The sequence below is a fragment of the Streptomyces sp. SID10853 genome, assembly GCF_010548145.1.
In the GTDB taxonomy this organism is placed as follows: domain Bacteria; phylum Actinomycetota; class Actinomycetes; order Streptomycetales; family Streptomycetaceae; genus Streptomyces.
Genome location: NZ_JAAGLN010000027.1, coordinates 1 through 46,452 on the forward strand (window position 1 = coordinate 1; position 46,452 = coordinate 46,452).

At 69.0% G+C, this 46,452-nt stretch carries 46 protein-coding genes, 1 tRNA gene and 1 pseudogene; 28 read left to right on the plus strand and 20 right to left on the minus strand.

Annotation, left to right across the window (positions count from 1 at the left end; genetic code table 11):
* Positions 1-337: 337 nt before the first annotated feature.
* Complete coding sequence (locus tag G3I19_RS08255; RefSeq protein WP_164261348.1) at positions 338-1,090, plus strand: MBL fold metallo-hydrolase; 753 nt, start codon at positions 338-340, stop codon at positions 1,088-1,090.
* A 66-nt stretch (positions 1,091-1,156) separates the two neighbouring features.
* On the opposite strand, the gene G3I19_RS08260 is transcribed toward G3I19_RS08255, so the two are convergent.
* Entirely contained in the window at positions 1,157-2,419 is a 1,263-nt protein-coding gene (locus tag G3I19_RS08260; RefSeq protein ID WP_164261349.1) for a PTS transporter subunit EIIC, read from the minus strand.
* Between the two features lie 176 nt (positions 2,420-2,595).
* Here G3I19_RS08260 and G3I19_RS08265 point away from each other — a divergent pair.
* The 3 genes and pseudogenes from G3I19_RS08265 to rdgB form a co-directional block, all read left to right on the plus strand.
* Positions 2,596-2,865: pseudogene (locus G3I19_RS08265) on the plus strand (PTS glucose/sucrose transporter subunit IIB); the annotation flags it as partial.
* Between the two features lie 253 nt (positions 2,866-3,118).
* Complete coding sequence (gene rph / locus G3I19_RS08270; protein WP_164261353.1) at positions 3,119-3,844, plus strand: ribonuclease PH; 726 nt, start codon at positions 3,119-3,121, stop codon at positions 3,842-3,844.
* A 140-nt stretch (positions 3,845-3,984) separates the two neighbouring features.
* A complete protein-coding gene (gene rdgB / locus G3I19_RS08275; protein WP_164261355.1) occupies positions 3,985-4,587 on the plus strand; it encodes an RdgB/HAM1 family non-canonical purine NTP pyrophosphatase in 603 nt (200 codons plus the stop codon).
* Between the two features lie 53 nt (positions 4,588-4,640).
* On the opposite strand, the gene G3I19_RS08280 is transcribed toward rdgB, so the two are convergent.
* From G3I19_RS08280 to bcp, 4 genes are all read right to left on the minus strand, one after another.
* Positions 4,641-4,726: transfer RNA gene (locus G3I19_RS08280), tRNA-Leu, on the minus strand.
* A 59-nt stretch (positions 4,727-4,785) separates the two neighbouring features.
* The gene (locus G3I19_RS08285; protein WP_164261357.1) at positions 4,786-5,790 is read right to left on the minus strand and encodes an HNH endonuclease signature motif containing protein; all 1,005 of its coding nucleotides are present in this window, start codon (positions 5,788-5,790) and stop codon (positions 4,786-4,788) included.
* A 189-nt stretch (positions 5,791-5,979) separates the two neighbouring features.
* The gene (proP, locus tag G3I19_RS08290) at positions 5,980-7,476 is read right to left on the minus strand and encodes a glycine betaine/L-proline transporter ProP (RefSeq protein ID WP_164261358.1); all 1,497 of its coding nucleotides are present in this window, start codon (positions 7,474-7,476) and stop codon (positions 5,980-5,982) included.
* A 159-nt stretch (positions 7,477-7,635) separates the two neighbouring features.
* Positions 7,636-8,103 carry a thioredoxin-dependent thiol peroxidase gene (bcp, locus tag G3I19_RS08295; RefSeq protein WP_164261360.1) on the minus strand — a complete coding sequence of 156 codons (468 nt, stop codon included), beginning with the start codon at positions 8,101-8,103 and terminating at the stop codon, positions 7,636-7,638.
* 139 nt (positions 8,104-8,242) lie between these two features.
* On the opposite strand from bcp, the gene G3I19_RS08300 reads away from it, so the two are divergent.
* The 3 genes from G3I19_RS08300 (at position 8,243) to G3I19_RS08310 (ending at position 9,621) form a co-directional block, all read left to right on the plus strand.
* Positions 8,243-8,572: a DUF3618 domain-containing protein gene (locus G3I19_RS08300; RefSeq protein ID WP_164261362.1), complete on the plus strand. Its 330-nt coding sequence runs from the start codon at positions 8,243-8,245 to the stop codon at positions 8,570-8,572.
* A gap of 260 nt (positions 8,573-8,832) precedes the next feature.
* Complete coding sequence (locus G3I19_RS08305; RefSeq protein WP_164261365.1) at positions 8,833-9,168, plus strand: co-chaperone GroES; 336 nt, start codon at positions 8,833-8,835, stop codon at positions 9,166-9,168.
* A gap of 132 nt (positions 9,169-9,300) precedes the next feature.
* Positions 9,301-9,621 carry a multidrug efflux SMR transporter gene (locus tag G3I19_RS08310; protein WP_164261368.1) on the plus strand — a complete coding sequence of 107 codons (321 nt, stop codon included), beginning with the start codon at positions 9,301-9,303 and terminating at the stop codon, positions 9,619-9,621.
* Between the two features lie 12 nt (positions 9,622-9,633).
* On the opposite strand, the gene G3I19_RS08315 is transcribed toward G3I19_RS08310, so the two are convergent.
* On the minus strand, positions 9,634-10,827 hold the full coding sequence (locus G3I19_RS08315; RefSeq protein ID WP_164261370.1) for a GDSL-type esterase/lipase family protein: 1,194 nt from the start codon (positions 10,825-10,827) through the stop codon (positions 9,634-9,636).
* A gap of 41 nt (positions 10,828-10,868) precedes the next feature.
* A complete protein-coding gene (locus G3I19_RS08320; RefSeq protein ID WP_343235023.1) occupies positions 10,869-13,214 on the minus strand; it encodes a transglycosylase domain-containing protein in 2,346 nt (781 codons plus the stop codon).
* A 219-nt stretch (positions 13,215-13,433) separates the two neighbouring features.
* Here G3I19_RS08320 and G3I19_RS08325 point away from each other — a divergent pair, with 219 nt between their 5' ends.
* Both G3I19_RS08325 and G3I19_RS08330 read left to right on the plus strand, forming a co-directional pair.
* Positions 13,434-14,234, plus strand: coding sequence for an ABC-2 family transporter protein (locus G3I19_RS08325; RefSeq protein WP_164261373.1), 801 nt, complete (start codon positions 13,434-13,436; stop codon positions 14,232-14,234).
* Positions 14,176-15,030: an ABC transporter permease gene (locus G3I19_RS08330; RefSeq protein WP_343235024.1), complete on the plus strand. Its 855-nt coding sequence runs from the start codon at positions 14,176-14,178 to the stop codon at positions 15,028-15,030. Before G3I19_RS08325 ends, G3I19_RS08330 begins: the two co-directional genes overlap by 59 nt.
* A 131-nt stretch (positions 15,031-15,161) precedes the next feature.
* Here the strand turns inward: G3I19_RS08330 and G3I19_RS08335 are convergent, their stop codons facing one another.
* The 3 genes from G3I19_RS08335 to G3I19_RS08345 all read right to left on the minus strand — a co-directional run bounded on the left by G3I19_RS08335 (position 15,162) and on the right by G3I19_RS08345 (position 17,379).
* Positions 15,162-15,779 carry an ALF repeat-containing protein gene (locus G3I19_RS08335; RefSeq protein ID WP_164261376.1) on the minus strand — a complete coding sequence of 206 codons (618 nt, stop codon included), beginning with the start codon at positions 15,777-15,779 and terminating at the stop codon, positions 15,162-15,164.
* Between the two features lie 169 nt (positions 15,780-15,948).
* Positions 15,949-16,215 (minus strand): nitroreductase family protein, encoded by a 267-nt coding sequence (locus G3I19_RS08340; protein ID WP_239074067.1) that lies wholly within the window; start codon positions 16,213-16,215, stop codon positions 15,949-15,951.
* 78 nt (positions 16,216-16,293) lie between these two features.
* Complete coding sequence (locus tag G3I19_RS08345; RefSeq protein WP_164261378.1) at positions 16,294-17,379, minus strand: aldo/keto reductase; 1,086 nt, start codon at positions 17,377-17,379, stop codon at positions 16,294-16,296.
* Positions 17,380-17,513: 134 nt separating this feature from the next.
* On the opposite strand from G3I19_RS08345, the gene G3I19_RS08350 reads away from it, so the two are divergent.
* The 3 genes from G3I19_RS08350 to G3I19_RS08360 all read left to right on the plus strand — a co-directional run bounded on the left by G3I19_RS08350 (position 17,514) and on the right by G3I19_RS08360 (position 20,247).
* A complete protein-coding gene (locus G3I19_RS08350; protein WP_164261379.1) occupies positions 17,514-18,344 on the plus strand; it encodes a helix-turn-helix transcriptional regulator in 831 nt (276 codons plus the stop codon).
* A gap of 190 nt (positions 18,345-18,534) precedes the next feature.
* The gene (locus tag G3I19_RS08355) at positions 18,535-19,212 is read left to right on the plus strand and encodes an SUMF1/EgtB/PvdO family nonheme iron enzyme (RefSeq protein ID WP_164261457.1); all 678 of its coding nucleotides are present in this window, start codon (positions 18,535-18,537) and stop codon (positions 19,210-19,212) included.
* A gap of 60 nt (positions 19,213-19,272) precedes the next feature.
* Positions 19,273-20,247 carry an ATP-binding cassette domain-containing protein gene (locus G3I19_RS08360; RefSeq protein ID WP_164261382.1) on the plus strand — a complete coding sequence of 325 codons (975 nt, stop codon included), beginning with the start codon at positions 19,273-19,275 and terminating at the stop codon, positions 20,245-20,247.
* 90 nt (positions 20,248-20,337) lie between these two features.
* Here G3I19_RS08360 and G3I19_RS08365 read toward each other — a convergent pair whose 3' ends face one another.
* Complete coding sequence (locus tag G3I19_RS08365; RefSeq protein WP_164261385.1) at positions 20,338-21,555, minus strand: SGNH/GDSL hydrolase family protein; 1,218 nt, start codon at positions 21,553-21,555, stop codon at positions 20,338-20,340.
* 110 nt (positions 21,556-21,665) lie between these two features.
* Here G3I19_RS08365 and G3I19_RS08370 point away from each other — a divergent pair, with 110 nt between their 5' ends.
* A complete protein-coding gene (locus G3I19_RS08370; RefSeq protein ID WP_164261389.1) occupies positions 21,666-23,006 on the plus strand; it encodes a DUF445 domain-containing protein in 1,341 nt (446 codons plus the stop codon).
* Between the two features lie 128 nt (positions 23,007-23,134).
* On the opposite strand, the gene G3I19_RS08375 is transcribed toward G3I19_RS08370, so the two are convergent.
* From G3I19_RS08375 to G3I19_RS08385, 3 genes are all read right to left on the minus strand, one after another.
* Entirely contained in the window at positions 23,135-23,434 is a 300-nt protein-coding gene (locus G3I19_RS08375) for a hypothetical protein (RefSeq protein WP_164261391.1), read from the minus strand.
* A gap of 103 nt (positions 23,435-23,537) precedes the next feature.
* Entirely contained in the window at positions 23,538-23,948 is a 411-nt protein-coding gene (locus G3I19_RS08380; RefSeq protein WP_164261393.1) for a nuclear transport factor 2 family protein, read from the minus strand.
* A 303-nt stretch (positions 23,949-24,251) separates the two neighbouring features.
* Positions 24,252-24,821: a GNAT family N-acetyltransferase gene (locus G3I19_RS08385; protein ID WP_164261396.1), complete on the minus strand. Its 570-nt coding sequence runs from the start codon at positions 24,819-24,821 to the stop codon at positions 24,252-24,254.
* A 498-nt stretch (positions 24,822-25,319) separates the two neighbouring features.
* Here G3I19_RS08385 and G3I19_RS08390 point away from each other — a divergent pair, with 498 nt between their 5' ends.
* On the plus strand, positions 25,320-26,717 hold the full coding sequence (locus tag G3I19_RS08390) for a lanthionine synthetase LanC family protein (protein WP_343235025.1): 1,398 nt from the start codon (positions 25,320-25,322) through the stop codon (positions 26,715-26,717).
* Here the strand turns inward: G3I19_RS08390 and G3I19_RS08395 are convergent.
* The gene (locus G3I19_RS08395; RefSeq protein WP_164261403.1) at positions 26,610-26,966 is read right to left on the minus strand and encodes a hypothetical protein; all 357 of its coding nucleotides are present in this window, start codon (positions 26,964-26,966) and stop codon (positions 26,610-26,612) included. The genes G3I19_RS08390 and G3I19_RS08395 overlap by 108 nt on opposite strands.
* A 210-nt stretch (positions 26,967-27,176) precedes the next feature.
* Positions 27,177-27,956: a hypothetical protein gene (locus tag G3I19_RS08400; RefSeq protein ID WP_164261406.1), complete on the minus strand. Its 780-nt coding sequence runs from the start codon at positions 27,954-27,956 to the stop codon at positions 27,177-27,179.
* Between the two features lie 269 nt (positions 27,957-28,225).
* Between G3I19_RS08400 and G3I19_RS08405 the strand changes: the two genes are divergently transcribed.
* The 4 genes from G3I19_RS08405 (at position 28,226) to dcm (ending at position 33,676) form a co-directional block, all read left to right on the plus strand.
* Complete coding sequence (locus tag G3I19_RS08405; RefSeq protein WP_164261408.1) at positions 28,226-28,918, plus strand: hypothetical protein; 693 nt, start codon at positions 28,226-28,228, stop codon at positions 28,916-28,918.
* A gap of 27 nt (positions 28,919-28,945) precedes the next feature.
* Positions 28,946-30,379 (plus strand): hypothetical protein, encoded by a 1,434-nt coding sequence (locus tag G3I19_RS08410; protein ID WP_164261411.1) that lies wholly within the window; start codon positions 28,946-28,948, stop codon positions 30,377-30,379.
* Positions 30,380-30,390: 11 nt separating this feature from the next.
* Positions 30,391-32,199: a DEAD/DEAH box helicase gene (locus G3I19_RS08415; RefSeq protein WP_164261413.1), complete on the plus strand. Its 1,809-nt coding sequence runs from the start codon at positions 30,391-30,393 to the stop codon at positions 32,197-32,199.
* Between the two features lie 136 nt (positions 32,200-32,335).
* A complete protein-coding gene (gene dcm / locus G3I19_RS08420; RefSeq protein ID WP_164261416.1) occupies positions 32,336-33,676 on the plus strand; it encodes a DNA (cytosine-5-)-methyltransferase in 1,341 nt (446 codons plus the stop codon).
* On the opposite strand, the gene G3I19_RS08425 is transcribed toward dcm, so the two are convergent.
* Positions 33,605-34,069: a very short patch repair endonuclease gene (locus tag G3I19_RS08425; RefSeq protein WP_164261419.1), complete on the minus strand. Its 465-nt coding sequence runs from the start codon at positions 34,067-34,069 to the stop codon at positions 33,605-33,607. The two genes, dcm and G3I19_RS08425, sit on opposite strands and share 72 nt — an antisense overlap.
* 715 nt (positions 34,070-34,784) lie before the next feature.
* Between G3I19_RS08425 and G3I19_RS08430 the strand changes: the two genes are divergently transcribed.
* Positions 34,785-36,395: an APC family permease gene (locus G3I19_RS08430; RefSeq protein WP_239074068.1), complete on the plus strand. Its 1,611-nt coding sequence runs from the start codon at positions 34,785-34,787 to the stop codon at positions 36,393-36,395.
* A 316-nt stretch (positions 36,396-36,711) separates the two neighbouring features.
* The gene (locus tag G3I19_RS08435; RefSeq protein ID WP_164261425.1) at positions 36,712-37,020 is read left to right on the plus strand and encodes a YrhK family protein; all 309 of its coding nucleotides are present in this window, start codon (positions 36,712-36,714) and stop codon (positions 37,018-37,020) included.
* 106 nt (positions 37,021-37,126) lie between these two features.
* Here the strand turns inward: G3I19_RS08435 and G3I19_RS08440 are convergent, their stop codons facing one another.
* Positions 37,127-38,122 (minus strand): hypothetical protein, encoded by a 996-nt coding sequence (locus G3I19_RS08440; RefSeq protein WP_164261427.1) that lies wholly within the window; start codon positions 38,120-38,122, stop codon positions 37,127-37,129.
* Between the two features lie 65 nt (positions 38,123-38,187).
* Here G3I19_RS08440 and G3I19_RS08445 point away from each other — a divergent pair, with 65 nt between their 5' ends.
* The 7 genes from G3I19_RS08445 to G3I19_RS08475 all read left to right on the plus strand — a co-directional run bounded on the left by G3I19_RS08445 (position 38,188) and on the right by G3I19_RS08475 (position 44,412).
* Positions 38,188-39,018 (plus strand): class E sortase, encoded by an 831-nt coding sequence (locus G3I19_RS08445; RefSeq protein ID WP_343235026.1) that lies wholly within the window; start codon positions 38,188-38,190, stop codon positions 39,016-39,018.
* Between the two features lie 61 nt (positions 39,019-39,079).
* Entirely contained in the window at positions 39,080-39,319 is a 240-nt protein-coding gene (locus G3I19_RS08450; protein WP_343235027.1) for a DUF3311 domain-containing protein, read from the plus strand.
* The gene (locus G3I19_RS08455) at positions 39,316-40,887 is read left to right on the plus strand and encodes a sodium:solute symporter family protein (protein WP_164261433.1); all 1,572 of its coding nucleotides are present in this window, start codon (positions 39,316-39,318) and stop codon (positions 40,885-40,887) included. The genes G3I19_RS08450 and G3I19_RS08455 overlap by 4 nt, the downstream gene beginning before the upstream one ends.
* Before the next feature lie 340 nt (positions 40,888-41,227).
* Positions 41,228-41,542 carry a DUF6412 domain-containing protein gene (locus G3I19_RS08460; protein WP_164261436.1) on the plus strand — a complete coding sequence of 105 codons (315 nt, stop codon included), beginning with the start codon at positions 41,228-41,230 and terminating at the stop codon, positions 41,540-41,542.
* Between the two features lie 102 nt (positions 41,543-41,644).
* Positions 41,645-42,409: a YidC/Oxa1 family membrane protein insertase gene (locus tag G3I19_RS08465; protein ID WP_343235028.1), complete on the plus strand. Its 765-nt coding sequence runs from the start codon at positions 41,645-41,647 to the stop codon at positions 42,407-42,409.
* A 125-nt stretch (positions 42,410-42,534) separates the two neighbouring features.
* Positions 42,535-43,392, plus strand: a complete 858-nt coding sequence (locus tag G3I19_RS08470) for a fumarylacetoacetate hydrolase family protein (RefSeq protein WP_164261439.1) — start codon at positions 42,535-42,537, stop codon at positions 43,390-43,392.
* A gap of 342 nt (positions 43,393-43,734) precedes the next feature.
* Complete coding sequence (locus tag G3I19_RS08475; RefSeq protein ID WP_164261442.1) at positions 43,735-44,412, plus strand: TetR/AcrR family transcriptional regulator; 678 nt, start codon at positions 43,735-43,737, stop codon at positions 44,410-44,412.
* Positions 44,413-44,444: 32 nt separating this feature from the next.
* On the opposite strand, the gene G3I19_RS08480 is transcribed toward G3I19_RS08475, so the two are convergent.
* Together G3I19_RS08480 and G3I19_RS08485 are read right to left on the minus strand one after the other, a co-directional pair.
* Positions 44,445-44,909 (minus strand): heme-degrading domain-containing protein, encoded by a 465-nt coding sequence (locus tag G3I19_RS08480; protein WP_164261466.1) that lies wholly within the window; start codon positions 44,907-44,909, stop codon positions 44,445-44,447.
* An 80-nt stretch (positions 44,910-44,989) separates the two neighbouring features.
* Complete coding sequence (locus tag G3I19_RS08485) at positions 44,990-46,090, minus strand: Gfo/Idh/MocA family oxidoreductase (protein ID WP_164261444.1); 1,101 nt, start codon at positions 46,088-46,090, stop codon at positions 44,990-44,992.
* Between the two features lie 56 nt (positions 46,091-46,146).
* Here G3I19_RS08485 and G3I19_RS08490 point away from each other — a divergent pair.
* Positions 46,147-46,452 (plus strand): winged helix-turn-helix transcriptional regulator (locus G3I19_RS08490; RefSeq protein ID WP_164261447.1); only part of this gene is annotated, 306 nt, incomplete at its 3' end.

The following is a 46,452-nucleotide window of genomic DNA, read 5'->3' on the forward strand; positions in this document are numbered from 1 at the left end:
CCGCCGGCCCCGCTGCCGCCGCCCGCCCCGCGCCCGCCCGTCGACGATCGAGGCGACCAGGGCAACCAGCACGACCGCCACCAGCGCCAGCAACCACGTCGTATCCATACCCAGGACCGTACCGGTGGCCCCGGGCGCCCGGTACGGCCCGGCAGCACACCGCAGCGGGCCCGCGGGGTCACGCCGCCCACCCGAACCGGTGACAGTGCAGGTGAGTTCCCCCACAACGGCGACCTGTGGAGGAGCGGGCAACGCTCCGGCGCCTTAGGCTCGACGGACCGCTTCGGCGTCCTGCCGGGCGCGCGGGGCCCGGCCCGTCCACGGAGGTTCCCACTCCATGAAGCTCACCGTCGTCGGCTGCTCGGGGTCGTTCCCATCCGCGGAATCGGCCTGTTCGAGCTACCTCGTAGAGGCCGACGGCTTCCGGCTGCTCCTCGACATGGGCAATGGCGCCCTCGGCGAGCTGCAGCACTACTGCGGTCTCTACGACCTCGACGCCATCTTCCTCAGCCACCTCCACTCGGACCACTGCATCGACATGTGCGCGTACTTCGTCGCGCGCTACTACCGGCACGACGGCGGGCGCTGCCCCGCGATCCCCGTGTACGCGCCGGAGGGGGCGGCCGAGCGGCTGACCACCGCGTACGCCGACACCCCTTCGTCCTCGTCGATGGGGGAGGTCTTCGACTTCCGCACCCTGAAGTCCGCCTCGTTCGACATCGGGCCGTTCTCGGTGCGTACGGAGAAGGTCTGCCACCCGGTCGAGGCATATGCCATCCGGATCGAGCACGGCGGCCGTTCGCTCACCTACTCCGGGGACACGGGCGTCTGCGACCCGCTGCACGAACTGGCCGTGGGCGCCGACCTGTTCCTCTGCGAGGCGTCCTTCACGCACGGCAAGGAGGACGTCGCCGACCTCCACCTCAACGGCCGCGAGGCCGGCGCACACGCGACGCGCGCCGGTGTGCGGCGCATGGTGCTGACCCACATCCCGCCGTGGACCGACGCCAAACGCAATCTGGCGGACGCGCAGGCCGTGTACGACGGCCCGGTGGAGCTGGCCAAGCCCGGCGCGGTGTACGAGATCTGACCCGCGCACCACGCGGAGCGGGCCCCGGAACCGGTACTGGTTCCGGGGCCCGCGGGCGTCGTACCGTCACGGCTTGGCGGCGTCCTCGACTTCCTCGTCCGGCTCACGCCCCGGCGTCATCACGTTGAACTTCGTGATCACGAAGCGGAAGACCACGTAGTACACCACCGCGAAGCACAGACCGATCGGGATGATCAGCCAGGGTTTCGTATCGAGGTGCCAGTTGATGACGTAGTCGATGAGACCGGCCGAGAAACTGAACCCCGCGTGGACCCCCAGCGCCCAGGTGATCCCCATCGACGCACCGGTCAGCAGCGCGTGCACCCCGTACAGCAGCGGCGCCGCGAACATGAACGAGAACTCCAGCGGCTCGGTCACCCCGGTCACGAACGAGGTCAGCGCCACCGAGATCATCAGCCCCATGACCTGCTTGCGCCGCTCCGGCCGCGCACAGTGCGCGATGGCCAGGGCCGCGGCGGGCAGACCGAACATCATGATCGGGAAGAAGCCCGACATGAACTGCCCGGCCGACGGGTCACCGGCGAAGAAGCGGGTCAGGTCGCCCTGCACCACGCCGCCGCCGGGCTTGGTGTAGCTGCCCGCCTGGAACCAGAAGAACGTGTTCAGGAACTGGTGCATACCGATCGGGATGAGCAGCCGGTTGGCCACCCCGAAGATCGCCGCACCCCAGGCGCCGAGATCGATCAGATGCTTGGCGAACCAGGTCAGCGCGTCCCCCACCGGCTGCCAGAGCAGCCCGAACACCACACCGAGCGCGGCACAGATGAAGGCCATCAGGATCGGTACGAGACGGCGGCCGTTGAAGAAGCCCAGCCAGTCGACCAGCCGGGTGCGGTGGAACCGCTGCCAGACGATCGCGGTCAGCAGCCCGATGAGGATGCCGCCGAGAACGCCCGGGTTCTGCGGGGTGCCCTCGGGGAGCGCCTTCGTCACCGAGCCGCCGATCGGGAACGCGCCCAGGACCCCGTGGTAGACGAGGAACCCGGCCACCGCGGCCAGCGCCGTCGAGCCGTCCGACTTCTTCGCGAAGCCGATCGCGACACCGATGCAGAAGAGCAGCGGCAGACCGAACGCCCCGTCAAGGATCGCGTTGCCGCCCGCGAGGAAGACCTTGGCCGTCTTGTCCCAGAAAGCCCCGTGCAGATACGCGGTGAAGAGATTGCCGAGACTGACCAGCAGACCGGCCGCGGGCAGCACCGCGACCGGCAGCTGCAGACTGCGGCCGACCTTCTGGAGCCCCTGGAAGAGGCCGTTCCACCACTTCTTCGCCGGTGGTGTCTGTGGCACGGCCGCGCTGCTGGTGCTCATTCGGCGTCCTCCTGCGTCGGCCTGCTGGCAGTCGCCGTCCTGGCTGCGGACCACCCATGGCGCGATCCGCTGCTGTGTCCCGGGCGCTGCACCGGTGACCGCCATCTTGCGAGGCGGCACGGGCGCCCGCTCGTATAAGGGGTCCAATCGTGGGTTAACGTGACGAAACGGACCGGAGAGCCGGGCCGCCAGGAGACACTCAGGAGTCAGACATGGCCACTAAGGCTGAGAAGATCGTCGCGGGGCTCGGCGGCCTCGACAACATCGAAGAGGTCGAGGGCTGCATCACCCGGCTGCGCACCGAGGTGAAGGACGCCTCCCTCGTGGACGACGCCGCGCTCAAGGCCGCGGGTGCCCACGGCGTCGTCAAGATGGGCACCGCGATCCAGGTCGTCATCGGCACCGACGCCGACCCCATCGCGGCCGACATCGAGGACATGATGTGAACGGCTGAGAAGCCCAGGACCGGCAGGCGAACGGCTGCGGGGTGCCCCGCGCCCGCAGACGGAGGGGCGGCGGACACCCCGCACTCGCAGACGGAGGGGCGTCGGAGTATCCCGCGCCGGCCGACGGGGAGGCGGTGGGGCATCCCGCACTCGCAGACGGAGGGGCGGCGGGCACCCCGCGCCGGCGGCGGACCCCTCGCCCCGCCGCCGGTCCCGGACACCCCGCCCCACCGCGGCCGATAGGCTCGCCCCCATGTCTCGTATCGACGGCCGCACACCCGAAGAACTCCGCCCGGTCACCATTGAGCGCGCTTGGAGCAAGCACGCCGAAGGCTCCGTCCTCATCTCCTTCGGAGACACCAAAGTCTTCTGCACCGCCTCCTTCACCGAAGGCGTACCGCGCTGGCGCAAGGGCAGCGGGGAGGGCTGGGTCACCGCCGAGTACTCGATGCTCCCGCGCTCCACCAACACCCGGGGCGACCGGGAATCCGTCCGCGGCAAGATCGGCGGCCGTACGCACGAGATCTCCCGCCTCATCGGCCGCTCGCTGCGCGCGGTCATCGACTACAAGGCCCTCGGCGAGAACACCGTCGTCCTCGACTGCGACGTCCTCCAGGCCGACGGCGGCACCCGCACCGCCGCGATCACCGGCGCGTACGTCGCGCTGGCCGACGCGGTCACCTGGGCCCAGTCCAAGAAGCTCATCAGGTCCGGCCGCAAGCCCCTCACCGACACGGTCTCCGCGGTCAGCGTCGGCATCGTCGACGGCGCACCGCTGCTCGATCTGCGTTACGAGGAGGACGTGCGCGCCGAGACCGACATGAACGTCGTCTGCACCGGCGACGGCCGTTTCGTCGAGGTCCAGGGGACGGCCGAGGCCGAGCCCTTCGACCGCAAGGAACTCAACGCCCTGCTCGACCTGGCCACCGGGGGCTGCGCCGATCTCACCGCGCTCCAGACCGAGGCGCTCGGCAAGTAGCGGCCCGGGCCGCCCGGCGAGGACGCGCGGGGCGGACGAGGACGGACAAGGAACGGACGGAGAACGGACGGGGGCGGGAGGCGGCGGACGGGCGATGAGGCCGCGTCCGCCGCCCCCGGCAGCGGACTGATACTGGACGCATGACCCGTCTGATCCTCGCCACCCGCAACGCCGGGAAAATCACCGAACTCGAAGCGATCCTCGCCGACGCGGGCCTGCCCCACGAACTGGTCGGCACGGACGCGTATCCCGACATCCCGGACGTCAAGGAAACCGGCGTCACCTTCGCCGAGAACGCCCTGCTCAAGGCCCACGCCATGGCACAGGCCACCGGCTTGCCCGCCGTCGCCGACGACTCGGGCCTCTGCGTGGACGTACTGAACGGCGCCCCCGGCATCTTCTCGGCCCGCTGGGCAGGCACCCACGGCGACGACGAGGCCAACCTCCGCCTGCTGCTCGCCCAGCTCTCGGACATCGACGACCCGCACCGGGGCGCCCACTTCGCCTGCGCGGCCGCACTGGCACTCCCCGACGGCAGGGAACGGGTGGTCGAGGGCCGCCTCCAGGGCACCCTCCGCACCACTCCGGCGGGCAGCGGTGGCTTCGGCTACGACCCGATCCTGCAGCCGTCGGGCGAGACCCGCACCTGCGCGGAACTCACGGCAACGGAGAAGAACGCGATCAGCCACCGCGGCGAGGCATTCCGCGCTCTGGTCCCGGTGGTGCGAGAACTGCTGGGCTGAGCCGGTGAACACCGGAGGGGCACTCCGCAGTGCGGAGTGCCCCTCCGGCCATGTGCGGCCTGTGGGACTCGAACCCACCTAGTCCAAACGGACAAACCGGACCTAAACCGATCGCGTCAACCAGCTGCGCCAAGGCCGCAGGATGCCGCTCATGGTACTCGGCCGACAGTCGTACGGGGGATGTCGCACCCTCCACGGTCACGCCTCCGGCGACTGCTTCCCGCGCTTCCGGCACCAGGTGTCGGTCAGTGCATGACAGTTCGGGCACAGGTACCGGAGATTCTCCCGGCGGTTGTCGAGCCAGTCACCGTTGACATGGTCGATCTGGAGCGTGATCGGCCGGCCACGCCACTCGCCCGGATTGCCGCAGGACTCGCAGCGATAGGGGACGCCGGCCTCCTGGAGGGCACGGTGGAGCCTGGACCGGTTCGTGCGCGGGGACCCCGGGGACATCACGACCAGGGTCCGCGGCGCGACCGGCCGCGACTCCGGCACGCGCACCGGCCCCCAGGTGCGGCGCTTGAAGTGGCCGGTGTCGAGCTTGAGTTGCAGCACGCGCCGGCGAACGCGGCGATGGTTGGTGTCGTTCACCTCGAGGCCGAGTGACCGCATCAGGTCCGCGTAACTGGTGGCCCCCGGTACCGCCGCTCGCAGCGCGTCCTCGTTGACCGTCACCCGCGCGTTGCGGAAATGCGAGGTGTCGATGCCGTGCTTCCTGAACATCCCTCCCAACGCCGTCCGTGACCGGCTGTCCCCGTCGGCCAGCCCGAGTGACCGCGCCGCCCCGCGCACACTGTCGGCCGAGGCGGCCGCGTTCCGCAGCTCCTCGACGGTGAAGAGGAGCTGCGGTTCTGCCGGACGATTCAGAGCGGGAAAGTGGCTCACGTCGATACCGGCCGCGGCGATGCGCCGCCGGATGTGCGAGAGGGTGCCGGCCGCGGGCGGAGCGCCGAGCTTGACCACGACCTCGCGGAGCGTGCAGGACGTACTGACCGCTGCGGCTATCGCCTCGTCCGTGTACCGGCGATAGGGGCTGCGCCGCTGGAAGTGGCTGGTATCGATGCCGAGGGCGGCGGCTCTCGCCCGGAGCACCCGGTGCCGTCCACCGCTCTTGCGAAGGCCCAGCCGGCGCAGCACGCCGGCCCAGCTCCGGGACTCGGCCACAGCCCGGGCGAGTGTCTCCCGCTCGTACGGGTCGGTCATGGTTTCCCCCTCCGTCCCGGTCACACGTTCGTGGCCTCGTACGGAGTAACGAACCGCGGACCCGGGCGTCACGTCCGGGAAGCGGAGCGGCCCGTACCGGGTGGGGGCCGGTACGGGCCGTCGTGGGCGCCGGGGAGTGGTCGCCAGGGCGGGGCGGTCAGGGGGCCGCCAGGGGGCTTCGGGAGGGGGTCAGAAGCGGGGTTCCGGGGCCTGGGACTCGACCATCTCGGCCGCCTCCTCCTTCGTCTCCACCGAGGGCGGGGAGCCCTCCAGTGGCTGCTGGGCGGTCTCCTTCATGCAGAGCACCGCGATCACGCCCACCAGCGCCGCCCCCATCGCGTAGAACGCCGGCATGAGATTGGTGCCGGCCAGGCTGATCAGCGCGGTGATCACGAACGGGGTCGTCCCGCCGAACAGGGACGTCGAGAGGTTGTAGCCCACCGACAGCGACCCGTACCTGACCTGCGTCGGGAACAGCGCCGGGAGCGCCGCCGACATCGTGCCCAGCATGCAGACCAGCGAGAGGCCCAGCATCGCCATACCGATGATGATCGCCGGGATGGAGCCCTGGCGGATCAGCAGGAAGGCGGGGAGCGACAGGACGAGGAAGCCGAGCATGCCCGCCATCAGGAGCGGTTTACGGCCGAAGCGGTCGTTCAGCTTCCCCACCTGGTTGATGATCAGCATCAGCACGACCATGACGCCCAGCAGGACCAGCAGGCCGTGCGTATCGCCGTAGCCCAGCTCGTCGGAGAGGTAGGTCGGCATGTACGACAGCAGCATGTAGTCGGTGATGTTGTACGCGCCGACCAGGCAGATGCACAGGACGAGCGCGCGCCAGTGGTCCCGGAAGATCGCCTTGAGGTCGCCCTTGGCGGTGGTCTCGACCGCGTCGGCCGCCTCGCCGGCGCCCACGTTCTCGCCGGTGAGGCGCTGGAAGGCGGGTGTCTCGTCCAGCTTGAGCCGCAGATAGAGACCGACGAGGCCCAGCGGCCCGGCCACCAGGAACGGCACGCGCCAGCCCCAGCTGTCCATGCCGCCGGAGCCGACCAGCGTGGTCATCAGTGTGACCAGGCCGGCCGCGCCGACATATCCGGCCAGCGTGCCGAACTCCAGGAAGCTGCCGAAGTACCCGCGGCGCTTGTCCGGCGCGTACTCCGCGATGAAGGTCGACGCGCCCCCGTACTCGCCGCCGGTGGAGAAGCCCTGCACCAGGCGGAAGAAGATCAGCAGGACGGGGGACCAGAATCCGACCGTCGCGTACGAGGGAAGCACCCCGATAGCAAAGGTTCCGATCGCCATCATGATCATGGTCATGGCGAGGACCTTCTTGCGGCCGATCTTGTCGCCCATCGGGCCGAAGACCATGCCGCCGACCGGGCGGATCAGGAACGCGACCGCGAAGGTGGCGAACGAGGCGAGCAGCTGGACCGTGCTGCTTCCGCCGGGGAAGAAGACGTGGCCGATCGTGGAGGCGAGGTAGCTGTAGATGCCGAAGTCGAACCACTCCATGGCATTACCGAGACTGGCCGCCTTCACCGCCCGCTTGATCGCGACCTCGTCCGTCACCGTGATGTCGGTGCGGCGCAGCCGCGGGTTCTTCCGGCGGTCGATGACCCGGAAGAGACCGCGGTGGCGTTTGACCGCCTCGGGGTCGGCGGCGGTCTGGTGGCCGGTGTCCGCCATGGTGGTCGTCCTCTCTGTGGGCATACAAAAACACGCAGGAGGCTCTTCTGCACAGCGATGGCGATCGCAAACCAGGGCTCCGAAGAATTGGGACCTTGGTCACGTATTTTCAGTGGATACCGGCCACTCCCGCAACTTCTCGGCTGTCGGGGCCGCGTCTCAGAGGCCGAGATCCTTGATGATTTTGGCTACGTGGCCGGTGGCCTTGACGTTATAGAAGGCATGTTCGACCTTGCCTTTCTCGTCGACGACGATCGTCGACCTGATGACGCCCGTCACCGTTTTGCCGTAGAGCTTCTTCTCGCCGAATGCGCCGTATGCGGCGAGGGTCTCCTTGGCCGGGTCGCCGACCAGCGTGACCTTCAGGGACTCCTGCTCGCGGAATTTCGCGAGCTTCTCCGGCTTGTCCGGCGAGACCCCGATGACGTCGTATCCGGCGCCCGCCAGGAATTCCAGATTATCGGTGAAGTCGCATGCCTGCTTGGTGCATCCAGGGGTGAGCGCCGCCGGGTAGAAGTACACGATGACCTTGCGGCCCCGGTGTGCGGCGAGGGAGATCTCGTTGCCGTCGGCGTCGGGCAGGGTGAAGTCGGGGGCGGTGTCGCCGGGCTGCAGTCGCTCGCTCATCAAGCTCTCCTCGGGAGGATCTGGTGACCGTGAGGTACGGATGGGGCAGAGCGTAATAGGGGTGCCGCGGGGTGCGTTCCCGCTGGAGCTGACAGACTGTCGAGCAACGACTACCGGACACGACCACGGAGGCAGCGCAGTGTCGGATGCCACGGATGCCAGGACCCCGGCGCAGATCGAGGCGGACATCGAGACCCGGCGCGCGGATCTCGCGGACACGCTCGACGAGATCGGTGTGCGGCTGCACCCCAGCACGATCGTGGGGGATGCCAAGGCCAAGGTCACATCGGCCGTCGACCAGACCGCGGGGCGCGCTTTCGTCGCGCTGAACCGCACGGCGAACGGCGTGCGCGCGCAGTTCGTCACGGAGGACGGCGCACCACGTCTGGAGCGGGTGATCCCGGTGGCGCTCCTCACGGTGGGCCTGGTGGGCCTGTGTGTCGTATCGGCCAAGCGGCGGCGCTGCTGACGGTCCGGTCCCGCCGGCCGTCCCGTCCTGCTGCCCCGTCCGGTCCCGCCGGCCGCCCTGTCCTGTTGGCGGCCCGGTGCCGCCGGCCGTCCGGTCCCGCTGACTGTCCGGTGGCTGCCCGGTGGCCTGTCCGGTGGCTGGACGGGCATGCGGCCCCGGTCGGCCGGTGGCCGGGGCGCGGTCTTTCGCGTACGCGGTCGCTCCGGTGAACGCGGACCCTTCGGTGAACACCGGGCCCCCGGCCAGGTAGGTTCGAGTCCGTGAGCGAGAACACCCACGACGACAAGCTGCCCATCCGGATGCTGCACGACCGCGTGCTGGTCAAGTCCGACAGCCCGGAGGGCGAGCGGCGCTCCGGCGGCGGCATTCTGATCCCGGCCACCGCCGCCGTCGGCAAGCGGCTGGCCTGGGCCGAAGTGGTGGCGGTCGGGCAGAACGTCCGCACCGTGGTGCCGGGGGACCGGGTGCTGTACGACCCGGAGGACCGGGCCGAGGTGGAGGTCAGGGGCGTGCCGTACATCCTGATGCGGGAGCGCGATCTGCACGCGGTGGCTTCGGAGCGGGTGTCCGACGACTCCACCGGGCTGTATCTGTAGCGCTCGGCTGTAGCACCCCGCAGGGGTTTGCTACGGTGGAACGACCCCGACGAGACGCGCCGTACCGGGCAGATCGGCTGATCGACTGTAAAGACGACGCACCCTGCTGATCCGTCTCGCGGAGGTGCCGTCATGGCCTGGATTCTGCTCGTCGTCGCTGGTCTGCTCGAAGTGGCCTGGTCGATCGGGATGAAGTACACCGAAGGTTTCACGAGGCTGTGGCCCAGCCTCTTCACCGGCGCGGGCATCGTCGCGTCCATGCTGCTGTTGTCGCAGGCGGCCAAGACCCTGCCGATCGGTACGGCGTACGGCGTCTGGGTGGGGATCGGCGCGGCCGGTGCGGCGGTGCTCGGCATGGTCGTGCTGGGGGAGCCCACCACCGCCGCCCGGATCTTCTTCGTCTGTCTGCTGCTGGTCGCGGTCGTCGGTCTGAAGGCCACGTCCGGGCATTAGGAGCTGTGCGGGTCAGGCGCGCCGGGCCGTGAACGGTCCGGTGGCGCCGAAGGCCAGGCCGGCGAAGCGTTCGCCGATACGGTGGTGGGCCGCCGCGTCCGGATGGAGCTGGTCGGGCAGCGGCAGCTCGGCGAAGTCCGCCTCGCCGTACAGCTCGGTGCCGTCGAGGTAGTGCAGATGGGGGTCGTCGGCCGCCCGCTGTGCCACGATGCGGGCGAGTTCCGCCCGGATGACGTTGAGCGTGAGCTTTCCGGCGGCCCGCTCCGCGGGGTCCCCGGTGGCGCGGAACCGCACCGTCCCGTCGCTGAAGTCCGGGGCGCAGGGGCCCGGGGTGTCCTCGTGGATGGGGCAGTGGATCGGCGAGACGACCAGCAGCGGTGCGGTGGGGTGTCCCTCGCGGATCGTGTCGAGGAAGCCGTGGACGGCCGGGGTGAAGGCGCGCAGCCGCATCAGGTCGGCGTTGACGATGTTGATGCCCATTTTGACGCTGATGAGGTCCGCCGGGGTGTCCCGCATGGCGCGGGCCGTGAACGGGTCGAGCAGTGCGCCGCCGCCGAACCCGACGTTGGTGAGTTCCACGTCACCGAGTGCGGCGGCCAGGGCCGGCCATGTGGTGCTGGAGCTCTCGGCGTTGGAGCCGTGGCTGATCGAACTGCCGTGGTGCAGCCACACCTTGCGGCCTCGGTCGGGCCTGGGCTCGACGGGGGCGTCGGTGCGCAGCGCGACCAGTTCGGTGACCTCGTTGTACGGCAGCCAGATCTCGATGTCCTTCGGTTCCGCGGACAGGCCGCTGAACCGGACGGTCCCGACGGGGCCGGGCCGGGTCTCCGCCGTACCGGTGGTCAGGTCGACGAGGTGGATGTTCCCGCCGGTCACGGATGCCTGGTCGGCCAGGCGTCCGTCGACGATCAGGTCGTACAGCCCGTCGGGCCGGGGCGGGACGCCCTGGTAGGCCATCTTGGTGCGGAGCGTGTCCAGTTCGATGGTGGTGGCGCTGGTACGGATGACCAGCCGTACGCCGGAGGGCTGGGCCTCCGCCATGGCCAGCTGCCCGTCGGAGTGCTGGGCGCGGGCCCGGGCGGGGAGCCGGTGCGGGAGGAGGCCGTGTGCGGTGCGTTCCAGGTCGAGGGCGCCTCGTATGAGCTCCGGGGTCAGGGGCGTGCTGATCGCGGCTGTGGTGGCTGTGGTGTGGTGCGGGGGGTTCATGAGTCCACCCTGCCAAGCGGATCACTGATCCGCACACCCTTTCAGCCGCCCGTGGTGCCGCCGCCCGTCTCGTCCCCGGTGCCGCCGTCTGTTCCCCCGTCCCCGCCGCCGCCCGTGTCCGTACCGCCGTCCGTCAGTCCGCCGATCACGCCCGGGTTCTCGCCGCTGGGGGTCTCCGACGGCTCCGGGGCGGTCGCGCTGGGCTCGGTGCTCGGCGGTGCGGACGACGGCCCGGTCGGTGTCCCGTCCGACGGGGAGGGCGACGCCGTCGACGAGGGGGACGCGGAGCTCTTGGCCGGGGTGGGCAGCGCGTCCTGGTGCGCACCCGACTGGAGGTCGAGGTGGAAGGCCGTGCGGGGGGTGCCGGCGAGTGCGGCCCCCGTGTACTGGCCCCAGATCTGCGCGGGTGCGCCGCCGCCGTTGATACGGGGCAGGCCGAGCGCCCCGTACAGCGGTTTCTGCACCCCGGTCTTCGGGTCCTGGCCCATCACGGAGATCACCGTCGACAGGTCGGGGGTGTAGCCGGCGAACCAGGCCGCCTTGTCGTTCTCCGCGGTGCCGGTCTTGCCCGCCGCGGGCCGTCCCGCGGTCTTGGCCGCGGTGCCGGTGCCGCTCGCGACGACGCTCTTGAGGATCGATGTCGTGGTGTCCGCTGCCTGCCGGCTGACGCCCTGGACGGTGCTCTTCTTCGGCAGCGACAGCTTCCGGCCGTTCTTGGTGGCCTTCTCGACGATGGTGTACGTCCCGTGCTTTCCGTGGCCCGCGAGTGTCGCGTACGCCTCGCTCATGTCCAGCACGCTGGCGGTGGAGGGGCCGAGCGCGATGGAGGGGTACGGGTTGAGGTCGGGGGTGTTCTTCGGGATGCCGAGGTCGATCGCGGTCTGCTCGACCCTGGCCGGGCCGACGTCCTCGGCCATCTGCGCGTACACCGCGTTGACGGACTTGTCGGTGGCGGTGGCGACGGTGATGTTGCCGTACGACACGTCGTCCTCGTTGCCCGGGGCGTAGCCGGTGGATCCCTTCGGGCCCTGCACCGTGCGGTGGTTGGTGCCGTCGTAGATGGTGCTCGGGGTGATCCTGCGCCCGTCGCGGGTGGTCGAGCGGTTCTCCACGGCCGAGGCGAAGACGAACGGTTTGAAGGTGGAGCCGACCTGGTAGTCCCGGCGGGTCGCGTTGTTGACGTACTGCTTCGTGTAGTCGATGCCGCCGTACATCGCGACGACCTTGCCCGTGTCGGGCTCCACCGACGCGCCGCCGACGCGGACGTTCCGGTCGGCGCTGCGGCTCTTGCTGAGCTTGCTGGTCACCTGGTCGCGGACCGCTTTGGCGAGCGCCTCCTGCTTGCCGCGCTGGAGGGTGGTGGTGATGCGGTAGCCGCCGGTGGCGAGGGTGTCCTCGTCGATGACCTTGTTGCTGGTGAGGTCGTCCTTGACGGCCTGGACGAGATAGCCGCGCTGTCCGGAGAGACCGGACGAGGGCCTGACCTTCTGCGGCACCGGGAACTTCTCCTTGGCGCGGGCCCCGGGGCTGAGCCACTTCTTCTTGACCATGCCGTCGAGCACGTAGTTCCAGCGGGCCTCGGCGCGGCCCCTGTTCTGCGGGTGTTCCACGACGTCGTACGCGCTGGGGGCGTTGAGCAGGGACGCCAGGTAGGCGCCCTGGGCGATGTCGATGTCCTGGATGTTCTTGCCGTAGTACGCCTGGGCAGCGGCCTGGATGCCGTAGGCGTTGCGCCCGAAGTAACTGGTGTTCAGGTAGCCCGCGAGGATGTCGTCCTTGCTCTCCTCGCGGTCCAGCTTGATCGAGATGAAGAACTCCTTGGCCTTGCGGCTGATGGTCTGTTCCTGGCCGAGGTAGTAGTTCTTGACGTACTGCTGGGTGATGGTCGAGCCGCCCTGGGTGCCCTTGCCCGTCGCGGTGTTCCAGGCGGCGCGGGCGATGGCCTCGGGGTCGATGGCGCTCTCGGAGTAGAAGTCGCGGTCCTCGGCGGAGAGCGCGGCGCGCTGCACGCCGATGGGGATCTGGGCGAGCGGTACGTTCTCGCGGTTGACCTGGCCGTCGCGGGCGATTTCGGTGCCGTCGGAGTAGAGGTAGACGTTGCTCTGCGCGGTGGCCGCGGTGTTGGCGGCGGGGATGTCGACGAGGTTGTAGCCGGCGATGAGGCCCCCGGCGACCAGCAGGACGATCAGCAGAACAGCGCCGAGCACCAGCCGCCAGGTGGGGATCATCCGGCGCCACCCCGTGCGCCGGGGGCGCTTGCGCTTCTTGGCCGGTCCGCCGGCCCCGGCGGAGGCCCCGGGGCCCGTGGGCCCGGCCGGACCGCCGTCGCCGCCGCCCCCGTGGTCGTGCGGGGGCCGGCCGGGCTGCTGTGGCTGCTCGTCGCTCACTGTCTCTCCAGCGTCCGGCACAAGGGTGTCGTATCGGGTGAATCGCTCTGTACGCCCATAAAACACTGTCGGGGCGCCCGGTTCGAGCTGCGCGGACCGTCGGGCCGCGTTATTTCCGCCGGTCAGGTCCGTCCCGTTATCCGGTCGCGGCGCGGGCCCCGTTGGACTAAGGTCGGGCGCTTTGGTGCTTGTACGGGGCGGCGCGAGGGGATCTCAGGGATGCGGCTGTACGCGGTCGTGGCCGCAGGGGGGTTCCGGCGCTTCGCGACCTACCGGGTGGCGACGGCCGCCGGGGTGTTCACCAACACCGTCTTCGGTTTCATCATGGCGTACACCTACATCGCGCTCTGGAACGAGCGCCCGCACCTCGGCGGGTACGACCAGTCGCAGGCCCTCACCTATGTGTGGCTCGGCCAGGCGATGCTGACGACGATGGCGCTGCTGGGCGGCGGCCTGGAGGACGAACTCATCGAGCGCATTCGCACCGGCGATATCGCGATCGACCTCTACCGCCCCGCCGACCTGCAACTCTGGTGGCTGGCGAGCGACTTGGGCCGGGCCGGGTTCCAGCTCATCGGACGCGGGGTGGCGCCCATGGCGCTGGGGGCGCTGGCCTTCCGCCTCGCGCTGCCGGCCGATCCTCTCGTGTGGCTCGCGTTCCTGGTCTCGCTGCTCTTCGGGGTCGTCGTCAGCTTCGCGATCCGCTATCTCGTGGCGCTCGCCGCGTTCTGGCTGATGGACGGGGCGGGCGTCGCACAGATCGCGGGGATCGCCGGGATGTTCTTCTCCGGGATGCTGCTGCCGCTCAACCTCTTCCCCGGGCTGCTGGGCGAGGTGGCCAGGGTGCTGCCCTGGTCGGTGCTGCTCCAGGTCCCGGCCGACATCCTGCTGGGCCGGCGGACCGGCTGGGGCCTGGTGACGGCGTACGCCTTCCAGCTCGGCTGGGCGGTGGTGCTGCTCGGTGCGGGCCGGCTGCTCCAGTCCGCCGCGACCCGGAGGGTGGTGGTGCAGGGTGGTTGAGGGGCTGCGGGCGTACTGGCTGATCGCCGGGATGTGGGTCCGTTCGACGATGGCGTACCGGGCGTCGTTCGCGATGACGGCCTTCGGCAACTTCCTGGCGACCGGCCTCGACTTCGCGGCGATCCTGCTGATGTTCTCGCACGTCGACCGGCTCGGCGGCTACTCGCTGGGCGAGATCGCCTTTCTGTACGGCACCGCGTCGACCGCCTTCGGCCTCTCCGACCTCGTGATGGGCTCGATGGACCGGCTGGGCCGCCGGGTGCGGGACGGAACGCTGGACACGCTGCTGGTGCGCCCCGTCCCGGTGCTCGCCCAGATCGCCGCCGACCGCTTCGCCCTGCGCAGGCTGGGCCGGATCACCCAGGGGGTGCTGATCCTCGGGTACGGGGTGGCGGTCGTCGACGTCCACTGGACGCCGCTGAAGGTGCTGATGATGCCCATGATGCTGATCAGCGGCGGGGTGGTCTTCTCGGCGGTCTTCGTGCTGGGCGCGGCGTTCCAGTTCTGGGCGCAGGACGCGTCGGAGGTGCAGAACTCCTTCACGTACGGCGGAGTGACGCTGCTTCAGTACCCGCCGACGCTCTTCGCGAAGGACCTGGTGCGCGGGGTGACCTTCGTGATCCCGCTGGCCTTCGTCAACTGGCTGCCCGCACTGTACGTACTGGGCCGCCCGTACCCACTGGGCCTGCCGGGGTGGCTGGCGTTCCTGCCCCCGGTGGTGGCCGCGGTGTGCTGCGCGGTGGCGGGGGCGGCCTGGCGGGTGGGGCTGAGGTCGTACCGGAGTACGGGGAGTTAGGGCCTCTCCGGGCGGGCGATCGCACCGGGCTGTCCTGCGGATCAGGCCGCAGGGGGGGGAGAGCCCCCGCGGCTGCGGCATGATCCGACCGACAGCCCCTCAGTGCCTCAGCCCCTCAGTGCCTCAGCGCCTCATGAAAGGCCCTGGCCGGCCACCTCGTACTGTCCGGTCAGCCGGAAGTACCGCAGGGCCTCGGGCGATCCGTCGTCGAGGGCCTTGCCTGCGGCGGTGCGCAGGGCGTCGCTGAGGTCCGGGTCCGCGAGCATGCGGGCGATGTAGAAGGCGTCGTCCTCGGCCTGGGCGAGCCGGTACCCGGTTTCCAGGAAGGTTCGTGCTGCTTCGGGGGTGCCGGTGTCGAGGGCAGTGTTGCAGCCCTTGATGACCGCCTTGTCGCCGTTCTCGGTCGCCGTGTAGAGGATGCGGGCGATGGCGACCTGGTCGTCCTCGAACCGGGCCTTCTGGAAGCCGGTTTCCAGGAACGCCCGCATGTCCTCCGCGGTGCCTTCGAGAGCCTTGCCGGCTTCTCGTACGACTGCCCTGCCAGTGTTCGTCGCGAGGATGTCGGCTATCGCGGCGCGCAGTTCGGCCTCCGTCATCTCGTCCACCGGGGTGTCGGAGTTGGTGGAAGCAGTCGCGGTCGCCGTCGGCGGTGCGGCCGTCGGCGCTGCGGCGAACGCCGGGGCCGCGAGAAGCAGCGCGGGTGTCAGGGCGGTGACGGCGACGAAGAGCGCGGCGCGGGTCGGTCTCATATGTGTGCCTCCACGGGCGTGTTACGGGTGGTTTCCCTTGTGCACCAGAAGCGCCAACCCTATCCAGAGCCCCGCCCGTATCGAACGGGAATCCGGTTCTTCCGCCGCGGTCGTCGGGCCCTCCGCGTCCCGTCCGGGTCGGAGGGCACCGGAGCCCGGAGGGGCGGCCTCAGGCGTGCCGGCCCCAGTGGCCGCGGTGGACGACCTCGGCCCTGGCGCGTCGGCGTTCCCCGACACGGGCACCCTGCGGGGGCAGGTCATCGGCGCGGTAGCCGACCGTGATCCCGCCGATGGGGTCGTACGTGCCGGGGATCCCGAACTCGGCCCGGAAAGGCTGGAGATGCTCGGGCATGATCCCGAAGAAGCATGCGCCGAGGCCCTCGTCGACCGCCGTCAGCAGCATGAGCAGCGAGGCCATCCCGGTGTCGACGGCCAATGATGTGGGGCGGAGGTGACCGCGCCCAGGGCGGCGGCAGCGCTGCCGTGTGCCGTCCCCAGCCCCCCGGCGCCGTCGTCAGCGGCGGGCTTCGATCCTCATGTCGCCGCGGGTCAGTGCGCGGGTCGTGTCGCGGGCGAGTACGTCGTGCGGGAAGCCGAGTTCGATCGCTCCGGCCTCGTCCAGGCGGGCCAGCTGGGAGGCGGTGAAGTCGACGTCGAGGGCGCCCAGGTTGTCCTCCAGCTGCGCGGCGGTGCGGGCGCCGATGACCGGGGCCGTCACGCCCGGGTTCTGCAGCGTCCAGGCCAGCCCGGTCTGTGCGGGGGTGCGGCCCAGCTCGGCGGCGACCTCCTTCACGACATCCACGATGGCGAGACTGCGTTCGGTGAGCGCGCCGTTGGCGATGGTGACGCTCCTGCGGGTGCCGTCGGCGGTCACGGTGCGCCCTTCGACCCCTTCGCCGTCCGCCGCGGTCAGGTCGTGACGGCTGTACTTGCCGGTGAGCACCCCGCCGGCCAGCGGCGACCACGGGATCACCCCCAGCCCCATCTCGCGCGCCATCGGGATCAGGTCACGCTCCCCGGTCCGCTCGATCAGGTTGTACTCGATCTGCAGCGCGACCAGTGGCGACCAGCCGCGCAGGTCGGCGATCGCCTGCATACGCGACACCTGCCAGGCCGGGGAGTTGGAGATCGCCACGTACAGGACCTTGCCCTGCCGGACCAGATCGTCCATGCCGCGCAGGATCTCCTCGACCGGCGTCGTGAAGTCCCACAGGTGCAGATAGAGCAGATCGATGTAGTCCGTATTCAGCTGCCGCAGGCTGGTTTCCACCGAAGCGAACAGGGTCTTACGGTGATTTCCCCCGGAATTCGGATCGCCGGGCCTGCGCAGCGTCGAGTATTTCGTGGCCAGTACCAGGCTTTCGCGGTTGTCACGGGTGAATTCACCCAGCAGACGCTCGGAGCTGCCATTGGTGTACGTGCTCGCGGTGTCGATGAAGTTACCGCCGCGCTCCACGTAGAGGTCGAACAGTTTCCGCGCCTCGTCCTGCTCGGCGCCCCAGCCCCATTCGGTGCCGAAGGTCGCCGCGCCCAGTGCCAGCGGTGAGACCCGCAGCCCGGAGCGGCCCAGCAGCCGGTAGCTGTCGAGGGTGAGCGACATCGTGTCCTCCTGCGCTTGTGATCCGTTGTCGGGCACAAGTCTCCGAGCGCAGGGGGGCCGGGATAAGGGAAGGAATTTCCTGGGAACGCCAGTCCTACCCTGCCGGTACGGGACAGCCCTTACGCTCGGACGTCATGACCCGCACCGTGGACGCGACACAGGAGCTGGCCGCCTTCCTGCGGACCCGGCGCGAACGTCTGGACCCGCACGCTTTCGGCCTGCCGTCCCGCCGGCAGTCCCGGCGGACCCCGGGACTGCGCCGCGAAGAGGTCGCCGAGCTGGCCGGGGTCAGCGTCGACTACGTCGTACGGCTGGAACAGGGCCGCGGCCTGCGGCCTTCGGCGGACGTGGTGGAGGCGCTGGCCGGGGCGCTGCGCCTGGCCCCCGCCGAACGCGCCTACCTCTTCGACCTGGCCCAGCAGCGCCCCCGCAACGCCGACCCGCTCGCCACCGCCGCGGCGCCGCCGCTGGCCCGGCTGGTCGACGACCTGTCGCCGCTGCCCGCCATGCTGATGAATCACCGCTACGACATCCTGGCCTGGAACGGTGAAATGGCGAGGCTGCTGGTGGATTTCGGCGCCCTGCCGCCGGCGCAGCGCAATTCGATGTGGCTGTGTCTGATGCACCCCGAGGTGCGTGAGTTCTACGTCGACCGCGAACGTGTCGTACGGGAGGGGATCGCTCATCTGCGTGCCGCGTGGGCCGCGCATCCGGAGGACCGGGCGCTGACCGACCTCATCACCGAATTCACCACGCAGGACGAGGAATTCGCGCGCCTGTGGGCCGAGCGGGACGTCCAGGTCAACGGCCGCGGGAGCAAGCTGATCCGGCATCCTGACGCCGGCTTGATGGCAGTGCATTTCGAAGTACTGATGCCGCTCCAGGACCCGGACCAGCGATTGGTGATCTACCGCGCCGCGGATGAGGAGAGCCGGTCGGCACTGGACCGGCTGTGCGCAGGGTGATGTCGTACGGTCCCTCCGCCCGGTGTGGCCCCTCAGCCCGGTCGGCCGGCGCCGCCCGGAAACCCGCTCGCTGCCCGGGTGAGGGCGTTGATACGCTCGCCGACTCATGGAAGCGAACCCGGCGGAAGCAGCCCCAGCGGAAGCGAGCCCGGCAGACACGAACTCGGGGCACGCGAACTCGGCGCACGGGATGATCGCCGTTCCGGCGGGGTGCGTGACGCTGTCGGACCGTCGGACCCGGCGCAGCTGGCCGGTCGAGCTCGCGGCCTTCTGTCTCGCCTCGCATCCGGTCACCCAGGCGCGGTACGCAGAGGTCACCGGCGCGCGGCCGAGCACGGCGACCGGCGACCGGCTGCCCGTCGAGGGCGTTTCGTGGGGCGACGCGGTCCGGTACTGCAACGCCCTGTCCGTACGTGAGGGGCTGACACCCGCGTACCGCATCCCAGGCGACGGCGCCAGTGACGGTCACGGTCACGGCGCGGAGGGGACCGAGTGGGACGCGGCAGCCGACGGGTACCGGCTGCCGACCGAGGCCGAGTGGGAGTACGCCTGCCGGGCCGGCACGGAGGGACCGCGGTACGGGCCGCTCGACGAGATCGCCTGGCAGCGCGGCAACGCCCAGGACCGCATCCACGAAGTGGGCGGCAAGCGCCCCAACGCGTGGGGCCTGCACGACATGCTGGGCAACGTGTGGGAGTGGTGCTGGGACCTCTACGACCCCGAGGTCTACGGCAGTTACCGGGTGCTCAGGGGCGCCGGATGGTTCGACGAGGAGTGGAGCTGCCGGGCCTCGGTGCGGCGCCGCAGCCACCCGACCTTCCGTATCGACGACGTGGGATTCCGCGTCGCGCGCTCCGTCCCGCGGTGATCGGCTCGGCAGCGATCGGTCCCGAACAAATGGCTTACACGCGAGGGGAGTTGACCAGCCGTGCACGATGAGCACGATGACTTCATCGAACTCGAAGCCCTGGAGAAGGTCTTCGACGTACACCGCAAGTCCGGCTTCCTGCGCCGGGAGAAGCACCAGGTCCGCGCCGTCGACGGCATCAGCTTCCGGGTCGCCCGGGGCGAGATGGTCGGCTACATCGGCCCGAACGGTGCGGGCAAGTCCACCACCATCAAGATGCTCACCGGCATCCTCACCCCCAGCGCCGGCCGTATCAGGGTCGCGGGCCTCGACCCCTCCCGTGAGCGGACGAAGCTCGCGCAGCGCATCGGTGTGGTCTTCGGACAGCGCACCACCCTCTGGTGGGACCTGCCGCTGCGTGACTCGTACCGGCTGGCCCACCGGATGTACCGCATCCCCGACGCCCGGTTCCGCGAGAACATGGACCGCTGCGTGGAGCTGCTCGACCTCGCCGAGCTGCTGGAGGTCCCGGTACGCCAGCTCTCGCTCGGGCAGCGGATGCGGGGCGACATCGCGGCCGCGCTGCTGCACGATCCGGAAGTCCTCTACCTGGACGAGCCGACGATCGGCCTCGATGTCATCTCCAAGGCCAAGGTCCGCGGCTTCCTGCGCGACCTGAACGCCGAGCGCGGCACCACCGTCCTGCTCACCACACACGATCTGACCGACATCGAGCAGCTCTGCGAGCGGGTGATGGTGATCGACCACGGCCGGCTGATGTACGACGGCTCGCCCGCCGGGCTGCACGAGGTGGGCGAGAGCGAGCGGACCCTGGTGGTGGACCTGGAGCGTGAGCTGCCGCCGATCGACATCCCGGCGGCACGCAACGTCCGGGTGGAGGGCCCCCGGCAGTGGCTGGCGTTCCCGGCGTCGGCCTCGGCCGCCCCGCTCGTCGCGGCCGTCGCCGCCGCGTACCCGATGGTCGACCTCGCGGTACGGGAGCCCGACATCGAGGCCGTCATCGCGAAGATGTACGCGGAGCGCGACGTCCCGTAGGCGCGCTCAGCGCCGGGCGGACCCCGGCCGGCCTCGTGGCCTCCCCGGGGTGGGCCGGATGGTGTCAGGCGCGGGCCGGGGCGGGCGGTGTCAGGCGCGGGCCGGGGCGGACTTGGTCAGGGCGTCCAGGTCCAGGGTCATCGCCATCACGCGGTAACCGGCGTCGCTCGGGTGCAGGTGATCACCGGAGTCGTACTGGGGCCGGAGCCTGCTCGGCGCGTACGGGTCGCGCAGTGCCTTGTCGAAGTCGACCACCGAGTCGTAGACACCGCCCGCCCTGATGGTCGCGTTGACCTGCTGGCGTACGGCCTCCAGCTGCGGGGTGACCCCCAGGTGACCGCCGAAGGGCATCAGCGTCGACCCGACCACGTGCAGCCCCCGCGCCCGTGCCTCCCGGGACAGCGTGCGCAGACCGTCGGTGATCTGCCGGGCGCTCACGTTGTGCGGCAGCCGCAGGATGTCGTTGATGCCCAGTTCGATGACCACCGACTTCACACCGGAGCGCCCGAGCGCGTCCCGGTCGAAGCGGTCGAGGCCGCTCTGCCCCAGGCCGGCGCGCAGGACGCGGTTGCCGCTGATGCCCTCGTTCAGTACGCCGTAGTGGCCTTCGAGCCGTGCGGCGAGTACGTCGGTCCAGCGCTGGTTGGTGTCCGTGGTGGAGGTGATGCCGTCGGTGATCGAGTCGCCGAAGACCACGACCGAGCCGCGGGCCTCATGGGTGAGGACGTCCACGGCGGTGAGGTAGCGCCAGTAGGGCGTCTCGACGGTGTGGCCGCCGAGGCTGGCGTACGAGACCTGCCGGGCGTGCGGGTGGTACGTGACCGGGCCGCTCGGCGACGGGGTGGTGAAGGAGACCGTCACATTGCCGTTGCTGGGGATCGGGATGCGGGCCGCGTCGCTGATGGTCTGGCCGCCGGCCGGGATCGTGACGTAATGGCGTCCGTCGAACGTCACCGCCTGGATGGAGCCGTCGGCCGACACGGACGCCTCGGTGACCTTCAGCGGCTGGGTGCCGAAGAGGTTGGAGAGGGTGATCCGGGCCAGCGACCCGCCGATGCTGGTGTGCACGACGTTACGGATGGTGCTCCCGGGGAGGCCGTTCGGTGTGCCCGGCTCAGGACCGACGGGCGCCGCCGACCAGGTGCCCGTCCAGGTGCCGGACGCCGGCACCCCCGACGAGACCCGGGAGGGGGCCCCGGCGGAGACCGTGGTGGCCGGTGACTTCACCATGGCGAAGATGCCAACGGAAACGAGCGTCACCACTGCCGCGAGCGTGGCGAGCAGGGCGTAACCACGGCGCCTGGTCATGAGCGGTCGGTCTCCTCGGGAACTTGACGTGCGTCCCAGGAGTAGCTCAGGCAGGGACAATACGTACGGGGGCGGTACAGGTGCGGAATCGGGCGGAGCAGGCGGAGCTGATGGAACGTACGGGCAGGGACAGAGAAGCAGGGGCCGGGCCTGGGACGGAAGGCGTCACAGGCACCGCGCCGCTGGGCTCCGTTGCCTACAGCGCGGCCGACGAGGAGAAGCGGCGCGGGGTCCGCCGGATGAAGACGACGGCCACCGGACTTCTCCTTCTGGTCGCTCTCATTTTCGTACTCGCCACTTGGGCTTCGCACACCGGGGCCGGGTCGTGGGCCGGGTACGTCGCCGCGGCGGCGGAGGCGGGCATGGTGGGCGCGCTGGCCGACTGGTTCGCCGTGACGGCACTGTTCCGCCGGCCACTTGGCCTCCCCATTCCTCATACCGCGATCATCCCCAACAAGAAAGACCAGCTTGGGGAGTCACTTGGTTCCTTTGTCGGGGAAAATTTTCTCTCTGAATCCGTCGTCCGGGCCAGATTGCGGGCCGTGGGCATCGGCGGCCGGCTCGGTACGTGGCTCGCGGAGCCGGAACACGCCGATCGGGTGACGGCGGAGCTGTCGACGGCGCTGCGCGGCGCGCTGACCGTGCTGCGCGACTCGGACGTGCAGGCCGTGGTCGGTGAGGCGATCACCCGCCGTGCGGAGGCCGCCGAGGTCGCACCAGGGATCGGGAAGATGCTGGAGAAGGTCGTCGCGGACGGCGGGCACCGACGGGTCGTCGACCTGGTCTGCGTCCGGGCCCACGACTGGCTGACCGTGCACTCCGACTCGGTGATGGACGCGGTGCAGGGCGGGGCGCCCGGGTGGACGCCGAGGTTCGTGGACAAGAGGATCGGCGACCGCGTCTACAAGGAGCTGCTGCGCTTCATCACGGAGATGCGCGACATGCCGGAGCACCCGGCGCGCGGCGCCCTCGACCGCTTCCTGGCGGACTTCGCGTCCGACCTCCAGTCGGACACGGACACCCGGGCGCGCGTGGAGCGCCTCAAGTCGGAGCTGGTGGGCCGCTCGGAGGTGCAGGACGTCATCGCGTCGGCGTGGTCCTCGGTCCGCACCATGATCATCTCGGCGGCGGAGGACGAGCAGAGCGAACTGCGCCTGCGCGCCCGCGCCTCGCTGCTGTCCCTGGGCGCCCGGCTGGCGACCGACACCCGGCTCCAGCAGAAGCTGGAGGGGTGGCTGGAGGACGCGGCGGTGTACGTGGTGACGACGTACCGCGGCGAGATCACGTCACTGATCTCGGACACGGTGGCGGGCTGGGACGGCGAGCAGACGTCCCGCAAGATCGAGGCGCACATCGGCCGTGACCTGCAGTTCATCAGGATCAACGGCACGGTCGTCGGCGCGCTGGCCGGTCTGGCGATCTACGCGGTGTCACACGCGCTGGGGGCGTAGCGGGCGGGGCGCCCGGCGGGGCGGGGCCCGGCGGGGCGGGGCCCGGCGGGCGGCAGCCTGCGGGTGACCGCGACCGCGATCGTGACCGTGATCGTGGCCGCGCTAAGGGGTGGGCTAGGCCCGGTGGGCTACGCCCGGCGGGCGATCGCGGTCGATGCCACGGCGACAGCACCGGCCACCGAGAACACGGCGGGCCAGGCGCCGATCTTCTTCGCGAGGGGGTGGGACCCGCCGAAGGCGGCGAGGTAGACACCGGTGAGCGCGGCGGCCTTGGCCGTACCGGCCTCCTGCTGCCACTGCCGGGCGGCGACCGCACCGGCGGCGGCGAGCGCCACACCCCCGAGGGGACGCTTCCTGGTCCAGCGGGCCACGGCGAAACCGCCGACGAGACCGGAGGCTGCTACGGCTGCTGCGGGAATCTTTGCCATGAGGACGAGGCTAATGGCGCGGATTCGGCGGCCGCTGCCGGGGTGGTGGATAGGGCAGGGGGCCCGGCGGGGGGACAGGGGCGGGGCGCAGGACAGGAGGGGGTCACCCCCGCCTCTGATCGCATGCCTCGGCGATGGCCGCCGTGTCCCAGTAGAACGGCCGGACCTCGCTGATACGGCCGTCCCGCACCGTAACGGTCTGGAGGATCGGGAAGGCGACCTCCCGCCCGGTGGCGCGGGAGCGGGCCTGGATGCGGTGGAGTACGACGAGCGGCTCGCCGAGGGGCCCGCCCGTGGCGAGGATCTCCTGCCCGGCCATCCGGAAGGACTCCCAGGTCCGGCTCATGGCACGGAAGAAGCGCGCCATGCCCTCGTGCCCGCGCCAGGTCCCGCCGTACGGGAGCCCGGCCGCCTGGCGCAGGACGACATCGGGGGCGAAGAACGGCGCCAGGAGGCCGAAACCGGCCGTGTCCGGGCCGCCGGCGGCGAGGTAGCGGGCTTCTGCCGCGTACATGCCCTGGAGTACGGCCAGCGGTTCAGGTCCGGCTCCGGGTTCAGGTCCGGCTCCGGGTCCCGGGTCAGGACCGGGTCCGGTTTCACGTCTGGTTGCACGTCCGGATTCAGGTTCAGGTCTTGTCTGTGCCATGCCCCGAGCCTGCCGCGCCCGGCCGAACGCCGCTGGCGGCCATCGGACACCGCATCTCCCGGATGTCGACAGCGAGTTGGGAAGAGGGACGAACGCGGGACGGAAGAGGCGCGGACGCGGGACGGGCGCGGTACGGACGCGGCACGGACCGGGACGGGCACCGGCCAGGGCCTACCGGGGCCCCGGCTCACGGGCGGGCGCGGCCACCGCACTGTACGTACGCCCGGCTGCGACGTACTCACCGAGCGGGCACATCCCGAAGCCGTCCACATGGACACGCCATGAGGCCCGGTTCTCGGCCTCGATGAAGGCGACCACGGCATCGGCCCGCCCCCAGGCCGCCTCGACGGCCATGCGGAACAGCCCCCTGGCCACCCCGCGCCCCCGGGCGGCCGCGTCGACCACCACCGGCCCGTACATCAGCCAGCGCCACGCACTCAGCGGCCGCCCCTCCCACCGCAAGGAGTCCTGGGCATCGAGCAGCGCCCGGACGGGTGGCGGCGGGCTGGACAGGTCGTGAGGCGAGGACAGCGCGAGAAGCCCCACCACACCCGTCCCGTCGTCGGCGGCGACGAGCAGACGTCCGCCCCGAGCCATCGCGCTCAGGGCGGCAGCATCGAAGTGGCCCTGCACGAATCCCTGTTCGGAGCGTTGCTGCTCGGTGAGCGCATCGCGGCGGTTGGCGGCGAAGAGCGCCGCCATGGCGGGCACATCGGCCTCATTGGCATACCGGTACTGCATGGTGCCGATGGTCCCACGGAGGTCAGCGCGACGAAGAGGAGTGAGGGGCCGACACGGTGGCGAGGAGGTGTGTCACGCCGGTTCGGCAGGCGTATCAGGAGGAACTGGCGTATCAGCGGAAACCGGCGCATCCGCGGGCGCAGGCGTATCCGCGGACGTAGGCGTAGGCGTAGGCGTCGTCGACGGATAAGGAACGAACCTGCTCAGACGGTAGACAGTCGGATCCTCCGCGCGCCCGCCCACCGTCTCCACGCGCAGCATCGCCGCATCGGTCAGCCCCAGTTCGGCGCGGATCCGGGGGACCGAGGTCTGCCACTCCGCCGCGTCCTGGGTCTCGAAAACCACTTCCCACCGCCCCGCGCCGGCACCCCGTACCGGCCCGCCACGCTGCTGATTCCTCCGCTTACGCTGTCCTGCCACGGTGCCAGCATGTCCTCCGGACGGCCCAGCAGGCAAAAGCTCGTTGTCTGCCCGGTACGGCCATGGGACGCTGGCCCGGTGACCACCGAGTCAACCGAGTCAACCGAGCCCACCGAGTCCACCGAGTCCACCGAACGAGATCTGCCGGCCACCGCCGAGGCCCTGGGCAGGGGTGCTCTGGACTGGCTGGTCGGTTCGGCGCGTGACACCGGGAACGGCCTGGCCTGGGCGGAGACCGCGACCGGCGAAGAGCTGGACCCCATTCTTTACAGCGGGACTGCCGGGATCGTGCTGGCGCTGCTCGAAGGCCAGGAGCACTTCGGCGACGACCGGTACGGAGATGCCGCGGCGCGGGGCGCACTCACCCTCGCCGCAGCCGCGGAGGAGTGGGAAGCCAGCTCCCTGTACACGGGCCTGACCGGAATGGCCGTAGCCCTGCACGCGGTGCACGAACGGCTGGGGGACACGGCCGCGGGCGCGGCCGCGGACCGGGCGATGGAACGGGTGCGTTCTCGGTTCGACGGAACGCGCTGGGACGACAGATGGTTCGACCTGCTCATCGGCAACGGGGGCATCGCCCTGGGCGCACTGGCCGTGGGGGACGAGGAGTTGGCCGTACGCGCGGTGACCCCGTACCTCCGTACCGCGGAACGGACGGCGGACGGCGTGCAGTGGGAGTCGCTGTCCGGTGCACCGGCCCGGTTCCATCACCTCTCGCACGGCACGCTGGGCATCGCCTACGCCCTGGCCGCGACAGGCCGGGCGGCCGGACGCCCCGACCTGACCGAACTGGCGGTGGCCGGCGCATCGGACGTGATCGCCCGCAACGAGGCGGGCCCGACGGGCTTCCTGGTCCCGCACTCCGACCCGCAGCATGTCCCGGACCGCATCGAGCGCTACAGCTACGGCTGGTGCCACGGCCCGACGGGCGACGCCCAGGCGTTCCGGCTGCTGGCGGCGGCCCTCCAGGACCCGTCCTGGTCGGCACTGGCGGACGGCTGCTGGCACACGGTCACCCACTCCGGCCTCCCCCAGCGGCTGCGCCCCGGCTTCTGGGACAACAACGGCCGGTGCTGCGGGACGGCGGGGGTACTGGCCCTGGCATGCGACCGACAGGTCGAACACGGCGACGGCCTGGACTTCGCGAACATCCTCGTGGCGGACCTGGCCGCCAGGGCAACCGAGGACGCGAACGGAGCACGCTGGTCAAACACCGAACACCGGGCCACGCCGACCGAACTCGAACCACACCTGGGCTGGGGCATGGGCAACGCGGGCATCGCCCGCGAACTGCTCCGCTACGCGCGGCTGGGTATGGGGCGGCAGGCGGGTTACGCGGTGGACTGGCCTGATCACCCGGCGGCCTGGTCAGAGCTTGGGCACGACAGCGACCGGCAACTGCGCTGCCCACTCGGTGAGGGAGTCGGCCGCCTTCTCACGCAGATCCCCCTCGACCGCGACCTCGGCCAGGAGTGACCGCTCGCTGTTCGGCAGAGCCAACTCCCGGTAGAACTGCAGATCCTCGAAGCCGTTGACAGCGACGTCATGGCTGTTGGCTGCTAGTGCGAGCTGGCGCTGCCAGCTGATCAGCGGTGCCGTCGCATCCAGCGGGCGTCGGCTGTGCTTGAGAGCTATGGCCGTATGACAGGGACGCCGGCGCTGCTCGGGGGCCGACGGCACGCCCTCGATGAATCGGCGACTGACCTCATCGCTGATCTTCTCCACTGGCTCACCGCGCAGGGAGGAGATCCGGACGAGGTTTTGGACCGGGCGCAGATGCACTTTGAGGCGGAGGCTGCATGACCTTCGGGGGGGCATCGAGCCTGAATCTCAGCTCGTAGCTGCGTTTAATGCAAGGACGTGATGCGCTGGGCTGGCTGGGCATGCGCCCATCGGGCGGCTGGGTTTTTGTCTGAGGCCTTGGGGCTGGGCCTCTCATCGTGCGGCTGTCCGCAGCATCTCGATGGCGTCGTCCGCCATGCCTCGGTCGTGGAGTTTGAGTGCCACTTGAATGACCTCCTTCTCGGAGTGTTCCTGGCCGTACAAGTGCACAAGCGTGTCCGCAAGTTGCGTCTGCTTCGTGCTGCGCAGCAGCACGAGGGACGCCGCTCCTTCGAGAGGGGTTAGCGCTCCGACCGTGTCAATCAGCATTGACAAGGCCTCGTCCGCGCTGCCCTGGTCCTGCAGCTTCGCGGCGGCACTGGCGATCTGCCTGGCGCCTGCAATGTCGTTCGATCGTCGCTGCCGGTCCCTGCTGAAGTGGGGGACCGGCAGCGTTTTTGCTCGCTGTCGAGCGTTGGCCAGCGCTTCTGACAGGCCGGCCTCACTCTCCTCTAGCCGACGCCTCTCCCGAAGGAGCGCGTCGTTCTCGCGTTGCAACTCGGGGCAGACCTTGCAGAGGGTCGGCTCGGCACTCTCATGTGCCTGGATCACGGCCTGCCTCGACAGGCCAACGATGGCCTCGGAACCCGTGTTGGCGACGGCTATTTCGTGCATGAGCGTCGCGAAGCGGAGCGGCGGCACATGGCGTCCGTTCAAGTATCGCGACATAGCATCTCGATTGGTCACATAGCCCCGCTCGTCAAACAGCAGTACTGCTTTGGCGAGGGTGGGGGCCCCGGTGTGTCGATACAACTCCCCCAGAACGTGGGCCAGCCGCACCCTCCCCGGGGGGAGGGTGCGGCTGATCTTGGTGCCTACTTGTCCGGCGCGCATCGCGGTCCCTCTCCCTTATGCCTGGCCGCAACTGCCCGGCGGGGAGTTGCGGCCAGTGGTGCCTGATGCCAGCTGTGTCGACGTCTTTGGGTGCAACATGCGCATTCGCTGGACTTCAGTTCGGTCGTACGGCATCAATTGATCCACCCAGCGCATACCTGAGTCGCACAGCAACAGCAAGTGGCCTGCGTGCTTGCCGTCTGACTGTACGTCTCAGGCCGGGTGGCAGGTGTATGTGGTCACTTCTTACTGAAGGATCGGAGAATGAGATGACGCTGCCTCCTTGGCAGAACGGGAAGCTTGGCGGCAAGGTCCGGGCGGCCCTCTGGTTGGAGACCGTCGTAGGGGAGGGCAATACCTTCACCAAGGCTGAGTTGCGCAAGGCGTTTCCTGAGGTGGCACAGATCGACAGACGGCTGCGCGATCTCAGGACCCACGACTGGCGGATCGATACGAGTCGCGATGATCCTTCGCTCAAGCAGGAGGAGCAGCGGTATGTGGCCAAGGGGGCCGAGGTCTGGATCCCTGGCCAGGCGAAGGTTGCCAAGCATAAGAATAGTTTGAATGCCGCCCAGCGCGCGAAGGTCTGGCAGGGCGACAGCTTCCTCTGCCGTACCTGTGGAATTGGCGCGGGGGAGCCGTACAGCGACGATCCAGACACCCTGTCACAGCTGAATGTGGCGCGGCGGAAAGTGGTACTTGCTGGCGGCAGCGTCGACTTTCAGATGGTCACGGAATGCAACCGTTGCGGTACTGGTCGCGGTGAACGGGAGGTTGATCTTGGGGAATTGCTGAACAAGGTGGCGGGCCTTTCTGAACTCGAGAAGAGCGTCTTCCTGAGCTGGATCGAGACGGGGCAGCGCAAGCAGGGAGCTCTGGAGCAGTTGTGGGGTGTTTACCGGACGCTGCCGGTCACTTCTCGCGAGGCAGTCCGGCAGGCTGCAACCGGAGACAGTAAGTAAGCCAGAGGAAAAGGGAGCGGGGATAGCGTGTTTCGCGAGTTTCAGACACCGCCGCGAGCGGATGAATTCAGCGAGTTGATCGCAATGAGGCTAGAGGAGGTGAAGAACTCGGGAGGGACTAGGGAGACGGTCACGCTTGACCGGAACGGCCACCCAATGCATGTGGAGGTGATTGATCTTCCCCTCGAGCGTCTCCTCTTTAACCCGGGCACGCATCGCGTTCGGGCTCAGCGTAGTCACGACCCTTTGAGGGACAAGGTGCTGGACGGTGACCCCTGGAGCGCGGAGAGCCAGGACTATCTGCGGTATCTGCTTCAGGCTCAACCCGCAAATCCGACTGTGCGTGATTCTGAGTTCGACAAGCTGAAGGAGAGCCTTGATCAGTTTGGTCAGAACGATCCTGGACTGGTTACCCACCATGGCGTACTGGTGAACGGAAACACGAGGGCTGCTGCACTCCGGGAGATCGGCAAGCAGTCTATGCGGGTAGGTGTATTGCCGGCGTCCTTCACGTGGGCTGACATCAACGCTGTGGAACTTTCGCTCCAGCTGCGCAAGGATCACCGCCGCGACTATTCCTACATCAATCGGCTGCTGGCCATGGAAGAGCAGGCGGCGTTGGGGCGGACGCCGGAACTGATTGCTAAAGAGTTCAGGGTTCAGACGAAAACCTACCACCAGGAGCGGTGGATCCTGAGCACGATCCGTGAATTGATCGAGCGGAGCAGAGGGGGCGGTGCTGCTCTTCGGCTAGTCGATTTTGAGAATGATCAAGAGAAGCTGAAAGAACTCGAAAGGCTCTACAAGAAGCTTTCTACGGTCGAGCCAGATGAGGCTGAAGTTATCAAGGAGCTTCGGCTTACAGCGATGTTGCTTGAATTCTCTAAGACAGATGTCAGGCACATTGACGAGCACTTCGTGAAAACGGATTACCTGGCTCGGAGCCTTCCGTCAAGCCTTGTTGATACGGCAAGGGACACAGCCTCCACTCCTGCAGCGGTCATGGTGCCGGGCCTCGGTGTCGCGGTCCCGGCGACTACATCTCGCGTCGCCGCAGCCCGTGCCCTTAGCGACCAGGTCCTGAAGGCGAAGGCTGTCGCGGGCGCTACTGGGACGGAGGTGTCCGAGGCTGATCGCCTGGCAGCTCGTGCACTTTTTGACGATGCCCACAAGGCGTTTGACAGAGCCATTGACGACGCCGGCCGGGATGCCCGTGTACGCAAGCGGAAGCAGCTCGCTCCTGCCCGGCTCGCAGATGCATGCGCTGATATCGACCAGTGTGTTGTCGAGCTGGTACAGGCGCGAGCTGCTAGGAGCCTTGACGAAGAGGCATTCGATGATGCGGTGCTTCAGTTGCGAGAGAGCCTCAACAAGCTGGCGCAGCAGGCGAAGAGGATCCAGGGCGACCCTGGCGATGGTGTGTCATGGCTCGTTGAGGCCGTCACGGAAGGAAATCAGTGACCAGCGGGCCAATGACTGAAGTGTCTCTAACCCTTGGGTTTGATGAGACACGTACCAAGGTCATCTTCAGAACCACCGACAGCTACCGGGGGGATCTCGTGCAGCTGGTCGGTCGTTTCCGTACAGGCGGCCAGCTCGGCCCGCTCGCTGCTTCTATCGACCTTGATGACCTGCTGGCGAACGTAGGTGAGGTCGCGGGCTGGCCAGATCCCACGGGGGTGGAGTGGGATTCTGACCTCAGGAGTCTGGTACTCGGTAACTTTCAGGATGCCGAGACGGTCGAAAAGAGACTGAGCACCCCTGCCTACACTGGCGAGGTCTCAGCTGATGACGTCCCTGAGTTGCTTGGTGAGGAATGGATCGCCGAACTGGGCGAGTTTCAACGGCGCGACATAGCAAAGCTCCTATCTCTCCAGCACGGTGCCAATTTCAGCGTCCCCGGTGCTGGCAAAACCCGTTCAGCCCTGGGCGTCTACGCAGCGCAGAAGGCGCAGGGGCACGTCAGGAGACTTCTCGTTGTATGCCCGAAATCGGCATATGAGTCGTGGCAGTATGAGACAGCAGTCTGCTTCCGTCACAGACTGCGCCCCCACGTACTCGACGGTTCACTGGACGGATGGGCAGAGGTTCTGATCGTGAACTACGAACGGCTGGACCGTTCGCTCACGACACTCACAGCGTGGCTGAGGGCCGAGCCTTCGATGATCATCCTTGATGAGGCGCATCGGATGAAGCTGGGGGCACGGGGGACGTACGGGGCCGCATGTATGGCCCTCGGCCCGTTGGCCCAACGTCGGCTGATCCTTACTGGCACGCCAGCCCCTAACGGCTCAAAGGACTTGGAGAACCTGCTGGGTTTCGTCTGGCCTGGACAAGGCCAGCGGTCCGTGACCCGAGCGGTGGCCGGCGGAAATCTGGCAGCTGCCAGCGTTGCCCTGAAGCCGTTGTTCGCTCGGACAACCAAGTTGGAGCTCGGCCTCCCGCCGGTGGAACCACGTATGCGGTACGTGGATATGCCGCCCCTGCACGCTGAAATCTATGCGTCTCTCGTGGGGGACCCAGACACGCGCGGAGCGCGCGATGACCTCAGCTCTTTGGGGAAGAGCGCGTTGCGCTTGCTGATGGCCGCTACCAGTCCGGCGCTACTGCTTGACAGCGGAAGCAGATACGAGCCGTTGGCTTACCAGCTCCCGCCCTTGGAGATTCCGCGGGGGCACTCGCTCTACTCGCTCATGCAGAACCTGCCCGACTACGAGCTGTCGCCTAAGTACAAGGAGACGGCCGCGATCATTGCCGAGAACGCCCAGCGGGGGCGGAAGACGCTGGTCTGGACGACCTTTGTCCGGAGCCTGACCACTCTTGAACGGCTCCTGGAGAAGTACGCGCCAGCTGTTGTGTACGGCGGCACTGTCGATCGCGAAGAGCAGATCCGGCGCTTTCGGGAGGATCCAGCGTGCATGGTCCTGCTCTCCAACCCGGCGACCCTCGGTGAGGGAATCAGCCTGCACCAGATCTGTCACGATGCTGTCTACGTGGACCGCGACTTCATGGCCGGCCGCTTCCTGCAGAGTCTGGACCGGATCCACAGGCTGGGGCTCGACCCGGACACCGAGACCCGCGTCACCGTGCTGGCTGTGCGCGATACGGTCGACGAGGTAGTCCGTGTCCGGCTTGATCAGAAGCTGGAGTTCATGGGCAAGATCCTTGACGATCCTTCTGTGCAGCAGTTGTCCGACTTGCAGGAGGAACCAGCCGTAGCTGCTGGCCTTGGGGCCGAGGACGCCCAGGCGTTTTTGTCGCATTTGGGGAGAATCAGATAGATTGTTTCTATGGTGCGCCGTCCGCCGTACCCCAAGGCGGGCGGCGCATTGGCATGCTGCGAGACTTCTAGTGAGAATGCTGTGATCTCTGCGAGACTTGTGCAGCTAGTTTGCGCCACACCCTGAGGAGTCCCAGATGGCCGCCCGGCGGAAGCGACCGCAGTTCGACGAGCCGCTCATCTCGGTCGAGATCTGCGCTGGAGCAGGTGGACAGGCTCTTGGGCTGCACAATGCGGGGTTTGATCACCTGGCACTTGTTGAATGGGATCGGCATGCCGTCGGTACCTTGCAGGGGAATGTTAAATCTTGGCCGGGCTGGAGCAAGGCGAAGGCGAATTCGCTGACTCCGGGAGATGTCAAAGACTTTCTTGATTCGCCAGAATGTGAAGAGATTAAGAAGAGCGGTCGGCGAATCGACTTGCTCGCTGGTGGAGTTCCCTGTCCGCCGTTCTCTCTGGCAGGTAAGCAGCTTGGTCCGGAAGATGAACGGGATCTCTTTCCGGATATGTTGAAGATTGTCGAAGAGCTCAGGCCTAACGCGATCATGATCGAGAATGTGCGCGGAATTCTGGAACCGCCACAAATGTTCATTTCTTACCGTAGAAAGATTGTGAACAAGCTCCGCAGCTTGGGATATTTGGTTCCGTCAATCAATGAGGAATGGTCGACGGGCCGGCAGGATCAGGAGATGAAGAAAGTCTGGCGTCGAGTTGAGGCCAAGGATTTTGGTGTCCCTCAGCTGCGGCCTCGCGCGATCCTCGTGGCGATTCACGAAGATGTCTCTGACGGGTGCAGTTTTGTGTGGCCAGTCAAGACGCAAGGAAGTCGCGCGACTGTCTACGACAAGCTCAGGCCTACAATGCTGAGGCGATGCCAGGAATATTGGTCGCTGAACAAGGATGGGAAGCCCGCGCTCCCGGATGAGAAGACAGGCCAAGACGTTTTCCGTGCTTGGGAAGCCGATTCTGCGGGTATGCGGTCTGGGCCCACCCAAGGTGTGGCTCCGACGCTGGTCGGAGGGTCTCGGAAGCACGGTGGTGCTGATCTCGGCCCCAGCCGAGCCAAGCGTGCATGGGCAGATCTTGGGGTCGACGGGAACGGCGTGGCAAACGACGAAGCATACTGCGACCCTGGACGGGATCTGTTCCGTCCGGATGGCCCGATGCTTACTGTTGAGCAGGCGGCAATTATTCAGGGGTTTCCATCGACATGGAAATTCGAGGGCGGGAAAACGGCACAGTACCGGCAGATCGGAAACGCTTTTCCTCCGCCAGTCGCTGAAGCTGTCGGGCGGGCCATTGCTGCTGTGCTGCGGCCTGAGAGTCGACGTGAACTTATGGGCGGTTATGAAATGAAGGAAAGCGTAGACGTCGCGGTTGAAGATTCCTCAAATCTGACGATTTTCTCAGTGGAAGCCGTCGGGCATGCTTCTGCGTCCGATGACCGTAGCGGAGATCTTGTCCGCGCAGGAGCATGAGTTCTCATGTTCCCAGAACCTGAGCACGAGCCACCCCGCTTCGACTAGCTTTCTGTCAGTGTCGCGATCGCGTTCTATGTTTCGCAGTACTTTGGCCGACCAGTAGCCAGAGTTCGTCTTCGGGGGGACGTAGTGATCGGGGCAGCCATGCCAGTAGCACCCGTCGATAAACACTGCCACCTTTGTCGGCCGGAAGACCAGATCTGCCGTGCGTCGAAGTCCGGGAAGCGGCCGTGTGCTGACGCGATATCGCAGCCCACGTGCGTGCACTAGGCGGCGAATATGCTGTTCGGGTTTCGTGTCCCGGCTGCGGATCGCTTGCATGTTGCGGCGCCTCGCGGCAGATGAGGCCCAGGATCCGTCCGGGGGCGTCCACTCGGTGTTCTCGGCCATGCTTCGAGGTTAGCTAAGGAGTCACGGGCCATGCGATGTGCGCTGGACCCATCCCGGTGGCACTCCCGGTAGGCGCTCTTCCGCCCCGCACCAGCACCCGGCGTTCCGGGCCGGGTGCGAGGGGGCGGGCTCGGCCTCGGGCTGCCAGGTTGGTGGCGTACTGGGGGAGCAAGGCCGTTTCCCACGGGGACTCTTCGTGCCCGCCCCGGACAGTTCCCGCAGCGCCGGTTCGATCTCGATCAGGCGCGCCGGGTGGGAGGCGTACTCCGGCTCCAGGGCCCGGCACGCGGCCGGGAGTCGGGTAGTCCCTTGCTCCAGCCGTAGATCGTGATCTCGGTGCAGGGCCGGTGCCGGCCGCTGCCGGGACAGTCCGGCCATGTTGATCACCGCGAATTGTGCGGACTGACCAGGAGCGGCGGCCGCAGGTCACAGCATGGTTGCGTGCTTGGTCGACCTGGCTTGTGCGCCGCTTTCTGGGTAGGTGCGCGGTACAGGAACGCCGATCTCTCTCAGTGAGTGGCGTGTGGAGTGGGTGTATGGCCTCCCCTCGCGTTGCCCCCGCAGGGCAGTCCCCGGCCCGCCCGAGTGGCTGCACGGAAGAACCCGTGGACCGACGGCCTGGCCAAGTCGGAGCGCAGGGACAAGGGGATGTCGTATGGCCGATATATCCAACTCTCCGAGCGGATCCTCGGAGAAACCAAGGCTGCGGCGAGACATGGGCCGGATCAGTCTGCTGTTCGCCGGTGTGGGGTCGATCATCGGCTCGGGCTGGCTCTTCGGAGCACTCAACGCGGCCCGGCTGGCAGGGCCGGCCTCGATCTTCTCCTGGGCGATCGCCGCTGTGATGATCCTGCTCATCGGGCTGTGTTTCGCCGAGCTGGGGACCATGTTTCCGGTGTCCGGTGGAGTGGTGCGTTTTCCGCATATCTCCTTCGGGTCGTTCGCCAGTTACACCATGGGATGGATCAACTGGATCGCCGCGGCGACCGTCGCTCCCATTGAGGTGGAAGGCGCCCTCCAATACGCGACCAAATGGGCGGACTTCACGCAGTTCCATCCGAAAACCGGGACGCACACACTGACGGCACTCGGTTATGTGGTCGCGGTCATCGCGATGGCGTTCTTCGTGGCGTTGAACTACTTCGGCATCCGCTGGTTCGCGCGGGTCAACAACGCGCTGGTGTGGTGGAAGCTGGCCGTCATCATCCTGGTGGTCGTTGCCTTCGCCGTCACGGCGTTCCACGGCCGGAACTTCACCGCTGCGGAGTACGGCGGGTTCGCACCGGGCGGGATGAAGGGCATCTTCACGGCCATCTCGACCGCTGGAATCACCTTCTCCTTCCTCGGCTTCCGCCAAGGCGTCGAGCTGGCGGGGGAGACGGACAACCCCAAGCGCAACGTGCCGTTCGCGGTCATCGGTTCGGTGCTGCTCACCGGAGTGATCTACATTCTGCTGGAGATCGCCTTCATCGCCTCGGTCCCGGGGCACGATCTGAAGTCCTCCGGCGGCTGGCTCAGTCTGACGTTCGCCAACGACTTCGGTCCGCTGGCGGCGATCGCCAGCGCCATCGGGCTCGGCTGGCTGGCGTACATCCTGTATGTCGACGCCGTGATCTCCCCTGCGGACACCGGACTGGTCTACACGACGGTCACGGCCCGTATCTCGTACGCCATGGGGCGGAACGGTAACGCGCCGGAGGCGCTGACGAAGACGACCTCTCGCGGAGCGCCGATGATCAGTCTGATCGTCACGTTCGTGCTGGGGCTGATCGTCTTCCTGCCCTTCCCGAGCTGGCAGCAGCTGGTCGGTTTCATCACCTCTGCGACGGTTCTGTCCTTCGGCTCCGGCCCGCTCGTGCTGGCTGCGATGCGGCGACAGATACCGGACTGGAACCGGCCCTTCCGGGTGCCCGGCGGCGATGTGATTCCGTTCCTCGGGATGTACTCGGCGAACCTGATCGTCTACTGGGCCGGCTGGAACACCAACTGGAAGCTGTTCGCGACCATCGGCATCGGCTTCGTTCTTCTGGCGATCTTCGAGGTCACCGACAAGGGCCGGGCCCCGAAGCTGGACTGGCGGGCGGGTCTGCCGTGGCTGGCGCCGTGGCTGGTGGGCCTGGCCGTCGTCAGCTGGGTGGGTGATTACGACGGCGGCCTGGGTTACATCGGGCTCGGCTGGGGCTTCCTGGTCAACCTGGTTCTCGCCGCGATCGTCTATCTGCTCGCGCTGAGGTCCAAGCTGCCGACGGCACGGGTGGAGCGCCATATCGAGGAGGCCCGCGCCGAGGCCCGGGTCGAAGAAGAGGAACTGGGGCTGACGGAGTAGCGGGCGCCCGTCCCGTGGTGGCGAGCGGTGCCGACCCGGGCGTTGCTCACCGCTTCGCCCGGGCGTTGCTCACTGCTTGGTCTGGGCGTTGCTCACCGCTTCGCCCGGGCGTCGCCCATCGCTAGGTCTGGGCGTTGCTCACTGCTCCGCCCCGGGCGTTGCTCACGACTTCGCCCCGGGCGTTGCTCACCGCCCGTTGCTCACGACTTCGCCCGGGCGTTGCTCACCGCCCCGCCCGGCGTGCTGATGTGTCGCTCGCCGGGTGGGGCGGGGTGGCATGTGGAGGTGGGGGTGCTGTTCCGCTTAGCGTGGCTGCATGAGTACAAGCACACCCTCTGGCATGTTGACGCTGCACATCGGCCACGAGGAGGTGGTTCTCCGGCGGCGCTACGAGATCGCCAGCATCCTCAACGACATCCTTATCGCCGTGTGGTTCATCGTCGGCAGCGTGATGTTCTTCTCCGACGACTGGGCCACGATGGGGACGTGGTGTTTCCTCATCGGCAGCATCGAACTGCTGATCCGCCCGGTCATCCGGCTCTTTCGGCATCTGCACATTCAGCGGGTCCGTTCCTCGTCCGACTCCGCGAACGGGCAGGTCTCCGACGCCGCGCAGGACTATTAGGGCCGCGGCCCGCGCCGGGCCATCCGTAGTGCCACCCGTAGCGTCACGCGCACCGCCACCCCCGTAGCGCCACCCGTAGCGCCGCGGGAAACGTCCAGCAGAGCCCCTACGCCCCGTGGCACCCCCGATAAGCCACCCCCACCCCGCACCAGCACGCCGCGTTCCGGGCCGGGGGCCACGGGACGGCTCGGCCGCGGGCTGCCAGGGTCGTGGCGTACTGGGGGAGCAGGGCCGTCTCCGACGGGGACGCCGACTCCGAGGCCGCGAACGCCTCGTACGACGGGATGCTCCCCGTCACGATGCCCAGGTTCTTCGTGCCAGCCGCCGACAGTTCCCGCAGCGCCGATTCGATCTCGATCAGGTGCGTCGCGTGGGAGGGGTACTCCGACTCCAGGGCCGGGTACGCCGCCAGGAGTTCGGCCAGTTCAGCGGCCTGCCAGTGCAGCACCGCCACCGGGAACGGGCGGGACAGGGCCGCCCGGTAGGTGCCCAACTCCGACTGGAGGCGGGCGATTTCGGCGCGCAGGACCGCCGGGTCGTTCGAGCCGAGGGCCCACAGGCGGTTCGGGTCGTGGAGTTCGTCGAGGCTGATGTCGCCCGTGTGCAGGGAGTCGGCCAGGGCGTCCCACGCGTCGTGCTCGTTGCCCAGGGCCCTGCTCACGCGGTGCCGGCCGGTGAGGAGGGCCTGCGCCGCGTACGGGACCTCCTCCGCCGGGTCGACCAGCAGGGTCAGGGCCTTGGTGAAGGTGGCGTGGGCGGCGTCCGGTTCGTCGTGGGCCTCCAGGGTCTCCGCGACGATCGCCCAGGGGGCCGGGTCCTGCGGGGTCGAGGCGCGGATGCCGTCGATCATGGCGCGGGCCTCCGCCTCGTGGCCGTACTCCCACAGGTTGGCCGCCTGCAGGGCCTTGATCAGGGCGAGGTTCTCGGCCGGGCCTGCCAGCAGCCGGTCGTAGAGCGTCGTGGCGCGGGCGCGGTCGCCGGCCAGTTCCAGGTGTGCCGCGGCCTGGAGCAGCAGCGGCTCCTGGTCCTCCGGGTACTGCTCGGCGGTGCGCAGCAGGCGCTCGGCTTCGGCGTGGTGATCAGCGGGAGTGTCGGGGCGCATGCTCCACACCGTACTGCCGTACGGGGCTCTGGAGACTTCGGGATCCAGCGCTTATGGTGCCGCCCGTGCAGCAGCCGACGCGGGACGCGATTCCGGTAGTGGTGCAGCGGGGGGCCTCCCGGCGCCGTACCGTCCTCGCGCGCGGGCTGTGGACCGGCGCCGAAGTGACCGTGACGCTGGGGCTGATCGTCCTGCTGTTCGTCGTGCAGCAGCTGTGGTGGACCAACCGCGAGGCCCGGCAGGGCGCCGCACACCAAGTGCAGGCGCTGGAACGGCAGTGGGGCAGCGGCGCGGAACACGGAAGCGGGGCGGGCGACGGGGCTGTGACCCCCGCCACTCCCTCGCCCGGCCCCGACAAGAGCGCCGGGGCCGGTGCGGGCTCCCGGTCGCGGCCGGCGTCCGGGACCGGCCAGACCGGCCGGGCGGCCGCGCGCGGGCCCGTCTGGGACAAGGCGTACGCGGTGATCCGCATCCCGCGCATCGGGATCACCGCGCCGATCGCCCAGGGGGTCAGCAAACAGAACGTACTCAACAAGGGATATGTGGGGCATTACGTACAGACCGCCGGGCCCGGTCAGGCGGGGAACTTCGCGCTCGCCGGGCACCGCAACACCCATGGCGAGCCCTTCCGTTACATCAACCGGCTGCGCCACGGCGACACCGTCACGGTCGAGACCGCCGACGCCGTCTACACGTACGTCGTCGACAAGGGTCTCCCGCAGACCTCCGCACGTGACAGCGGGGTGATCGCCCCCGTGCCGCGCAGCACCGTCAAGCCGCAGTACGGCTATCGGACACCCGGCTATTACCTGACGCTGACCACCTGCACCCCCGAGTACACCTCCCGGTACCGGCTCGCCGTCTGGGCCACCTTGCGTTCCATGCGGCCCCGTTGACCACGCGGAGACCGTCATGGCCCCTCCCGGTCCGCCCCCGGCACCGCCTAAGGTCACTGACGTGCTCAGACGTCGTCCTCAGTTGTTGTGGCTGCTTGTGCCCTTTGTCCTGTTCCTGGGGGCGGTGCCGTTCGTCAATCGCGTGCGGCCCGTTCTGCTCGGACTGCCCTTCCTCTTCCTCTGCATGATCGCGGCGACGCTCCTCACGCCGCTCGCCGTCTGGCTCACCCACCGGGCCGACCGACGTGCCGACCGGGCCGACCGGGCGGGCCTGGCCGACCGACGGGGTGAGCGCCCGTGAACGCCGCCGTCGCCACCTCGATCTTCGCGGTCTTCATGGTCGCGACCGTCGTCCTCGGGCTCGTCGCCGTACGCGGCGGCCGGACCGGCGGGCTCGCTGAGTGGTCCGTCGGCGGGCGCAGTCTCGGCCCGGTCTTCATCTGGGTGCTGATGGCCGGCGAGGGCTACACCAGCTTCAGCTATCTCGGCGCGGCCGGCTGGGGCTACAACTACGGGGCCCCGGTGCTCTATGTGGTCGCGTACATGTCCTGCGGCTACGCCCTCGGTTACGTGGTCGGGCCGACGCTCTGGGCGTACGCCCGACGGCACGGCCTCGTCTCGATCACGGACATGATCGCGCACCGGTACGGCAGGCCCTGGCTCGGCGCGGCCGTCGCCGTCCTCGCGACCGTCTTCCTGCTGCCGTACATCCAGCTCCAGATCACCGGCATGGGCGTCGTCGTCTCGACCATCTCGTACGGGGCGATCAGCCTCAACTGGGCCTATTTCGTGGCCTTCGCCGTCACCACCGGGTTCGTCGTGATCAGCGGGCTCCGGGGGAGCGCCTGGGTCTCCGTCCTCAAGGACGCCCTCGTCATCGGCACGCTCGCCTTCCTCGCGCTCTACGTACCGCTGCACTACTTCGACGGGTACGGGGACTTCCTGCACCGTGTCGTCGCCGAGAAGGGCGACTGGCTGACCTTCCCCGGCCACGGCGGCGGCGGGCCGGGCGGCAGCGGCCTCGGGCAGTCCTGGTACGTGACGACCTCGCTGCTCAACTCCCTCACCGTGGTGATCTTCCCGACCACCGTCGCCGGATACCTCGGGGCGCGCAGCGCCGACGTGCTCCGCAAGAACGCGGTCTGGCTGCCCGCGTACAACATCCTGCTCTTCGTCCCGATGTTCCTCGGCCTGGCGGCCCTGTTCGTGGTGCCGCACCTGACCGGCGCCGACTCCAACCTGGCGCTCTTCAAACTGGTGGTGGACTCGCTGCCGGCCTGGGCCGTGGGCGTCATCGGGGTCGCCGCCGCGCTCTCCTCGATCGTTCCGATGGCCATCTTCATGCTGGTCATCGGCACGATGTGGGGGCGCAGTGTGCTCTCGCTCGTACCGCGCTGGCGCGAGCGGCAGAAGGGTGCGTCGCAGGGCGTGGTCGTCGTCGCGGGCACGCTGGCGCTGCTCCTGACGTACACCGCGCCCAACACGCTGGTACGGCTGTCGCTCATCTCGTACGAGGGGATGGCGCAGCTCCTGCCGATGCTGCTGCTCGGTCTGGTGTGGCGGCGGCTGACGCTGCTCGGCGCGGGCAGCGGTCTGGTCGTCGGGGTGGGGCTGGTCTGCGCCTTGGTGTTCAGCGACCACGATCCGGTGTGGGGGATGAGCGCGGGGATCGTCGCGCTCGGCGCCAATCTCGTGGTCGCCCTTGCCGTGACGTACGCGGGGCCGCGCGAGCGCGACCCACGGCCGGATGGTGAGGTGCTCGCCCGCGATCCGATCGGGGGCGCGGGGGGTGGCGGCGGTGGCCTTGATGGCGGCCTTGGTGGTGGTGCCGGTGGCGGCGCGGGGGGTGACGCCGGTGTTCCCGCCTGACGCTCTCGCCGTTCCCGCCTGACGTTCCCGCCTGTCGTTCCCGCCTGCCGTTCCTGCCTGTCGTTCCCGCCTCGCGTCAGGTGTCTTCGCCGGCGGGTTCTCGCCTGTGCCGTGCGGCCCGGGACGTGGAGATGCGCCCCGGCGACGGGCTCGATCCGGAGCCGGGCAATCCGGTCGGCCGTGCGCTCCTGGCGCCCCGCAGGCTGCTGGAGCCGATCGAATCGAGTCGTGTATAACGGCTTGAGGTACGTTTTTCGGCACGGAGTACGCCGGAGTACGCGGTTCTCGACACGGAGCACTCGCTGTCCGTGCACCACAGACACCGGAAGGGGTGGAAGGCATGGCCGCTCGGCCGATGCGTCTGTCCCGCCCCGCCGTGGCGCTGCTCTTCTTCCTCCTCGCCGAAGCGCTGCTCGTCGACGGCGGCATGCTCTCCTCGGCCGTCGCGCTCGCCGCCACCGCCGCGGTCGGCTCCGCGCTTGCCGCCTGTGCGCTCCTCACCTCGCGCACCGCGCCCGCCGTGCCGCGCACCCGGATCCGTACGGCCATCCGCGACCGTGAGCGGCGTACGGCCTTCCTGCCGCAGCGCGACCCCGACGCCTCGGGCAGGCCCAGGCCCCGAGCACCCGGTCGTCCCGTCCCGACGGCCGCCTAGGCACCCTCCGCACCCCAGCTGCGCACCGGTTCCCGCCGCGGTCCGTCACGCCGACATGTCTTCCTGTCCGGCCTGCGACGAGACCCCCCGGAGGGTTTTCCCGTGTTCTCTTCCTTCTTCGCTGCGTTCGCCAGCCTGGTCACGCATATCGCCGACCTGCTCCAGCCGCTCTTCCACGGTTCGGCGACGGCCGCCGCGATCGTCCTCTTCACCGTCTGCGTACGGCTCGCCGTGCACCCCCTCTCGCGGGCGGCGGCCCGCGGCCAGAAGGCCCGCACCAAGCTCGCACCGCGCGTGGCCGAGCTGCGCAAGAAGCACGCCAAGGACCCGCAGAAGATGCAGAAGGCCATCATGGAGCTGCACGCCGAGGAGAAGATCTCCCCGCTCAGCGGCTGCCTGCCGAGCTTGCTGCAGATGCCCGCGTTCTTCGTGACGTACCACCTCTTCTCCAGCGCGAACATCGGCGGCTCGGCCAATTCCCTGCTCGGGCACACCCTCATGGGCAGCCCCCTCGGCGGCCGGCTGAAGGACGCGATCGGGCACGGCGGGCTCCTGGGTGAGCAGGGCGCCGTCTATCTGGTGCTCTTCGTGATCGTCGCCGCTGTCGCCACGTTCAACTACGGCCGCACCAAGCGGATGATGGCCGCCGCGCCGGCCCCCGCCGCCGACGGGCCCGGGGCCGGTGCGATGGGCGCGATGTCCAAGGTGATGCCGCTGATGTCGTTCGCGACGCTTCTCACGGTGTCCTATGTGCCGCTCGCCGCCGCGCTGTACGTCGTCACCACCACCACCTGGACCGCCGTCGAGCGCGCGATCCTCTACCGGGACACGGTGCCCGCGGCGGCCGCCGTCGCCGCCCCGATGTAGGGGCGTGGTGGTCCAGCTTGTGAACGGGGTCTTGCGGCCTGGACCTCGAACTTGGAGGATCAGCCAATCCCCCGATGTGGCCGCACCCCATCGGCCGGACCGGTCCAATCGTTGGGAGACTGACCATGAAGCTGCTGCGTGTCGGAACGGCCGGGGCCGAGCGCCCCGCACTGCTCGACGCCGACGGAACCCTCCGTGACCTCTCCGCGCTGATCACGGACATCGACGGAGAGCTGCTCGCCGACGGGGCGGCCCTCGACCGGATACGGGCCGCCGCCGCTGCCCGGGTGCTGCCCGCCATCGAGGGCGAGACACCGCGTATCGGGCCGCCGGTCGGCCGGATCGGCAAGGTCGTCTGTATCGGTCTGAACTACCACGACCACGCCACTGAGACGGGCGCGGACATCCCCGCCGAGCCGATCGTCTTCATGAAGGCCCCGGACACCGTCGTCGGCCCCGACGACACCGTCCTCGTACCGCGTAACAGCGAGAAGACCGACTGGGAGGTCGAGCTGGCCGTCGTCATCGGGCGTACGGCCCGCTACCTCGGCTCGGCGGACGAGGCACTCGGCCACGTCGCCGGGTACGCGGTCGCACACGACGTCTCGGAGCGTGCCTTCCAGATCGAGCGCGGCGGCCAGTGGGACAAGGGCAAGAACTGCGAGACGTTCAATCCCCTCGGCCCCTGGCTGGTGACCGCCGACGAGGTGGCCGACCCGCAGGCGCTCCCGCTGAAGCTGTGGGTGAACGGTGAGCTGAAGCAGGACGGTACGACCGCCGACCAGATCTTCCCGGTGGGTGAGGTGGTCAGGTATCTGAGCCAGTTCATGACGCTGTACCCGGGCGATGTCATCAACACCGGTACGCCCGCCGGGGTGGCGATGGGGCAGCCCGAGCCGAAGCCGTATCTGCGGGCCGGTGACGTCGTGGAGCTGGAGATCGAAGGGCTGGGACGGCAGCGGCAGCCGCTCAAGGACGCTTAGCGCGTGGCCCGTGGCCTGTAGCGCGTGGCCCGTGGCGGCGGGGCGGGCTCGGGCTCGGGCCGTTCCCGCCGCATGTCGGGGCCGGGCAGGTCTGTCTGCGGGCCGGTGGCTGTCCACCGGCCCGCAGTGGCTGCTCCCTGTGGCCCTCGGCCGGGGCTGTGCTGTGGTCCCGGTCCCGGTCCCGGTCCCGGTCCCGGTCCCGGTTCCGGGCTCCTGGCCCTGTTCCCCGGCTCCTTGTCTTGGTCTCGGTCTCCTGGTCCTGGTCCTGGTCTCGGTCTCGGTCTCGGTCTCGGGCGCGGGAGCCTCCGTCGATATCGTGGTCCTCATGACGAAGGAGCGCCGATGACCAGCACGGGTGCCGAAGGGAAGGCGGCGGCAGCCCCTCGCCGGACCAGGACGAGCAAGGCGGCGTCGCTCTCGCACGCCGCCTGCGAGGTGTTCGGGCGGGACGGTTACACGCGCGCGAGCATCGACACGATCGCCGCCGAGGCCGGGGCCTCCACCCGTACGCTCTACAACCACTTCCCCGGCGGGAAGGAAGAGCTCTTCCGTACGGTGGTGCAGTGGAGCTCCGGGCAGATGCGGGACGCTCAACTGGCCCTGCTGGACAGATATCTGGACGTGCACCGGCTGCCGCAGGCGGCGTATCTGGAGCGTGATCTGCTCGCGCTCGCCCGCGCCTGGGTCGGCCTGATGGCGGAGTTTCGCAACCACTTCTCGCTGGTGCGCCACATCTACGCGGAGGCCGGGCATGTACCGGCGGAGGTCCTGGACGCCTGGCAGGAGGCGGGGCCGCGTGCGGTGGGGCGGCAGTTCGCCGTCGTGATGGCCGCGCTGGACGCGGCGGAGCTGATCGACGTACGCGATGATCCGGCCCAGGCAGCCGCGCACTTCATGGCGCTGACGTCGACCGACATCGTGAACCGGTCGTACTGGGGCATCAGCCCGCTGCCCCCGGGGGAGGCCGACCGGATCACGGCGGTCGGGGTGCAGGTCTTCCTGCGGGCGTACGGACGCTGACCGGCTCCCTGCCTGCCCCTCACGGCTCCCCGTCAGCCCGCCGTCGCGAGGAAGCGAGTCAGTGCCTCCACGACCAGGGCGTGGTCCTCGGCCTGTGGCAGGCCCGAGACCGTGACGGCCCCGACGACACCGGTGCCCGCGACCGACAGCGGGAACGAACCGCCGTGCGCCGCATACCGGTCCGGATCCAGCCGGGACGCGTCGTCGAACGTCGTCCCCTTGGCGCGGAACCGCGCGCCGACCAGCAGCGAACTCGCCCCGTACCGCTCCACGACCCGGCGTTTGCGCTCGATCCAGGCGTCGTTGTCGGCGCTCGCCCCCGGCAGTGCGCAGTGGAACAGCTGCTGTGCGCCGCGCCTGATGTCGATCGCCACCGGAGCGCCGCGCCCCCGGGCGAGCCGGGTCAGCAGGGTGCCCAGCTCCCAGGCGTCGTCCGGGCCGAACTGCCGCAGCACCAGGCGGCGTTCCTGCTCCTCCAGCTCCGCGACCCCGGGCAGCGCGGGCCGCGCGGCCGGGGCGGGGGGATCGGCCGGTACGGGCTGTGCGGCCGGTACGGGCCGTGCGGGCCCAGCGGTGCTCACAGCTCCACCGTGACGCCGTCGCGCGCGGACGTCCGTGCGGCCTCGATGACCTCCAGCGTCGCCGCCGCCTGCTCGGCCGTGACGGGCGGCCGCCCGCCCTCGCGCAGGGCCTTCGCGATACCCGCGTAGTACGCCGGGTAGTCGCCGGGCAGGGTCGGTACGGGTGAACCGCCGCCCGTCAGCGGCGACTCGCCCGCACCGACGCGGCCCCACAGCGACTCGGGCTCCTCGCCCCAGTGCGCCGTGGTCCCGGGGCGCGCGCCCGCGCGCAGGGCCGCCTCCTGGGGGTCCAGCCCGTGCTTCACATAGCCGGCAGCCGAGCCGAGCACCCGGAAGCGCGGGCCCAGTTGGGCGGTGGTGGCGGAGGCGTACAGATGGGAACGGACGCCGTTGGCATGGGTGATCGCGATGAAGGTGTCGTCGTCGGCGCGTGCGCCGGGCCGGCGGACGTCCGACTCCGCGTACACCCGGACCGCCGGGCCGAAGAGCACCAGCGCCTGGTCGACGATGTGGCTGCCCAGGTCGTAGAGGAGCCCGCCGATCTCCGACGGGTCGCCGGACTCCCGCCAGCCGCCCTTGAGCTGCGGGCGCCACCGCTCGAAGCGGGACTCGAAGCGCTGGACGTCGCCCAGCCGGCCGTCGGCGATGAGCTTCCGCAGAGTCAGGAAGTCGTTGTCCCAGCGGCGGTTCTGGAAGACGGAGAGCAGCAGCCCGCGCCCGGCGGCGAGCGCGGCCAGCTCGCGGGCCTCGGCGGCCGTGCCCGCGAGCGGCTTGTCCACGACGACCGGCAGCCCGGCCGTGAGCGCTGCGGTCGCGAGCGGCACATGGGTCCGGTTCGGGGACGCGATCACGACCAGGTCCAGCTCGTCCGCGTACGACGTGTGAGACGTGTGCGACCAGAGGTCATCCGGGGCGTCGGCGAACCGGACGCCGGGGAACTCGGCGCGCGCCTGCTCCCTGCGCTCCTCGTTCGAGGTGACGATCGTGTCGAGAACCAGGCCGTCGGTGGCCGAGATCAGCGGTGCGTGGAAGACGGAACCCGCGAGGCCGTAGCCGACGAGTCCGACGCGGAGCGGGTCTGCAGTCGTACGATCCATGCGTCCCACTTAAGCAACGCTGTTGCCAAAGTGCAAGCGTGCCGCACAATGGGGGCGTGAACAGGAGCGACACCGCCGGGTCCGGCGCCAATCTGCCCGCGCTGCGCAGCCATAACGCGGCGCTCGTGCTCGAACTGCTGCGCACGGCGGGGGAGGCCGGCATCAGCCGTATCGAACTCGCCGGGCGCACCGGGCTCACCCCGCAGGCCGTCAGCAAGATCACCGCGCGGCTGCGGGCGGACGGTTTCGCGGCGGAGGCGGGCCGCCGGGCCTCGACGGGCGGCAAGCCCCGCACGGTGCTGCGGCTGGTGCCGGGCGCCGCGCACGCGGTCGGGCTGCATCTGGACCGGGACCGGGTGAGC

Excerpts from the sequence above, each read along its gene's own strand:
- G3I19_RS08310 (WP_164261368.1), top strand. The coding sequence starts at position 9,301 with ATGGCCTGGATTCTGCTCGTCGTCGCTGGTCTGCTCGAAGTGGCCTGG.
- G3I19_RS08350 (WP_164261379.1), top strand. The coding sequence starts at position 17,514 with ATGACCCGCACCGTGGACGCGACACAGGAGCTGGCCGCCTTCCTGCGG.
- G3I19_RS08335 (WP_164261376.1), bottom strand. The coding sequence starts at position 15,779 with ATGAGACCGACCCGCGCCGCGCTCTTCGTCGCCGTCACCGCCCTGACA.
- G3I19_RS08375 (WP_164261391.1), bottom strand. The coding sequence starts at position 23,434 with ATGGCAAAGATTCCCGCAGCAGCCGTAGCAGCCTCCGGTCTCGTCGGC.
- G3I19_RS08260 (WP_164261349.1), bottom strand. The coding sequence starts at position 2,419 with ATGAGCACCAGCAGCGCGGCCGTGCCACAGACACCACCGGCGAAGAAG.
- G3I19_RS08430 (WP_239074068.1), top strand. The coding sequence starts at position 34,785 with ATGGGCCGGATCAGTCTGCTGTTCGCCGGTGTGGGGTCGATCATCGGC.
- dcm (WP_164261416.1), top strand. The coding sequence starts at position 32,336 with ATGGCCGCCCGGCGGAAGCGACCGCAGTTCGACGAGCCGCTCATCTCG.
- G3I19_RS08485 (WP_164261444.1), bottom strand. The coding sequence starts at position 46,090 with ATGGATCGTACGACTGCAGACCCGCTCCGCGTCGGACTCGTCGGCTAC.
- G3I19_RS08435 (WP_164261425.1), top strand. The coding sequence starts at position 36,712 with ATGAGTACAAGCACACCCTCTGGCATGTTGACGCTGCACATCGGCCAC.
- G3I19_RS08370 (WP_164261389.1), top strand. The coding sequence starts at position 21,666 with ATGGAACGTACGGGCAGGGACAGAGAAGCAGGGGCCGGGCCTGGGACG.
- G3I19_RS08470 (WP_164261439.1), top strand. The coding sequence starts at position 42,535 with ATGAAGCTGCTGCGTGTCGGAACGGCCGGGGCCGAGCGCCCCGCACTG.
- rdgB (WP_164261355.1), top strand. The coding sequence starts at position 3,985 with ATGACCCGTCTGATCCTCGCCACCCGCAACGCCGGGAAAATCACCGAA.
- G3I19_RS08285 (WP_164261357.1), bottom strand. The coding sequence starts at position 5,790 with ATGACCGACCCGTACGAGCGGGAGACACTCGCCCGGGCTGTGGCCGAG.
- G3I19_RS08355 (WP_164261457.1), top strand. The coding sequence starts at position 18,535 with ATGATCGCCGTTCCGGCGGGGTGCGTGACGCTGTCGGACCGTCGGACC.
- rph (WP_164261353.1), top strand. The coding sequence starts at position 3,119 with ATGTCTCGTATCGACGGCCGCACACCCGAAGAACTCCGCCCGGTCACC.
- G3I19_RS08365 (WP_164261385.1), bottom strand. The coding sequence starts at position 21,555 with ATGACCAGGCGCCGTGGTTACGCCCTGCTCGCCACGCTCGCGGCAGTG.
- G3I19_RS08255 (WP_164261348.1), top strand. The coding sequence starts at position 338 with ATGAAGCTCACCGTCGTCGGCTGCTCGGGGTCGTTCCCATCCGCGGAA.
- G3I19_RS08315 (WP_164261370.1), bottom strand. The coding sequence starts at position 10,827 with ATGAACCCCCCGCACCACACCACAGCCACCACAGCCGCGATCAGCACG.
- G3I19_RS08325 (WP_164261373.1), top strand. The coding sequence starts at position 13,434 with ATGCGGCTGTACGCGGTCGTGGCCGCAGGGGGGTTCCGGCGCTTCGCG.
- G3I19_RS08475 (WP_164261442.1), top strand. The coding sequence starts at position 43,735 with ATGACCAGCACGGGTGCCGAAGGGAAGGCGGCGGCAGCCCCTCGCCGG.
- G3I19_RS08405 (WP_164261408.1), top strand. The coding sequence starts at position 28,226 with ATGACGCTGCCTCCTTGGCAGAACGGGAAGCTTGGCGGCAAGGTCCGG.
- G3I19_RS08425 (WP_164261419.1), bottom strand. The coding sequence starts at position 34,069 with ATGGCCGAGAACACCGAGTGGACGCCCCCGGACGGATCCTGGGCCTCA.
- bcp (WP_164261360.1), bottom strand. The coding sequence starts at position 8,103 with ATGAGCGAGCGACTGCAGCCCGGCGACACCGCCCCCGACTTCACCCTG.
- G3I19_RS08460 (WP_164261436.1), top strand. The coding sequence starts at position 41,228 with ATGGCCGCTCGGCCGATGCGTCTGTCCCGCCCCGCCGTGGCGCTGCTC.
- G3I19_RS08345 (WP_164261378.1), bottom strand. The coding sequence starts at position 17,379 with ATGTCGCTCACCCTCGACAGCTACCGGCTGCTGGGCCGCTCCGGGCTG.
- G3I19_RS08380 (WP_164261393.1), bottom strand. The coding sequence starts at position 23,948 with ATGTACGCGGCAGAAGCCCGCTACCTCGCCGCCGGCGGCCCGGACACG.
- G3I19_RS08385 (WP_164261396.1), bottom strand. The coding sequence starts at position 24,821 with ATGCAGTACCGGTATGCCAATGAGGCCGATGTGCCCGCCATGGCGGCG.
- G3I19_RS08415 (WP_164261413.1), top strand. The coding sequence starts at position 30,391 with ATGACTGAAGTGTCTCTAACCCTTGGGTTTGATGAGACACGTACCAAG.
- proP (WP_164261358.1), bottom strand. The coding sequence starts at position 7,476 with ATGGCGGACACCGGCCACCAGACCGCCGCCGACCCCGAGGCGGTCAAA.
- G3I19_RS08440 (WP_164261427.1), bottom strand. The coding sequence starts at position 38,122 with ATGCGCCCCGACACTCCCGCTGATCACCACGCCGAAGCCGAGCGCCTG.
- G3I19_RS08400 (WP_164261406.1), bottom strand. The coding sequence starts at position 27,956 with ATGCGCGCCGGACAAGTAGGCACCAAGATCAGCCGCACCCTCCCCCCG.